This window comes from Pseudomonas ceruminis (genome assembly GCF_021602025.1).
In the GTDB taxonomy this organism is placed as follows: Bacteria; Pseudomonadota; Gammaproteobacteria; order Pseudomonadales; family Pseudomonadaceae; genus Aquipseudomonas; species Aquipseudomonas ceruminis.
The window spans coordinates 48833-100796 of record NZ_BQHW01000018.1 but is presented as its reverse complement, the minus strand read 5'-3'; the positions used below and the strand labels follow the sequence as shown (position 1 = coordinate 100796).

Here is a 51964-nt window from a genome sequence, read left to right as displayed (position 1 = left end):
CAATCTGGTAACGGCTGCCGTCGTGTTGTGGAACACGGTCTATCTGGAACGGGCTGCGCACGCGCTGCGTGGCAACGGCCATGCCGTTGATGACGCGCTGTTGCAGTACCTGTCGCCGCTCGGTTGGGAGCACATCAACCTCACCGGCGATTACCTCTGGCGCAGCAGCGCCAAGATCGGCGCGGGCAAGTTCAGGCCGCTACGACCGCTGCAACCGGCTTAGCGTGCTTTATTTTCCGTTTTCTGAGGCGACCCCTGTACGGCGGTGATACGGCCGTTCCAGGCCTGGATCATGTCCACTTCGCCGTCGCTGATCAGCTGCGCCGACTGCCCGCCGGACGTCCACCAGGTGGCGATGTCGGGCTTGATCTGCTCAAGCTTGCGGAAGGCGCGATCGACGTCCAGCGGATAGAGCTTGTCCATCGGCACGCCATCGGCCAGCAGCGCGATTTCCAGGGTTGGACGTGGCAGGTTACGTAGGGAGCGCTGGCCCGGGTATTTTTTGGTGTCCCAGAAGTCGGCCCAGGTCTTGGGTACGTCCGCGCCTTTGAACGCGTCCGTGCGATACGCCAGCACCGTGGAGTAGCTGATGTAGCCGACGCTGTATTCGTCCTTGAGGCTGTCGGGTATTTGCGCGGCATTGGGAATCAGCGCAAGGTCGAGCTTCTCGAACAGCCCTTCGGCTTCGCCACGGATGCAGTCGCCAGTGGGCAGGTCCACCACGTCCCAGGTGACCTTGCCGCTCTCGACCTGGGTCTTGATGATCGGGTAGGCCTTGGGCGAGCTGTCCTGTTTGAGCGTCAGACCGAGCTTTTTCGCCGCAGGCTCCAGGATCGCCTTGCTCTGGGCTTCCTGATAAGCACCGCCCTGGGATACGAACGTGATGTCCTCGGCCATGGCCTGGGTGGCGCTACCGATGAACAGGGCCAGACTCGCGAGTTGGAAAGCTGTAGTGCGCAATGTGCTCATGGAAAGACTCCGAATGGTTGGCAGATTTTCTTGGGCGAGCTGTAGGTTTTGTTGTCGGTCGCTCTGCGGGACCATGGAGGTCTAATGTACCGGCTTGTCCGTGAACGAAGCGGCTACAAATGCGCGGATGAAAAGTGGTTTATTGCGAAAATGCGAACGGGCACAGTATTTCGTGCGTCGGGTGCGGGCTTGCGCGCCTGTCGCGAGCAGCCCCGAAGCCCCCGGTAGGAGCGAGCATGCTCGCGATGGCGGTGTGTTGGGTGAGTCATAGCCAAGTCATTCAGCCCACCGTCATCCGCCTCACCACGCGCCGAATCATCGGCGCCGCCAGCACCACCACCGGCAACATCGATACCCACGACAGCGCCCACGCGTTCAACCAGCGGCCGGCAAAGGCCAGGTCGAGCGCATGGGGTGTGGTGGCGATGGCGGCCGCGACCGCGCAGGTCAGGCCGGATTGAACGACGCCGAAAACGAAATGCTCATAACGGGCGGGGATTTTCATCGGGGGTTCTCGAGAAAGAGCGGGGGGGCGCGATGCCCGGCCGCTCGGGCACGATCAAGCCGGTTGCAGTTGCGCGATAGTCTCTTCGGTGGTCCACAGCCCGTGGGCGAGGAAGCGGTAATTGATGATGGCCGCCAGGTAGCCGTCGCCATCCGGCAGGCGCGGGCCGGCGGTGGCGTCGCGTACCACGACTATTTCAAAGCCCTGTTCGAGCAGTTCGCGCAGGTGTGATTCCACGCAAAGGTTGGCCGCCATGCCGGCGAGGATGATCTGCGACACGCCTTTCTTGCGCAATTGCAGCGCCAGGTCGTTGGTTTCCGGGCCGTAGACCTTGTGCGGCGAGGCGATGATGGTCTCGCCGTCGAGAATGTACGGCTTGTAGATCTCGAGGAAATCGGCGCCGGAGCCTTCGAAGTTTTCCAGGGTGTTCGGTCCCTTGCGATCGAACATGCAGATGCTGTGCATGACCTTTTCCAGCGGACCGCCAAAATGCCAGTCGTGGTCGTGCGGGTAGTAATAGTGTGGCGACACGGCCACGGGCAGGTCGTGAGCCTTGAAGGCCTTGAACAGTTTTTCCAGGTTTTCGACGGTGTTGTTCTCGACGATGCTCTCACCGAACACCGCCCAACTGGCGCCGGCAGGGCTGAGGAAGTCGTTCTGTGGGTCGATGACCACCAGGGCGGCTTTGCTCAGGTCGAGCTTGAAACCAGTGGCAGGCAGTGCGGGTTCGGCGGGGTCGGCGTACAGATGGCTCATGACGATTTACCTCTTGGATGCTTGCGTGGATGAGACGTGAATGTTGCTTTATATAAATGACCAGTCGTCTTATTAATGAGGAAAAAAAACTCACTCCAATAGCCGAGGCAAGACCATCGATACGAAACGCTGCAGAGGTGCACCGTCGCGCAGGACCTTGCCGCGCATGACCGCACCTTCCCAGCCTTCGACGATGACACTGGCCAGCGCTTCGGCGTCGTGAGTTTCAGAGAGTTCGCGGCGCTGCTGCGCTTCACGCAGGCAGCTCGCGAGCAAACCTTCCCAGCGCGCCAGCACATCGGCCAGACGCTTGCGGGTTTGTTCGCTGCCATTGGACATTTCCAGGGACAGGTTGCCAATCAGGCAACCCAGGCTGTATTCATGCTCGCCGTGCTCGAGCACCAGGGCCTGGAAGAACTGGCCGATGCGCTCCAGCGGCTTGACCCGGGCGTCGTAGAAGATCGGCCCGTGGCGGGTTTCGATCGAGGTCCAGTATTCCTCGAGGATCTCTGCCGCGAAGTCTTCCTTGCTGGCGAAGTAGTTGTAGAAAGAGCCCTTGGGAATCTCGGCAGCGGCGGTGATGTCCTGGACGCCGCAGCCGTTGAAGCCACGGTTGTGAACCACCTGGCGGCCAATCGACAGCAAACGGGATCTGACTTCGAGGTTGACCGGGCGAGCCATGACAGAGACATCCAGTGATGAGAAAGTTTTAATAAACTAACTGGTCATCTATGTTTCGTCAACAGTCGAATTGACTGCCAATCAGTCCGCCTGCGCCATCTCGATGTACTCGAGCATCTTCTCGTTGCCATCGAGAATGTCACGGCAGATGGCCGCCCGTGCCGCCGCGCCATCGCGGCGCTTGAGTGCGTCGAGCACTTCCCAGTGATGGTCGATGGCCATGCGCTCGTTGAAGTTGCCATAGGCACGGGCGATCAGTGGGCCGGTGCGCATCCACAGGCTATCGAGCAAACCCGCCAGCACCGGCATGCGCGCGATGGTGGTCAGCGCGTAGTGAAATTGCTGATTGCACTTGAGAGCGGCTTGCAAGTCCTGGGCGTTGATCGCGGCGATGTTGTTTTCGATGCAGGCTTGCAGGTCTGCGAGTTCGCTGTCGGTCACCAGCGCGGCGGCCGTCTCCGCAGCCAGGCCTTCAAGCGCCAGGCGGATGCTGCGGATCTCGCCGTATTGCGCGGCGGTGAGGATGGGTACGCGGATGTCACGCGGGGTCTTGAGGATCAGCGCCTGTTCCTTGGCCAGTTGCAGGATCGCGTCGCGCACCGGTGTGACGCTGGTGCCCAGTTGTTCGGCCAGGTCGCGGATGCGCAGGCGGTCATCGGGCTGGAAACGCCCGGTGATCAGTGCCTCGCGCAGCAACTCGTAGATGCCACTGCCCAGGTAAGAGTGATTGAGGGTTTGAATAGGGTAGGGGTTGCTCATTGATCGCTCATCTGCGGCGGATGCCCGGCCCGAATGATGGGGTTGTACGCCGGAATCCCAGAAATTTCCGTCAGCCCAGCTCCAGTCCCGCCACGAGCGCATCCAGGTCGATGAACTTGCCGTCAGTCTGGAAGGTGTAATGCCCGTTCAGCAGGATGTGCCGCCAGGCCGCTGGCGACATCTGCGTGATCAACGCCAGCGCCTTGGCATTGCCAGCTGCCTCGTACTTCGTCAGCAGCAGGGACAGGATCGCCGAGTTGTAGAAGATGATCGCGTTGCCGATCAGCCTGGCGCACTGGTTGCTGATCTCGATTTCGATGTCGGTGCGGCCGGTCAATTCCTTCTTCCCACCGACTTGGGCGATGGTCGAGCGTAGCTGGTGATAGGACTCAATGCGGTTCTGCGAGCGGTGAACATTACGCTCCAGTTGCGGGTCGCGCAGGTAGCGCAGTGTGTAGATACTGCGGATGAGCTTGTCGAACTCGAAGATTGCGCGCCGCGTCGGGTTCGGCGCCGTATAGGTGCACAGCTTGCGGATCAGCGTGCCCTGCGTCATTTCCTTCAGGCCCAGTGTGGCGACGATTCGGTCGATGTTCGCCTTCTCACCGACGATGAGTTGCCGGTCGATCTGGCCAGCCGGCCGGATCAGGCATTTCTCGTACAATGCCAGATCATCGGCGCAATACAGCTCCTGCAACTGGTCGTCGAGGTCGGTGAAGCGCGGCTCGAAACGAAGTCCGAACCAGTGCAGGATGGCGAAGTTGGCCTTGTTGATGCTGTGCATGTCGCCGGTGATCGCGCTCGGCACGATGTCCGACGTGTTGCGGTACCAGATGTCGAACACGTGGTGAGCCTCGTACTCGTGTGCGCCTATCAGGTAGCCGTTCAACGGCACGTGATTGCACAGCAGCGTGTAGGCGACGACGCCCTTGCCGCGGCCGAAATATTTGCGCGAGTAGCGCGCCTTCACAGTTGGTCGCTCGACGCCGAATTTCTGCCCATCAACGGCACCGTACAACGAATCGAGGTCGAACGAGTAATGCGGGAAGATCGGCAGTGCGGCGATGGCGTTGCTGATGCAATCGTTGGCCACATGTAGCGTCGCCTGGCGCAGGTACTGCTGGTAGGTACTCTCCAGGACGTGGTACGGGATGTCGCTGGTACGTGCCATAACCTGGTTGCCGTGGTTCATGGCTTGGGCAATGATCACCGCCATCAGACTGTCGGCGTCGGCTACCTTCTTCGCATAGCGTGGCTGCAATGGTGTCAGCGCCGACAGGAACTGGCACTGGCCGTTGACGAAGCGAAACACGTCGGCGACATCGCAGTATGGCAGTTGCTCGTAGAGAGCTTGCTCGCGCGCCTTCTGGTTCTCCCCCTTGGGCTTGCGCCAGGTCAGTCTCTGCGTGTCCTTGTCGTATTCCAGGTGCGTCAGCTTGCCCTGTTTCAGCTCGCGATTGAACGCCACCCATTGCGCACGCAACTCGGCCGCCAGTGCATCGAGCTGGGCACTGACCGGCTGCCGCAGGAAGGGGATGTCCATCTGCGCGAGCACGGCGGCTTTCTCGTCCATCGAAACCAACTCGTCGGACAAATGCCGGTGCTGCAAGCTGTCGTCAATGTAGAGCTCGCCCGCCTGGAAGCGTTTCCTGACCTGACGGTAAAGCCAGAATTCGTAACGATCGGCATGCAGGCCTGTCGGCGTGCCTTCGGCATCGAACATCAGCAGGTACGGACGCAAGCGTTTCGGCAGCGTTGCCGCCGGACATTCGTCGAGTGGCCGTTGTGATAGGCGCTGCTGCTTGGCGAACACGCTCTTGGCCCAAGTCAGCGCCGCGAGCCATGGGTTATCGGGGGCCGTGCCGGCGAAGTCGAGCGCGACGTACAGCGGCCGTAGATGGCGTCGAATGCGTTCGGCCAGGCCGTCCACCGCCTGCCAGTGCAGCGCCAGTTTGTTCAGTGGCTTGACGCTCATGCGCTGCGCCGTGTTTTGCAGCAATTCCCTGGACATGATTTTGTAGGCGCGTTGGCGCACCTCGCCGAACGGCGTCGGATCGGCCACGCTGTCGTCCACGTACAGCGACAGCAGGCGGCCAACCTGCGGCGTTTCCTGATGGCGTCGCAGCTGTTCGGCGACAAAGGACTGTTTCGCACCCGTGCGGCTCTCGTCCTCAAGTTTTTTCATGTGGAAGGCCATCGCGTCGACCAGGTTGTCGGTGAGCTGCCGGTAACGTACCCAGGCATAGCACAGCAGGTAGAGCCGGGTCTGCTCCGCCTTCAGGTGGCGCAGGTCATGGACGGTATAGAAGTTCGCCAGGCTCGCGTAGTACAGCAGGTTCTGCTGCGAGATGCCGAGCTTGGGCAGCAGCGCCTTGGCGATCCCGTGCAAGGACTTCAGCGTGGCGCGCTTCTCGCGCTCCCCTGCCATCTGACGCCAGCCGAAATCTTTAGCGTCCTGCTTGAGCGCTGCCAGTTGAGACAGGGTGTCGTCACGCACCAGGAGCTGGCCCAGCGCAGCTTTGGCCGATTCGTCCAACACTTCTGCCAGCAAGCCGCCCAAGCGCCTGCGTTCGGTGGACAGGGCTTCACTGACCAGCTCTTGTAAGGTGGTGTGGCCGGGCCGGATGATTTTGTGCTCGCTGAGCCAAACGATCAGTTCGGCGGCCACGAATCCTGGCATTACGTCGCGCCGCACGATCTGTTCAGCCTGCTGTGCCAGTTGCGGCAGGAAGCTAGCCGCCCACGACCGGTAGCCGAACAGTTCGGCGATCTGACCCCTCTGGCTGTAGTGCTCATGCTTGGTGATCGCCTTGCGTTCGAACGCTTCGCCGTGGAAATAGCGACTCAGCACGAAGGCGCAATCGTCCTCGACCTCATGCCAATCGAAGCGGAAGAAAGCATGCTTGGCCTTGAAGTAGCCGATCTGCAAGACGCAATAGACTTGGGCCTGCAGGCTAGGCCGGCTGCTGGCGAACGCCAGTTCAGATTCGGTCAACGCCAGGTATTCCAGCCGCTGAGCATCGTCGAAGTCCGGTAGGCCGTACAAGGCTTCCTGCTCTGCGTCAGAAAAGACGGTGAGTAGCTTATTCTTGTTGCTCATCGACCGTCCTTCCCGCACCACGCCAACCTGCTCGCGTCAATGTTTCGATCAACGTAGTGCGCTTGACATTGAAGTTGCGGCACACCGCCGCCTTAGACATGCCGCCATCGAGCGCGGCGACGATGGCGTCCAGCTTCTCACCAGTGATCGCCTGCGGCCGGCCGCCGATCCGGCCGCGTTTGCGTGCGGCGGCCAAGCCCGCGACGACGCGCTCCTGAATCAAGGCGCGCTCGTACTGCGCGAGCGCACCGAACACCTGGAACAGGAATTCGCCCGAGGGCGTCGTAGTGTCCAGGTTCTCTGTCAGCGAGCGGAACGCCACCCGCTTGTCCTTGAGCGAAGTCACAATGGCGAGCAGGTGCGACAGCGAGCGACCGAGCCGGTCGAGTTTCCACACCACCAGCACATCGCCGGCTCGAACGAACTCAAGCGCCCGCGCCAAGCCGGCACGGTCATCCTTCGCGCCAGAGGCACGATCCTCAAACAGGTGACGCGGATCGACGCCGGCGGCGAGCAGCGCGTCGCGCTGCAAGTCCGTGCTCTGGCGGTCGGAGTCCGACGACACGCGCATGTAGCCAACCAACATAGGCGGATAACCATCAAAAACAGGTTTCCGCATAATAGTGAATAGCGATAGAGTTTTCCGTACATTTTTGAGGGGGTGTTGCACAGGTAGCACAGCGGCGGCTGACAGCCTGTCGCAAAACAAATGTTTTACGACACCTCCTTGAGGTTGCCGCGTTTACATCATTACCTGAACAGGTATAAAATTCCGTCATGACAAACAAAGAAAAACCGCTCGAATGGATCGCGAGCAGCCACAAGGATTTGATGGCGTTGCCGTCCGACGTGCGTCGCCGTTTCGGTTACGCGCTCTCGTTGGCGCAGATAGGCGATCAGGATGACGCAGCAAAGGTGCTCAAGGGGTTCGGTGGTGCCGGCGTGCTGGAGGTCGTCGAAGACGATGCCGGCGGCACCTATCGAGCGGTATACACGGTCAAGTTTGCGGAAGCGGTGTTCGTCCTGCACTGCTTCCAGAAGAAGAGCAAGAGCGGAATCGCCACGCCAAAGGCCGACATGGACATCATCCGCGCTCGGCTGAAGGTGGCCGAGGTATTGGCACAGGAGCTACGAAATGCAAAAACGAATCATTGAAGGCGTCGAGGTTCAGCGCAGCTCGGGCAACGTCTTTGCCGACCTTGGACTGCCTGACGCTGAAAAGCTCAAGATCAAGACCGGCCTGGTGGTCGAGATCAGGAGGGCCATGCGCGCCCTTGGGCTGACTCAACAAGCGGCGGCCAAACGCATGGGCATCCCGCAACCGAAGGTGTCGGGCATGATGCGCGGCGACTTCACCAATCTATCCGAACGCAAGCTGATGGATTGTCTGAATCGCCTCGGCTACGACATCGAAATCAAGGTACGGCCAGCAGCCGAGCCGATCGGGCATCTAACGCTCGCAACCGCTTAATCGGAGCTCTCCTGATGGCAGCCCGCATCACCGACGACGAATGGGACGAACTGACTCCCGAGAATTTCGATACCACGGCACTGCTGCGTGCAGTCGATGCCGTGGACGTGCTGCGCGGCGATTTGAATGACAGCGCAGACGGCGCACCTCCGCAACTGCGCACCGACCTGTTGAAGCTGCATCAACTGGCAATGGCCGCGTTCAACGAGGGATCACGCAGCCGAGTGGCTGAGCTATTTGATCTCGCCGTGGATCTTCAGGATCAGGTTGATCATCTGATGACCTCGCTGGAACAAGTGCAAGAAACCCTGTCCCGGTTGACGGCGCTCTACCCAGAAAGCCTGTCCTGAATGTTCTTGGAGACAACCACATCATGAGCCGCAGCCGCCGCAAAACGCCCATCGTTGGGCACACGACCTGCCGTAGCGAGCGCGAGGACAAGAAACTCTGGCATCAGCGCTGGCGAACCCACGAGCGCACCGCGCTGGCCAGCGCGTCGCCGGAAGCTCTATGCGCCCATCTGCCTCTACTGGAAAACCAGGTCAGCAACGTCTGGTCGATGGGTAAGGATGGCCGCTCCTACTGGCCCATCAAGCGCCAGGCCGCCACGGCGGATCGCATTGCCAACCACAAGGGACGCAATCCGCAAGAGCGCGCCTCCCTGAAAAAGCGTCTGCTGCGCAAGTGGATGAGCAAATGAACCTGTCCACCATCGAGGCGCTGGCTATCGCTTGGGCGCGAATCGCTGAAGAAGCAGAACTCCCAGCCGGCTACGAGGGCACGGCGACGCCAGAGGCGCATCGGGCCTGCGAGGTGATCCAGGAGCGGATTCGAGAGCACGTCGTCGCCACCAATGACATGCGGCTGTTCGGCCTGCTGCACCTGCTTGGGCAGGCGTCGCTGCGCATGGAGCAAGCGCTGTGGCCGGAAGAATATGCGCGGATGACCCGCGAGGTCGAGGAAGCTCTCCGAGAGGCCGACGACCCCAACGCCAAGTCGTACACCCACGAAGAAGTCATGCAGGCGATGCAGGAACGCATCGACCGAGCGCGAGACAAAGCCATGTTGATCGGCTGACGGAAATTTCGGCGGTTCCGGCTGATCCAAGAATCTTGGCGTGACCTTACCTCCGCTCTACCGCTGGGTGCCAGCCTCGGCGCACGCCTAACCACCCAACTCAGAAAGGAAAATAAGTTGGTAAAACGCATTCCCGTATCCGAGCTTCGTCTCGGCATGTACATCCACAAGCTCGCCGGCTCTTGGGTTCGACACCCATTCTGGCGCGGCAGCTTCCTGCTGACCGAGCCTCAGGATCTCTCTGCCATTCGAGAATGTGGCGTCGGGGAGGTCTGGGTCGACTTGGCCAAAAGCCAAGTCGACCCAGAGAGCCCAGAGAGCCCAGAGAGCCCAGAGAGCCCAGAGAGCCCAGAGCCCAGAGCCCAGAGCCCAGAGCCCAGAGCCCAGAGAATTGTCGGAGGAGCAATCTCTGCCGTCTAGTCCACTAAGCAAGAAAAGTGACGGCGCAACCTCAATGGAGAGCGAAATGTGTTATGCACGGAAACTCTGTCTTGCGGCCAAGTCCCAAGTCATGGACATGTTCCAGGAAGCCCGGCTTGGCAAGGCCGTCGACCCAAGCACGACGTTGCCGCTGGTCGGAGAAATCGCTGCCTCGGTGCTGCGCCAACCTCATGCCCTCATCAGCGTCGCACGCATCAAAACGCACGACGATTACACCTACCTGCACTCGGTTGCCGTCTGCGCCCTGATGCTATCGCTGGCCCGGCATCTCGATCTAGACGAGGAGCAAACGCGCCTGGCTGGCATCGGCGGACTGATGCACGACCTAGGCAAGGCCGCGATGCCGCTGGAAGTGCTTAACAAACCAGGCAAGCTCACCGATGCCGAGTTCGCCATCATGAAGCGCCACCCTGTGGAGGGCGCAAAGATGCTGCGCGCAGGCGGGGCCGAGCCCGGGGTGGTGGACATTGCCCTGCACCATCACGAGAAGATCGACGGAACCGGCTACCCGGATCGCTTGGCCGGTGACGCCATTTCACTCCTGGCCCGCATGGGCGCAATCTGCGACGTCTATGATGCCGTGACGTCGGAGCGAGCCTACAAAAAGCCGTGGGACCCGTCCGCGGCGATGCGGCAGATGGCCAAGTGGGAGGGCCATTTCGACAAACGCATCTTCCACGCCTTCGTCAAGGCCGTGGGCATCTACCCCGTCGGCTCCTTGGTTCGCCTGTCCTCTCAGCGTCTGGCCGTTGTCGTTGAGCCGGGAATGGAATCACTGCTGACTCCCAAGGTTCGCGTGTTCTTCTCGCTACGCTCGAGAGAGCCGATCCCGATGCAGACCATCGACCTGGCGGCCACGAGTTGCAAGGACAGTATCACTGGCCCCGAAGACCCGACGCTCTGGAACTTCAAGAACCTCGACGACTTGTGGATGGAATAGCCCCCACAAAACGACGGCCCCGTGAGGGAGCCGTTGAACATCGTCGAGCGATGCCCGTCCAGGGAGGGATGGCCGAGCTCGATTCTCCAGAAGGTAGCTGGTGACACGAGTGTTGAGCCCACCCAACTAGGGTGACGGAAATTTCTGGGGTTCCGGCTTACATCCCCTGCATGACTCTCCTGAAAGGTAAGCCAGGTGTTGCGAAGACCTGGTACCGCAGGAATGCGTCACACGGGTGTGGAAGGCGGCAGGCGGGGCGGCTTTATCATTTTCACGATAGTTTGAATTTTTTTCAGGCTTTCTGAACCGGGCACAGGTATGGTGCGCCGGCTTGCATGTGGACCTGCAATTCAAGAGGCCCTTGGGTGGTTATGTCCTCTGCTCGGTAACCCGAGAATCTCGATGTTCCGAGGATGAGATACCCCCTTCGACACGGTGTTTAGACCGTGCCGGTTTGCTGCATTCGTTGGGCCACCTGGGCCTCTTCTGGAATGCACCACGTGCGTTCTGAAAGCGCTGAAGTGCCGGTTAGGCGTTGGAAGATTGGCCTTCCTGAAACGGAGGTCAACGATTATGAAGCGTATGCTGAATATTCTGAGCCACGTACTGACCATCTACCGGCTTTTATCGGCCGTGTGGGGGTTGATGCGTGACCACTGTGATGCGGTCTAAACGCCCGTCCAGTGTTGAGATGTAAAAAGGCCACCCGAGCGTAAGCAGAGGTGGCCTTTCTGTTTCCGGAGTGCAACTCAGGAAGGCAGGCCGGGTACGACTTACGAAGGTGCGTACCAGCGACGTTCGATGTTCAGCTGATGCTCACGCTCGTAGACACTCACGGTTCCAGCATGCTCATGTCGACCGCCCTCGTACTGGTCCGGATCGCTATCCAAAAGCTCATCGAGTATTCCCTTGACCCTGAGAGCGTGAGCTGCGCGCTTTGCTTTGATCGCCTTGCACACGTCTACAAAATCGGGATCAGCTTCCCCATGGCGGCGGTAGGAAGCCGCCATCTTTTGAAAGATCTGCATGTGCTGGTCATCCAGGTTACGCAGGCCATTGGCATCCATGGGGTAGGCAGCGCCGGCGTACATGGCCATCGCGAACGACTGAAGAAAGCCCGCGGCCGCATAGTCGCTGTCGACCAACACTGCCCGGTGGGTGGCGAATGGAGATTCTGTCATCTGTAGAGATCCTGGAAGGTGGCGTGAGGTCGATGATTACCAGCCGGCATAGTGGGACACGAGGTGGCCCCAGTCAGCGAGAGCCGAGTTATCGCGCAGGATGGTCAGCGCCTCGGCAGCGAGAATTTTCGTTGGGCAACCGCCGGTGAGGAACACGTTGTCCTTACCTTGGTTGTACAGATGCATAAGGCTCAGAGTCATCACCCTCTGAAGCGGGGTCATGGCCCTATACGCCTTACGCATCGCAGTTAGCTTTTCCGGGATCTCAGCGTAGTCCCTTGCCCAATCACACCCCTTGGGCCGGAGACTGTAATGATCGCCTATAGCCTGGAACGGCTTGTTGTGGCGCTCAAAGCACCCATGCAGCTGATACTTCTCAACGATAGCCCAGGCGGCCTCGCCGAAAATGCGTGCCCGCTCATCTGAACCCTTGAAAGAAGGCAGCTCAGCCCCGCACACGATCGCCAGGGCAGCATATTCCGCATAGTCCAGGCTCGGGATCTTGTCGACCAGGTCCACCAACGTATATCCAGGAAAGCGCCCGGCTGCGAAGGTAGGGTTAACCGCAGCATATGCTGCGAGGGCTGCGGGCTTCTGCGAGTGGTGGATATAGCCGTGACTGGCCGTTCCCACATCACTCAGCGACCACGTGCTCAGTGCACCTTGGTGGACGCCGAAGGCGGTCAACAGCTCTGTGGCTTTCACGTGATAGTGGGCTGCATCAAACATCGTTCGTCCTCTGAAACAGTTGATTGCAAAGCTTGTGGTGGATGGGGTTCTGCACCGCCAGATCTGCGGCTATGCATTCCTCTGCCAGGTTCGGCCTCGCTTCATCACTGCAACCCTAGAACGTCGGTGTGGGCTTCGCAACCCCTAGAAATATGGCCGAACAAGGCTAAATCGCAGGCACAAAAAAAGCCGCCTGAGAATGGGCGGCTTTCTTAGGCCAAATGAGCTGAGAGGATCATCTGGCATGCGCGTACTGAAACGGTCGAACCTCAAAATAATATCCGAATTGCAATCTAGTGGGCAACCTGACCTGCCCCACCTTTTCACTAATGAAAAACCCGACCACTAGGGCCGGGTCTGTGCTGCGTTTGGAGATGATCCAGCCTAAGCCGGCAGATACTTGACCTCGGTCTCCGACCTCACCAGCTCTTGGATCACTGGGCACGTGGAAAGGCCGGTATTGACCATGTATTTCGCTGCACTCAACAGGTAACGTCGCTCTGCCAGGTACTCGCAAGGCTCAAGACCGTTGGCTCCATGACATTCGGAGAGGAAGCATTGGTAGAACACGACCTCACGCATGTCAGGGTCAGATTTGAACTTCGGTTTCACACCTACGACACGTGCTAGGTGGAATCCTGTTGGGATCACCGAAGCCCCGTGGGCAGCAGTAAGGGTTTGCAGCATGGTGGCCCCCTGGGCATTGCCTGTGATTGCGATCAAGCTTCTGAACAGGTATCTAAGCGGCTACATAGGGCACGCCAGTAACGGGCATCCTGCATCGACTCCCTCCTCATACGGCGGTATTCGGGCCTATAGCGGTGCGGTTCTGTACGAGCGGAGAGCGAGTTTTCCTTTGCCATTCGTAGACAGAAATTCAACTTGAACAGGGCATGTGCTTTCGGTCGGGTTGACTGCTGTGTTGTTGCGGTGGTCATTGGAATTGCTCCTTTGATTTTTGGCCTAGTGCGTGGAGATGGCGCACATCGATCACCACGCAAGCAGCTCGGCCGCGGGATCGAGTAGGAGGCGGCTTCACAGCCGCCGTCCTCTCACACCACCGTGCGTACGGTTCCGTACACGGCGGTTCAGGTTATACGGCTAAGCCGGTTTATCGTATCCAGTATCGAGACCAGTCCGAACCTATCCCATAGCCTCTTCGGTAGCGCCTGATTCACATGAGATGCTCCCGAGTTCCACCACGGGCCTCGGCCATTAAAGGCCGATTTACAGGCACGTTCTTCGCTCAGGCCCAGGCGCATCAGGTTGCGCGCCCTCGTTGAGGGCCGTTTCCATTGACGCCAGATGACGCAGCGAAGTTTATGCCTGACCCAACCATCCAATTTCTCAAGTGGGCGTTTGCTCTGGCTGAGCTTGAAGTAGCCAGCCCAGCCTCGCAGGACAGGGTTGATTCGCTCAATGACAGTCGCCACTTTGCGGGCCCTTACACTGCGTAGCAATATTCTGAGTCGGTCGCGTAAGCGCCCCAGGCTCATCGTTGCCACACGCAGCCTTGGTTGCTGGTGCCTGCTCATCCCGTAACCCAAGTAGTCACACTTCCAAGCCCCTGCTACTTGGCTCTTCTTCCGGTTCACCGTCAGTTTCAAACGATGGCACAGGAAGCGCTCGATACTGGCCAACACCCGCTCGCCCGCCCGAGGACTGCGCACATAAATGTTCGCATCATCGGCGTAGCGCACGAAGCGATGACCCCGCCGTTCCAATTCGCGGTCGAGCTCATCCAGAAGGATATTCGACAGCAACGGCGAGAGTGGGCCGCCTTGCGGTGTCCCCTCTTGCCGTTGGCTGACGATACCGCCCGACATGGCCCCAGCTTCAAGGTAGCGGCGGATGAGCCTAAGCACTCGCTTGTCTTCGACGCGACGCTGCAAGCAGGCCATCAGGATGTCGTGGTTGACCCGATCAAAGAACTTTTCCAGATCAAGCTCCACGCACCAGCGATGCCCCGCCGCCACATGGGAGCGGGCCAGTTCAACGGCTTGGTGAGCGCTTTTGCCCGGACGAAAACCGTAGCTGTAGTCCGAAAACAGCGGATCGAAGAGTAGCGTGAGTTGTTGCTGTAATGCTTGCTGGATCAGGCGATCCACGACGGTGGGGATTCCCAGTTGCCGTGTGCCGCCCTGCGGCTTGGGAATTTCAACCGCTCGCACTGCTTGGGGATGGTATTCACCGGCCAGCAACCTGGCCTTGAGGGTTGGCCAATACTGTTTCACGTAGCCCGCCAAGTCAGCGACCGTCATGCCATCGGCACCCGGAGCCCCCTTGTTGCTAACCACGCGTTGATACGCACGCCTGAGGTTGGCCGGTGCAAGCACCCGCTCCATCAGCGTGTCCGGCTCCGCGTTCGTCCACGTCGCTGACGCCGCCGGCACCTTTGCACTGTCAGGCATCACCCTCGGCTTCTGGCCGGGATTCGGAGTGACAGATTCCGTTGTAGGAAATTTCTGCATTACGGCTACCAACGAGACAGTGACGCCTACTGGCGGCATAACCTGTTCGGCCCTTGGTGGCGCGGTTAACCGCCACTTACTACGGCCTCGGCTGACTTCTGCACGCTCGTCCCGTCGCCTCTCGACGCTCGGTAGCACAGTGGCAAACGTGCAGATCTCCCAGGGTAATTCGCGTGACCTTCCTGCTTATGCCTGTCGGATTTACGTCACAGCGTCCCGTGCAAGTACTGGGCTTTGACGATTTGGGCCGCCTCACCCCGCTGTGCCGCCTCTATCCGCTTCCTGTTCGTCAGGCCAGCAGTTTGCCTCGGGCTTCCTTCAGATTCGCGGTCGCCCACGACACCCTTGCCTCTGGCTAACACTTCCCCTTGCCGGGTGTGTAGAGGACTTTCACCTCCAAGTCACCCGCTTTGGCCACCACAACCAAGCGGGTTGCGCTACGCGCAACGCGCCATGCCTGGCGCACCCAAAAAAAAAGCCCGACTAGGTCGGGCGTGGGTGTAGCGTTAAGCGGTCTGGTAGATCAGTTCCGCCGGGTAGACGAAGACCTGAAGTTTTCCCTGCAGACATGACAGCTCATACACCTGCTTCGCTGGTGTCCGGCCGGGGCCTGGCAGATGACGTTTTCCGACTTCAGACCAGCCCAAGCGTTTCAGTTCAGCAACCTTCTGCTCCTGGTAATGCGACATTGATGGATCCCCCTTCGTGATCACAGTCGACCAGCTGGTTCCATCTCACCAAAAATCCCGAACTCAACAAGCGTGCTGAATGCGATTTCGAGGGCCGGCTTTTGGTGGGCGAGATCCAATGCTCTCTCCCCTGCAGCTTTCCCTTTCTCCGCCTGCCAATCACACAGGAAGTCGGAGAACCGACGGTATCTGTGGAAGTCGATAAACCGGTCGAAGCAGACCTCTTCTGAGGCTGCCAGGGCGGTCATCGCCGTGAGCAGATCTTCAAATGCAGGGAGTTCACTACGTTTCAATGTGCCATCAGCTAAGAGCTGGTCGACCGTGGCTTCAAAGCGTTGCTGGTGTTCTTCCAGGCTACCGCTCACGATCCGAAGCGCGTGATCCTTCGCGACAAACTGATTTCGCCCATCGCGGTGATAGCGCGGATCGAACTCAGCGAAGCTGGTCTGCTTGAGTGAAAGCCCAGAGGTGACTCCCTCACGATCTGTTTCGATGTTCAGGCGATCAACGAATGGGGTCGACCACCGGATGCCGGTCAGCCCCTGGCGACCAGTCTGGACCATCACCATCATTCCATCAGTCAGTTCAAGTGTTGCGAGCATGAGTGTGTCCCCTTAGAACGTTGATCAAGTCCAGGGGGATGAGTCACATGAACCACGAAACTCACCAATTTTGTCTGATCGGGCACACTCCCGGGGCACCGAAAAAAACCCGGCACGTGGCCGGGTTGGGTGTAGCTTTAGGATACAGAGGGCCTGGGAGCGATAGCAGGCTCACAAGCGCGGACCACCACTTCGTAAACCAGCTTCGGCCGAGGGCAGTTCCACTGGTTTTTGAAGAAGACCCCGTTGGCGTTGTGACACCCATAGCTGGCCGTCAGTCCATCGAGCTTGCCGAGCTCCTCCAAACGCTTAGTCAGGTCGAAGGCTCTCTTACCGGTGACATGCCAGAAGCCACGCCTGGCCACCGTTTCCCGCATTTCCTGCTCAGTCTTGGATACAGCCATTTCAGCACCCCTTCCCGGCCGCAATCTGGCGCTTAACAGGCACCTTGTAGGCGTAGTGGGTGACCACGTCGCAGCGCCGCATTCCACGTCGAAGCATGTTGAGTGCAGGCTGATGCTCACGAGTATGGAGGCAGTAGCGTGTGCCACCCTCTAGTCGACGGAGCTCGCCCATTTCATGATTGATCAGCGCAATGTTCAGCTCATCCTGCAGCTGTTCCCGCTCCGGGCCTGTGGCGTTATTGACGCGATTCTGCAGAGTTTCGATGATAAGGCTCATGGTGCTCCCCATAGGTGTTGGTCTAGTTCTGGGATATGCATCACAGGCAACTGGAACAGCACCAATCGAGGAGATCCCATGGCTTGGGATGTTGAGGTAGACGCTAGCGAACGAGCGCCAGGCTCATTGAAACCGGTAGATGATCTTCTCTGTTTTGCAGAGGGGGCATCGCTTGGCGATCCTCACCACCTCGCCAGAATACTCCCGTGTCACGATACGCCCAGGATGGCCGCGCAATCTGCAGATTGCTCTCCTGAATTTCTGATACAACCCACTCATCAAACGACAACCGTGCCCGCACTTTATGGATGGCACAATCGTATCATGTACAGCCCGACTGCCGGCGGTGCACCTCATTGACGACGTATCATCAAGGTCCAAAAATGGGGCCTCGAACACTGCCCTCCTTCGAGACTCAACCCATGCAAGCAAAAGCGAAGATCGACCGCGCAGCTCTTGAGGCAATAGCCGAATCAACCCGCCGCGGGCTGTTGCTTCTTGTCGACAAACCCGGTTCTACCTTCAATGGTTTTCCGCGAGGAACCTGCGGTCCTGCCTCGGACATCCTAGGTCGACTCATCAAAGAACAACTCGGTGCTGATGGTGTGTATGTGTGGGCTGAAGACCATCCGAACCTAAAAAGGGAGCAGTCTCACGCCTGGTTCGAGGTCGACGGGTTCATTATCGACCTCACCTATGATCAATTCCCAGATACCGGGCTTACAGGTTGGGTCTTCGATCAGGGCAACGAGTGGCACGCCAAGTTCGCCGAGCAGGAACGTCGGCAGGGCTTCTGTCCTCCCAGCGGCTGGCCTGAATATCCACTCGATGGTTATGCCGCCGCTAAATCACAGATCTGAACAGGCAGGTCCCGGTACGGTCCACATGCACTGGTCCCAGGCGAAAAAAAACCCGGTCTAGTGACCGGGTCATGTGCAGCGTTTGGAGCGCGAGCATCAAGCTGGCGCTAAAGCCTGAAGTGCAGCAGTCATGCCGACTCCAAGATTTGTTCACCGGAGTGACAAGTCGAGAGATCGATCTCTACTGGCTTTTGGTCAGATTTTGCGGTCACCACGAAGGTGCACGCGCTGTCCTGTTCACCGGCGGCAATGTGGCTGCGGAAGTACCGGTCTGCGACGGCCTGGGCTGCCGCATGGTGATCCCCCTCAACCTCAACATCAGCACTCCAAGTAACGAGATACTGCCGTTCACCGCCAGCTTCAAGTTCAGTTGTGCCTCCGGCCAAGTGGAAGTGACTCTGCAGTTCAGCGATCGGCTGACGTGCGCTGACAACCTCGACGTCAGAATGTCTGATGAATCCCGAGAACCAGAAGCTGGACGCATCCACATTTAGACAGCCGGCCTTCAGTAACACATCGTTGTCGCAGCCGATCTCCTCCGCCTCTTCAGTGCCAGGAGCGTACTGATGGAATGAAGCAGTGCTGTCAAACGTCTCCACTTTGTGAAGCCCATTCTCTTTAACCAGTCGAGCTAGATTGATGATGCGTTGAGTTGCAGCCAGATCGATGCTGAAGGATGCAAATTCTGGCGTATCTTCTGCGCCGTTGGTGGCGCGGGTTTCAACGATATAGGCCTTTGCGGTGCTGGACGAATTCATAGCGATACCCTCAGGTGTGTTGGTCTAGTGAAGGGAGATGCATCACAGCCAACATGAACCGAGGACCCCAAGGACTGAGACGCCCCGCAATGCGGCGTTGCCCCACTGAATGACGCCAAAAAGAAAACCCCGTCGCTAGGACGGGGTTTGATGGGGGTTAACGGCGATGAGAGCAGATGCTCTTCAAGGCCCTGTCGACCAGGTCACCTTCGTAACTCAAGATGACCTCCACGTTGCTGCACGAGCGCTGGGAAGGTCCCAGAGCACGTGCTGCGATCAGGTAACCGTTGGGGTCCACTTGCGATGCAGCGCCGAACAGAACCGCATTATCGACCACTGCGCGGAGAACATCCCCGGCGCCATCGTCTTCGGTCCAACTGGGTGACACGGTGTTGCGAGCACTGACCTGGTTACCGCATACACGGAAGTGCTCAAAGCGCCCGGGGGCATTTTGAATCGAGACCGAGTCGCAGCCTTCAAATTTACCCACGTAGATGACCGGCCGTGTGGCGCCGTTGATGCGAGCTACGGTGGACATTTTTGAGGCAGCAACCGACAGAACAGCATCTGAAGCCTCCGAAGCACTTGCCGCATGCGGTAGCACCTGGAAGGCTAAAGCCGCGGCGATCGTGTACCAGCGTTTCATGAGGCGACCTCAAGTTTCGGAATTGAATTTTGACGTGAACGCATCAGCGTCGGAGAGGTTGCGTGCAAGATCTGCTGCTTGGGGTCCGAGCTGAGCGTATCACCAAGGAGCACTATGATCTCCCCGATTTCGACTCTATGAATGGCACAATTCGCGGCCAGCTGAATCGCAACCATGCGAGCGCAAATGCCATCGATATCGCATGCGTGAAAAAGCCATTGCTGGAGCTCCCCAGGACCTTTCGTTTCGAGCAGGTAGTTTGCTTTTGCCAACAGCATAACTCCACTGCCACAAGCCGGATCTGAGTAAGCTTTGAGATCACCGGCGCGAGGCAGGTCGATGTCACCATCGCTCATCCTGACCATCAGGCTTGCCAATGACCAGGGCGTGAAGAACTGCCCCAGCATTTGCTTGCCGCCATGGCTGGCCAGCTCTTCGTAGAGTGGGCCTAAAATGTCCTTGAACGGTTCTTCATTGGCCACCGCCTGATCGTACAGCGTGATAACTCGTCCTATTTTACCGCGGACATCATCAGGTATGGGATACCAGGGCTGAAACCCCCAAAGCTCCATCACTGCCCCTAGGAAAAATCGAAACATCTCCGCCGGCGGATACCGGTGGCCATCACACAGTGCTTCTGCCAGTGGCTTGATGGTGGGTGGTACCGCGCGTGCTAGTTTGCTTGCCATGGGCAATCTCCAGAGAGGTTGGTCGTATGCATTGGGATGCATCACAGCGACCTACAACGCCGGCCGGCGCCTGGGCATAAAAAAACCGCTCCGGTTAGGGAGCGGTTGCGTAGCGTTAATCAGCGGACTCTTCCGGATCAGCAACGTCCGGAATGGAATCACGCGGCACCCATGTCCAGGTTGCGACAAATGCGCCATCTTCACACAGCGTTACCTGGGCATCTTCATTGACCTGCAGATCATCATTGGCGATGTTGTCCAGCGCCCATGAACGGTACCGGTCCTTGAGAGCGTTCGAGTCCACTGCCTGCTGATCCGGCTCTTCTTGCGCCAGCAGTTTCTTTTGAGCGAGCTCATCGAGCAACTGAGCAGAGGGAGCGCACTGCGACAGACCGAAGTGAACTCCCTGGAGCCCGTAGCGTTTGGAAAACTCTTCTGCCGTCATCTTGGCCAGCACCTTCTCGATGCAATCACTGCACAGACCGTGACCAGCATCTTGATTGCCCCATTGCCGACCTGTGGTACGAGCACCACAGCACGGGCACAACAAGCGCACTGGGGCATCAAGATGCCCGGTCAGGTCGACTTGTGCATATGGAACATCACGGAGCTCACAGTAGGCTTTCTCATCGCCATCGGCGTCATACAGGCCCAATGTGCACTCATCCCACTCCTCAGGTTCAGCGATGGACACCTCGATCGAAAGAAGCAGGTATTGACCGTTGCAGAACTCCTTCCGCAAAGCCATGCAACCGCCTCCGGTGTGATAAACCTCGAAGCCATACGCCTGTACGGGGTCAACAACAGTTGTTCCGCACGGTGAAAAGTAGGGGTTGCGAATCTCCACGTCGTTGAACATGAAAGCCATCTCCGACGGTGAATACGGCCGCTTGAGTTCCTCGCCATTCGGCAGGACCTCGGTCATGACCATTTCTTTGGTATCAGCTGCGTTGTTTGCAATTACGTCCATGGTGCTGCGCCTCTTTGGGTAGTCATCTTGGTCTGAGATGAAGCACAGCCAGCTGTAACGACAGGCAAAAAAAAGCCGCCCCATAGGGAGCGGCGGTACAGCGGTTTAGATTCGAGCAGAGACCTGGTAACCCTTGCCTCCTTCAGCCTGCGTCACGCCGGCTTCAAGAGTGATGGTCACATCTTGCAGTCCTGCATTCTTGAACATACTCGCCACAGTTTCGGCTACCGGCTGCATTTCAAACGGCAAGACGGTGAACCAAGCTTTCGAAAACTTGCACCATCGGCACCCGTATCCAGCGAACCAGCCATTCTCGCGATTTCCAGGAACCGGATCAGGCATTTCCAGAATCTTGTTGATGCGGGTGGCAAAGGCTTCCGGGAATTCCTTCAGAACTGAAGACATAGGAACCTCTCGATCAAGCGGCTTGGTTGTGCTGTTGCTGTTGCTGGCGCTTGCCCAGCTCATTAAGGGTGTCCAGTTTTGCGATGAATCGCTCAGCCGCAGTGGTGCTGGCCAACTCAGAGACCGACTCATAACGGTTCATTCCGCCTGAATAGTCCTTTCGGCCCTCACAGGATCGGTAGAGCACTTTGAGCACTCGATCTGAACCTAGATGAACCATCAGATAGAGATGATCGCTGTGCAGGATCACCTCCCCCATGACTGCGTTCCCGCCTTTACACGACCGAATTTCGTAGCTCGTTTCTGGAAGCTTCAAACGGCCGGCGATCTCTTTGAGCAATCGCTTGCCAGAGCGGTGAAGGGTTTCTTTGGTGATGCGTTTTTCGAGCAGCGCTTTAGGGATTTGCAGCATGACGTTTCTCCACAGGGAATGACGGTCTCTTGCGAAGACCTGGTGACGGGAGATGCGCAACACAGGCATGCAAAACAATCGCGGCCCTTTCCAAGAGCACTCAACAATCCATAACACGTATGTATATTTCTATTGATTTGCTTTCAATCCTGACAGTATTATCCGGCCATCCAATTGATATCACCTAACAAGGTCAGGACGAATCAGCCCATGCACAACAATGCAACCCCCTTCAAGCCACGTCTCTCCCTGCTTGTCGCCTCCATCGCACTGGCCATGAACGCTGGCACTGCGCATGCCGCTTACGCCGGCATTGATGTCTACGCACCAACGCTGGGCTCCTCCAGTACCACCTATGATTCGCACATCGGCGGCTCTGGTGATGGCTCCACCCTGGTTGGCGCCCAGTTCAACCCGAGCACCGAAACTACCGAGGCCTTCAAGTGGACATTGCTGGGTGGCAAGCAACTGCTGGCCAGCCTTGGGACCAATGCCGCCGCCTACGCTGTGTCGAACGAAGCTGACGTCATCGTCGGTAGCTCTGTCGACAGCGTCACGGACAACGAAACCGCCGTGTACTGGAACAACGCCGGCATTCACAAGCTGGACTTCCTGAACGGCGGTGCCGAAGCTGAAGCACGCGCCGTTTCGGCTGATGGCAGCGTCATCGCCGGTTCTGCCGACGACGGTCTGACCGGCAACCGATCGGCAGTAACCTGGGACCTGGCTGGCGCTGTGACTCAGCTGGGCTACCTGAACGACGGCACCTACAGCTACGCCATGGGCATCAGCGCTGACGGCAAGGTGGTGGTGGGGTACGCACAGAACGGCGCCGGCAATGGTGATATCGCCACTCGATGGGTGGGCGGCGGTAGCGCCGAGAGCCTCGGCACCTTGGAGGGTGGTACGCAATCCATCGCCACGGCGACCAGTGCCGATGGCACTTACATCGTCGGTGCGAGTGACTCTTCGCTCGCCCTGAGCGAAGCTATGATCTGGTCCGAGCTGTCCGGCATGAAGGGCTTGGGCTTGCTGGCCGACGGTACCCTGTCCAAGGCTGAAGGCGTCTCCGCCAACGGCGCCGTGGTCGTCGGTATCGCGGACACCACTGGCACTGTCTTCTCCGGCTTCCGCTGGACCGCTGAGACCGGCATGCAGTCGCTGGTCGAATGGCTGCAGGATAACGACCCTTCCTACACTCTCCTGGCCAACAACACCCTGAACTCCGCCACTGCGGTATCTGCAGATGGCAACACCGTCTTCGGCCTGGGCTTCCTGAATGGTCGCTCGCAGCCGTTCGTAGCGCGTTCCTACGGCCCAATCTCCGAGCCTGTGGTCACTACCCCACCGGTGGTAACCACTCCGCCTGAAGAGACCATTCCAGAGGTGACCCCTCCCGTCGTCACCCCGCCTGTTACTGACCCAACGCCGCCAAGCACCGGTGGCTCCTCCAATGCAGGGGACACTTCTACTGGCGGCAGCGATGCAGGCACGGGCACCGGCGCCGGTGGTACCGAAACCGGTGCGGGTACCGGTGGCACTGGGGGCACTGACACGGGTACTGGTGGTACCGGTGGAACTGGCACTGGCGCGGGTGGCGCTGAGGCTACCACTCCACCGACTGGCGTGATCGGTTTGCTGGACCTCGGCGACTCGTTGCAGAATGCGACCCTGTACGCGCAAGCCATGCAGAATCAGCTGCAAGGCTTCGTCCAGGACCAACTGTCCTGCTCGACATTCGACACCAGCGGCATCTGTGTCAGCGTCAGCAGCCAGATGACTCATCACTCGGGTACTGTCCACGGTGACAACGTGTACGGCGGTGTTACCGCTGCATATCGACTGACTCCTGACCTGGTTGCCGGCATCGGCTACCAAGGCCCGAGCACCTCGCTCAAGATCAACGATGACCGCGTCGAGGGTGATACCAACACGATCGGTGCTTTCGTCGAGTACGGTAACCGTCTGCGCAAAGGCGTATTCGCCCGGGGCGCCGTGGCTGTTTCCGAAGGCGATGCCACCATCAAGCGCTCTTACAAAACCGGTGCCGGCGACGTCGAGTCGAAAGGCAAGGCCGATGTCAGCCAGCGTGCCGTATCCGGCCAGGTCGGCTACGTCTTCATCCTGCAGGACAACATCGCTGTCATGCCTTTCCTGGGCTTGGACTACCTCAACACCAAGCTGGATAGCTACACCGAGACCAGCGGCTCCTTCCCGGCGCACTTCGATAAGCGGACCGAAGAAAACATCTACGGTACCGCGGGCCTGGATGCCAGCATGAACCTGGCAAATAAGGCCATCGTCTCGGCGAACATCAAGCACGTCAGCCGCCTGAACAACTCGCAAGACGATCTGACCGGTGATGTGATGGGTGTGTCGCGCTTCGACATGAAGCAAGACACCACTGAGCGCTGGAACGAAGTGGGCGTTGGCCTGCAGGTTGCCGGCCCGTTCAAGGCCTCCCGCGTGGGCATCACCTACGGCCACCGCTTCGGCAGCGACAAAGCCGTTGCCTCGGACGTCGCTACGCTGTCCCTGTCGGTCGGTTTCTAATCGGAAACTGGTACACCAAGCGCCCCACTCAGTAGTGGGGCGTTTTTGTTTGTGGGCGGTTATCGGCAGGCAAAAAAAAGCCACTCCGAAGAGTGGCCGGGGATCATTGGTGTTAGGCAGCAGGCTGCTTGTTCTGTTGCTCCCACCAAGCGCGGAAGCTGGTTACCAGAGAGCAGCCATTGTCCTCAGGCAAGGCGATTACCGCCTTGTTCTGGAGACTGATTGCATGCTCTGGCTCACCATCACGTGAACAGTGGTAGAGCTTGAAGGTGTTACGTGTATCGAGCTGGAAGCAGCACAGAGTGCCCTTCGGCCGTTTGTAATAGACCCGGCAGAAACCCGAGTCAACGGAGTGGAAGGCCAGCTGTTCAACTGCTGGAACTTCAGCGGGAGGGAGCAGGCTGTTGCGATGCTCAACGAGCAGCACACGCAAGGCTTCCAAGTTGAGGGAGCGCTTAACTCCATCAGGGAACAGTTCGTCGCCAAACAAAGCGACCAAATCTGCCTCCAAACTCTCTTTTACCAAGTGGCAGTCTACCTGGTCCCAGGCACGACAATTGATCCATTCTCGCTTTTGCACAGGCGTTTCATTTTCATCAACGTAACCACGCTGATCAGCCATAGCCTCAGCTACTTTGACGCAGGCTTCAGCGTGGCTGGTAGCATGCACATAATCACTGTAGGTACCTTCATCCTCCTGAACCCAGTTCAGAGTAACAGCGTAAAGGTCAACGGCAGGTTGATTAACTCTTACTTTGGTGTCGCTCATGTTTAGTTTCCTTGATTAATTAGAGTTAGCCAGCGAGCTTCATATCTTGCTGAAGCGCAGTTTTGCCTTCATTGAAAGCGTTTAAGAGTTCCGGGATATCAGACAGGAGTGCATGAGGGGTTTCAGACGCCCCCCAGCCATATCCCCAGGCAGCATCCTTTGCATCTTGAAATGCATTGGCTGCTAGTTGAGTGGTTTCCGGCGATTTCATGAGTAGTACGGCTAACGCCCATTGAGATCGAGCGTAAGCCGCAAGCTGAAAACAGGTATTCATACGTTCACCACAGTAGTTTCATAACTATCTGTAATGACGCACACGGACCTGTATTGTAGTTGTACTGCGCAGTACACAGGCCAGGACAAATATCCGGATATTGACTTGAAGGTTTTGAAGCTTTGCTAAAGAATTACTGCATCATGTTCTAGGAATGAAAACCATGCTGCCTGACGCACTGGTAACCATCGGGATGTTCGCCATCGCCTTTTTCGTCATTTGGCTGATGCTGGTGTTCTTGCTCTTGATCCACGAAGCCGGGCATCTAATACCGATGCAGCGGTTTGGTATCAAGCCAGACAAACTCATTATTGGTGGATACAAGCTTTTCTCGTTCCGAAAATCCGGGATCATTCATGAAATTGGTCTGATTCCGCTGTGGGCATATGTGGTCAGCTCCGACTATGAAAAGGCGCCCTCAGACCGCCGGGCGATCATCGCTGCGGGCGGCCCTCTCATCTCACTGGCGACCGGCCTGCTGTTCTTCGGGATTAACTACGTCACGCCGAACTGGCCGACGCTTGTCGCGGCCCAGGGCTCGATCCTCCTGGCGGCGACTAACATCATCCCCCTGCCTCCAATGGACGGGTGGACGATCGTCGAGTATTTCTTGAACCGCCGCGGTATCTACTTTGATGACAGGAACAGGCGGCTCCTCATGGGCGTAGGGTTGGCGACCATAATTGCTATCACCCTCGCCCTCTAGAATTACAGAACTCTGCTCTTCATCTCCTGGTGCAAGTTCAACCCACCAGGAGATGACTCATGACCACTACTTCCCTCGACTGCACCTCACGGCTCCCAGCTGTGCGCCCAGGCTTCTTCGAGGAGGCCTTCCAGAGCTACAACGTACCGCCGAGAATCCGCGCATTTGCAGAAGCTTTCTGCATCCGCTTTGACGTTCGCGGCATCTGCGACCCGGCCTATTGTGCAAACTCTGCAGCCCTTAAGCTGAAGATCGGTGATGGTTGCGGGACCTTCGATCACGAGAAAGAACCCGTCGAGAACGGCATCCCCCTGATCGGTGAGCAACTGCTGTTCTCATACAGCACCTGCATCCAACGAGCAGAGCCAGGCACTACCGCCGACGTCATCAACAGCATGGTGAAAGCTGCTCTGGCGGGGGCAACCGTTGAGGAGCTCTTGCCACCGCCAGCAGCACCCGCTGCTACAAGCTGAACACACCCAAACCGCCTTTCGAGGCGGTTTTTTTTCGTCGATCAAATGCAGTTATTGCTTTTAGATACAGACGGCGTATGTGTTCATGTATTATTCACGCGCTAAAACCATGAAGGATCAACCATGCTCACGAGCCAGCCCCAGCAAGGCATTTCTTCTCCCGCCCACCTGCCGGCCGGCAGCACCTCAGCGGTTAAGTGGTTCTCCCAGGTCACTGTCGAGCTTTCGTATTGGCACGGGAATCAGAGACTGAAAAACCTCGATCAGTTCGAATGGCATGGTGATGCCGTGATGGCGCCAGCGCTGACCCACGCTCAAAGCAAATGTGATTTCTACCAGATCGACGAATCGTCCTCCCTTGAGCTGTGGGCGTTCCGCTCCCAGTGGCAAGTTGCGAAGGTTCGTGAGGGCGCCGACCAGCACTGGTCGTTTGCGGACAGCCTCGACCATGACGTGACAAGGGTCTTGGTCAGCCATCATCCAGTCTGGTCATCAAAACACGGGAAGATGTCCCCTCCTGACACCTGGCCAGGGTTCACCGCTACATTCCGGAAAATCATTTCGGTCGACGCTAGCCGGTCAACCGCTGAACTGGGAGGCTTGGTCACTGCGGCTCTGTGCGTCATCGAGCAAGGTCCTGAAGCTCTGGGGCTCGCGATTACCGATGGTGGAATTCGAGACCTGACTATTACACGCGTCGGAGCAAACACCCGTAGTGCTGGTTGCGAGTTGTTGATGGTGACGGGGGCAATCGCGGTGGCCATGTCACCCTACCAGGCTGAGCCCGGCTTTGACCAACTGGAAGCAGCCGTCCGCAGCTCAGTCGGCATCAAGCTATCCCTCGTCGACGGAGTCACTGCCTCGGGGCACCTCGATGCTGGGCAGCGCTCGACAATCTGGGTAGTCGAAGGACAAAATACACTAAATAATACCTAGCGCGTATGCGTACGCGTTATGTAATATTGCCGCGCCGGACAGATAGATACCCTGTCCGAATGGCTGGTGTCGGCAAATCTGGGTTATGCGCAGGTGTCAGTCATCTCTCTTAGCAAGTTCAACGATTTCTGACCCTTCAGGAGGGCACCGCCATGACCACAACCGTCGAAAACAGCAGCAGCGAACACCAGTTGGATCTGGATTTCCGCATGATCATCACCACTGGCAACATCAAAAAAGCGATGGAAAAGGGTGATGGCAAGAAGCGGTTCACCGCAGGCGACCTCTGGAACATAGCGCCAGGTACTATCCAGGTCATCCCGGGGTACAACGTAAGAGAGCGAAATGCTGACTACTTGGCCAACGTTCAGAAACTGAAGCAATCCATCAAGGACAACGGATTCAAGAAAGACTCGGCTCTCTCGGTCATCATCCGTCGCGATGAGAATGGAGAGCAGTCAATTTGTCTGAAGCGTGGCCATCAGCGTCTTGAAGCCACGATGGAATTGGTCGCCGAAGGTGAAAGCATCCCGACCGTCCCTTGCATCATTGCTGCAGATGATTGTTCCGAAGAGGACATGACTGCAGACCTTGTGCTCAGCAACAATGGTTCACCGCTTAGCCCATATGCAACAGCAGTTGTTTGCAAACGCATGACCCGCTTCCATCCCGATGACCATTCCGCGATCGCCAAAAAACTGAATCTCTGGCCCGCCCAGGTTTCGGACTACCTCTTGATGATCAACGGACCTATCGAGATCAGGAACTACGTCCGCGACGGAGTGGTTTCCTTCACGCTGGCTGTTCAGATCCTTCAAGAGCATGGCCCCAAAGCTCTGCAAGTGATCGAGCAAGGCCTTGCCCGCTCAGCTGCTGCAGGCGGCAAAACCGAAAAGCTCAGGCCAAGGTTTGTTCCAGGCAAGGTCATCAAGAAGGCAATTACCCAAGCAGCTCCAACGATGAAAACAGCCATCGAAAACATTAGACAGGATAAGGGCTATTCGCAGTTGAGCCCGGAGAATCAACAGAAGCTTGAGGAGATCCTGCAGCAATTCCGCCTGGCGGAAGAGGAAGAGGAAAAACTGAACGTGAACCCGTCTACTGAGCAACAGCTCGACCTCAAAGACACTGAGGAATAACCATGCCTTCCAGGCTGCCCCTACACTCGATGTAGGGGCTTTTTTTTGCCTACCGGAAAATGGCCTTCAACCTCGTCCTCCAAGTTGTATGCACCTCGTGCCGCTTCATTTCCCCGAAAGCTGACCACTCAAGCTGCACCGAACCGGATGAGCCCGTGCACATGATCGTGAATCGAGTGAACGATGCGCATGCCTCACAGGCAGCAAGCCCAGCCAGCTCGAAGCGATCGCCCGGCTGAGGTGTGACCTCCCCCCTCACCAACTCTCCGTTCAAACTACGCCGGCATTGGCCGCAGTCGACTGCGAAGCGGGCCAATTGAGTACCATCTGAAAAGACGATCGGGAGGCGAAGGTGCAAAGGCCTCACCTGCCGCCACCGGCTGATCGCTCCGTCAATTGTTGAAGTGCTACCAACCTCAATACTGCTTGCCACTGACACGGCCCTCATCGATCGCCTGCATGTACACCTGGACCCAACCTGGAATCCGCCGCTGCCCTCTTTCCCAATAGCCTACTGCGGCGTACGCCCATCCCAGTGCATCGGCCAGTTGTGTTTGTGTCCACCCTAGAACCTCGGCCCTGATGCGCCTGATGTCTGCACCGGCCAGGCTCGGTGCGTCGCCGACCAGCTCACCTTGCACTGCAGCTTGGAAGAGCGATCGAGCTGCAGCCGGTATATGGCCCCCTTTCTCCCATTTCGATACCAGCCCGGGTGACACGGACAGCATCGAGGCTATAGCTGCCTGAGTCAGGCCTGCTGCATGGCGCTGGAGGGCAAGATCAGTGTGCACGGTTTGGGTGAACTGGATCTGGTGCTCAGTGGCCATGTCGTCGCGATAGCATTGCGCTGCTCGCTTTGCGCGGGAACGGCCGTGGTAGGCCAAGTCGCGAAAATGGCGATCGGCGACAAACTTCCCATCCTTCATCAGTCGAACGCGCCAGCCGGCATCAGAAGGCTTCGATGGGCGGTTGTCCCGGGTAATGCCCTGCATGCTGGAGTCAGCGATGCGCCTGACAGCCGATACTTCGATGCCAGGTGCGGACGTGGAGGTATCCATAAGCCTCAATCATCCAGGGAGTCGTTCTGATCTGACTCTTGGGCATCATCATCACCCAGGAACAGCCCATTGCTGGAGAGCAGACCACCACCCAGAACGAGAGCTGACGTAACCGCCAGTGCCGGCACCCCATCCGACTCCCCTGCGTCAGCATTGGCGCCCTTCGGCCGCGGCTTCACCGGAATCGGGATACTCGCTGCCGCAGTTGCCGTAGGAGCTTGAAGTGTCAGGGGGGCATCAGGACGCTTTTGAGGTACCGGCTTTGGTAGAGGATTGCCCCGATCTGGCATGAGTAGTGGCACATCATCGTCCAGATTTATCGTGACCTCACTGGCCTGCGCTTTCTCCAGGCTTTTGAAAAACTCATCAGACCGCGCCATCAATTTGCGGAACTGCTTGTCGGTCATGAGTTCCCGCCGGCGCAGCCCACCCATGTTCCGGATGGTGTCTGTAGTGATGGCGTACAGGGCATCTTGAAGCTCAGTGCGCACCTGGTGCGTCATGTATTCACACTTCAAGGACAGTACTTGTTCCGCTCGGCCAACCTGGGTCTCCAGTTTCTCAAGCGCCTGAAGCTGGCGCTGGATCCGCAGTTCTGCCACTTGTGCCGTGGTTCTGGACCGGTTGAACCAGTACCAAGCACCGAGGAGGAAAAGGGCCCCCGCGGATGCAGCCAGGTACGTAGGCAGTTCGCTCGAAGGAGGGTCTGGCACAAGATTTAAACTGAACGAGTCGGCTGAGACCAGGGACAGTGAGAGCACCCCTGACAGAGACAAAAGCAATGGTCGTTTCGCAGTCATATCGGGCTCCAACGCTGACAGCATCAATAGGCATATTTGATACATAACGCGTACGCGTACACGCATAGTATCGCCTTGGATTTAATTGTCACGCTGAAAGAATGAGCTGCCAGGGTTTCCCCTACGGATGACCTATTTTCGGGGTGCAGCTGGAGTACTGCTGATACGGCCGGCAGTGGAAGCGCATGGGCACCCAGGCTCTTGCAAGGATGGTCAACAGCTGTGGCCGATGGGTAGGAGTGAACTTTTCTGTGAAACGCCGCCCCGCTTCACAAAAAAAATGACCAGGCGCCGATCAAAACGGGGCCTGGTATGTCATCTATTTTGTGAACCTACACCTGGCATTACATCTGATCGAGCTTGAATGAACTGGCGCCAGCCACGAGGTCACTTCCTAGGTTGCCGAGGATCGTATCCTGAGAAACGGCTACACCGTGGCCCCTGACGCCGCCTGTGCTAACCCAGTAGACCTTGCCTGTGCCAGCCTCCACCACGCGCTTGTGGAGCTGCACCGAATAGCTGAAAAGCCGCTCACCTGGTTGATAGTCGGCCGTTTCCAGGTAGGCGTAAAGCTTGTAGCCGCCATCCAACTTCACAATCTGCTCTGGCAAGTGGGATGAAATCGTCTCCTTGACCAGGTCCTGAGGGATTTCATTGGCATTGGAAGAAAGCACAAGCTCGACAGCAGAGGCACTGCAAGCGCCGAATGCCGCGATGGCGAAGATGGCCAGTTTTGTCAGTCTGATCATGGGGGCTTACTCAAACAGGGTCGTTTTGGGTTGATGCGTGAGTGGCGCAATCTGCTGGAGAGATGACCTCCCCGCGTAGGTGCAACATCATCGCGTAGATAGCGACATCGAGCGGGTCTCCTTTCTCGACGTGCTCGCGCAGTTCTCTCGATAGGAAATCAGCAGGGCATGTATCGCCTTCATTCCAGCCAGCACGGCCTTTCGCCCGGCTCCTGGCCATCTTCACCTTCATGCTGAGCGCGATGGCGTCGACGGCCGCATCATCGAGCTCTGTCTCACTGAGCTGGTAGGGGGCGTTGTAAATACGAACAACAACGGCCGATCGATCAGGCACCAGTACCCGGACTTGCACCTCACCGACCTCTTCCAAGGCCGCGTGCACGCCACCGGGGTTCTCCCGATGAGCTACCCGGAGCGCATCCAGCCAGATCTGTTCTGTTGCCATGTCGCTGCCGGCTGCGCCTGCAGGCGCAGAGGCCTGGTTCTTCGCGTTGGCCAGAAACAACACGGTATTGCATGCAGGGCAAGGGGTCATCTCGTTATGGCCAATAATGGCCCCCTGGCTCGCCAGGAAGCCATATCCAGCGCATTGAACCGCCCCCCTTACTACCGCGCAGCAAGGGGTGTCGGATGGAGCTGGCCCTGGAAACGCTCCTGAGTCTTGGTGCGCTATTGAGTTCTCTACTTGCACGAATTCACCTGAGGCACCGATCAGAGGAACACCGAAGTGCTGTCCGCTGGGGGTTGTGCTTGGAATGGTTGGACTGCCGGCGATTCACCCGTCGACACTGGAGTCGATGACAGAAGCGCAGACGCTTCCTGCCGGGCTTGGTGGATGACTGCGGGATTGATTGCCTTCCAGTAGCAATAGGCTGATCGGGAGTTCTCGTGCATGGAAAGGTCACGCTTGCGCATCAAATGCTCGATCTCCGAAACCACCCAGTGGCCAGCGCCAAATGCGTGCTCCTTGCCACCGATCCAGTACTGAGCATCAGTGATCTTGAAGAGCATCTCGAAGACGGCCAGCGCCGCAACCGCCACTGGATCAGTCCTGCCCTTCAGGTGAGCCATGATCGGACCGAGAGAGCGTATATGGCCCAGGCGGAGCGAATTGGCCCAGGAAACTGCACGAGTGTGGCCCACCAGCTGGGGCAAGCTGATCTGATAGAAGCCCTTTGCTTGGGGCTTCACCAGGTCGCGGATATGGGCGCTACAATCCCCGCAGAGAGTGCTATTGGCGTAGAGGCGATCCTGCCGGCGCCCGCCCATCCCCGGAGAGGAAAAGCTGAACAGATCAACATGCCCACAAAGGCACTTGGTTGGAGCAGTAATGTGAGCCGCCATAGACACCTCCAGAAAATGCACCGGCGACAACCGCCAGAATCTTTCCGAAGCATAACACGTATGTATAATATTGGCGTTAGCGAATGCTGTGAAAATTCCCCTTTCCTAGGCCGCCGGCAGCAGCGATAGGATCAGGGGACCAAGCTCCTTGGACGTGTAGGCACCAGAGATAGCCATCTTGACACGAAACGGGATGGGTCTACGCCCTGTGCGGATCTGAATGAAATCCTCCAGGGACAGGCCGATACGGGACGCTTGCTCACTGTCACTCAGCCCCGAGATCGCTGCCAAACCATCGAAGAAGGCACTGACCAGGTCTGGTGATCCGCCGGCGTCCAGGCGATCGAAGAAACCATACACCAATGTCTCGCGGACCACCTGTGACTGTTGATTGGCCGCCTCCACTGCCTCTCGAATTGGCTCTGGCAATGCTGCGAGCAGAGTCGACAAGGTCACCTCCACACCCATCGCGCCCAGCGTGCGTATGCGCGCTGGAGGCGGCAAGGGGCGCATGTGCACTCGGCATTGGCGGATCATGGAGATGCTGATGCCAATTTCTTTGCTAAGCCGGGTATCCGCCCAGCCCTGCTCGTCGCGGAACTGGTCCATCAGCTGGGCCCAGGCAACATTGCTCAAACCGCTATCCGCCGATTCGAAAAAGAGATTGCGAGAGCTCATATTGGCTGACGCTTCGGGACTGCTGCCCCCTTCATGAAGGTCGAACATCTATTTGCTTCCGTTAGCATCTGCAGCAGCCTGGTCATCCAGCTCCACAGGAGCGGCCACGTAGGCGCGAATGATGAGGAGCAGCGCTCCACCGACAAGGCAAAGGAATACTCCCTTGAAAATCAGCTTGGGGGAGATCTCCACCAGGCCGGCGCCAACAGCCATGGTAGCCAGCAGGCCCATGACTACGACGACAAGAGCAACCACGACGCGAATGATCAGAGAGTGTGAGGAACGGCTATCCATGACTAGAGCCCTATCGATACGTAACGTGTACTGATAATACTGGATGAGCATAGATCAGCACAACGCCACGTGCGACCCCATGGAACCCATACTTCCGAGCGCAAAAAAAACCCGGGCACTTGGCCCGGGCATACAGCTGGTTTACAAACTGGCCATCCCATGCGGGATGATTGGCGAGGTAACGGTATGCAGTCCGAAACCGTTGCCCTCGATGCTTACCGAAGCAGTCTTGATGCGTATAGCACCCAGAATACCGACATCGGAATTGGAGACGATACGCTCCTGGCCAGTCTGCGTGACCGAAACAGGTTCGAAATCGGCGCCCATGTCATTGGCCAGCAACTGATTGATGCGTTTAGCCATTTCGGATGCAGCCTCGTCGGCAAGACCTTCTGCCGAAGCGGAGTCAAAGCAGATACCGATCACCTCTGCATCCGCACCAGACTCCTCGTCGTCCTGGGACAACACGACGTGGGCCGTGGCCTTCAGTTCACTGGAGCTCACCACCTCGGCGATGACTGTCGATCGATACGCTTGCTCAAGCTCAGCGAGCTCAGCGTCACGTACCGTTCCTGCAGGGTACGATCCCACCTGGTGCAGCAGGTGACCGCGGGAATCGACTGCAGCTGCTGCGAGTTGGGCGTATTTGATTGCTGTGTTATGGAAGTTCATGCGTTTCTCTCCTGAAAGGTGGGTGCAAGGCCTTGCGTTGCCTTACAAGCAGGTAATGAGAAACACGGCGTTGTATTCTTGCGTCGGTCCATGACAGGCGCTCCTTGGTTGCGAATCAGCGAGTTACTCGGCTTATATCCAATTTGCCGCTAGTGAAATCAAGATCAAAAATGGCACGACCTATGATTTCCTTATCCGTGACAAACCCCCAGTAACGGCTGTCCAGGCTATTGGGTCGATTGTCACCCAGTACGAAATAAGAATCGGCAGGAACAGTACATGCCAAGCCTGACAGATTTCTCTCACAACCGGGAATAGCAGGAAAATCAGTACTTACACCAAAGTCACTGATACCAGGGTCTTTGATCGTGCCGATTTGTAAGTCGTGAATATTCTCCAGCGCATAATCGACCTGCTTGAGCTTCCCGCTAGCTTCATCTTCGTAAGCATATGGCTTCTCGCCCACATGTACCGCCGGTACATTATTAATGGCCAATACACCGCCTTGATAAGTGATGTGGTCACCTGGCACTCCCACCACACGCTTGATGTAAGGCTTAGACGGATCGAGTGGGAATCGGAAAACCAGAACATCGCCAAATTTCGGGGGTCGACCTTGCGTGATTGGCTTCGGAACGAATGGCAATCTCATCCCGTAGGTGAACTTATCGACTACAACGACACTCCCCACCCCAAGCGTGGGGCGCATCGATGACGACGGAACAAGGTATGGTTCGGCGACAAAGGATCGGAATAGGAGCAGGAAAACGGCAACAGGCGTCAACTCCACCAGAAAGGCCACCACGCCTTGCGTGTAGTGATGCCGGCCCCTAGCTCCCCGATACCGTTCATAGACCCAGAACGGCAGGCCAAGGACTGCTGCAGTCGCGAGCAATGTCGCCATGTCCAAAAATGTGCAAAGCAAAATGTAGGGGCCGAGCACCGCGGCGGCGCACCCTAGGGAGTAAATCCAGGCTGGCCCGTGGGCCTGATACTTTTTGCGACAGAGCGCCGGAGCAGCTACGGTCAAGCCAACTCCGATCAAAAACAGGCTCATAAGTATTTGCCCATCTTTTTATGGTAACGATAGATAGCCAAGCGGCTTATGAACAGAGCAAAAAAGATACCGCCCACTGCCCAGCCAACCACCTTGACCCAGAAGCCGTAGCTGTAGGCAGGGGTGACTTTGAACTTCTCCAGGAGGAATTCAATTAAGGATCCAACCGTCCACAAGAGCGCTGCAACCACCCATCCGTTCATGAGGAGTTGGATATTGTACTTCACGCCTTTAGGCTGCTTCTGTGTAGCGAGCATGTTTACTCCGCGGCTATGAACGACCACCCTGCCCGGCTTAGCGCGCATTTGTATCCGCTCAGCGGCTTGATCAACAGAGTTGACTCAAGTGACGCAGCGATACAATCAAAGTGATAGCTGTAATATGAAGAGAGCTTTTCCACGTCCGCACTAAGGGCTCGCCAGTATGGCTCGTAATGCCGGCTGCCTAGAACGGGTGCAGTATTTTCGTATTGGAGAGGAAACGGCTGCAGGGTAAGAAGCGCCAACCGGCATTTCGAACGAAGCCAGGTACATGAAACTTCGACGATAGACTGACTCAGCTCTGACGACCTGAATTTATCGCGAACTTCCAGCCGGGTTATAACAAAGACGCTGCCAGCTTCCAGCACAGCGCCGAAGTCCTGATGGCAGGTCCTGACCAGCTCGTGAACCAGCGCCTGGACGGCCTCGCTGACCAGATCGCAAGCATCAGCCAAGGAGTATCGCTTCCCCTCTCCACTGGACAACAAAACCCCGTCCAGGATAGCGACCGGAACAGCCTCTGACTTCAATAGGAGCCAGGCTGTAACCAGTCGCACTTCACACACCGCAGAGCCATCAAATACATCCCCTGAAAGGCTCAGCTCCACGGTATAGCCACCTGCGAGCTCCACGCGCTCAACCACCCCGCGATGCATCGGAATCTCGCTGTAGAAGCCGGTATCGATCAGGCTTCGCACATACGGACGGCACCGAGTGATTTGCGTCAGGCTGGCAGACATGGTGCAGCTCAGCGCAGACCGGCGCCAGCACGAGCCTGCTCAGCTTTGGCTTTTTTACGATCGGCCATTTTCATCAGCTGTACGAAGAGCACTGCCATCACCAGGACCGCGATCAGCACGAAAGCGAGTGTGGGGGTGATGTGGCCAATCTTTGCCCACACAAACACGAAAGCCGCGAGTGCTAAGGCTGCCGGCACTTGGCCAACAATGTTCAACGTCCGCATGGCCCAGAATTGGATTTGCTGCATCTCAAGCTCCTAGATTTGATTTATAACACGTACGCATAATACTGGATGAATCAAAATACTTCTAGCCATTCGATGTCATGATGCCGCCACAAAAAAGGCCTCAGTTCACAGATATGAACCGAGGCCTTGGCCATCGACCAGGACAGGCTTACAGCGGGATGAAGATCGAGTAGAAACACACGGCCAGTGCGGCTGCGCAGAGGGCCGAGCACAGCCAGATCAGGATATTGACATCGCGCAGCGAACGGTCAGCAAAGCCCTGAATGGCCTGGACCTGCTCAGGGCCAGAGGCGTTTTTCACAGTGAAAAGAGCTTTGCGGCGGTTGATAGCGATCGAAATGATTACGGCCAGCACCACAACGGCGATACGAGCGAGCATGTCGGTAGTGATTGTCATAGCGGTTCCTCAGGTTGGGTTGGATACAGAACAGGTAGTACGATTTGACTGGCGAGAGGTGGCATCACGGCCGCCCCCCTTGTTGAGACATGGTTTTGATGGCTGCTAATACTGGGTCCCTGGGGCCGGTATCCTCGCCCTCGCAATGGGTCCGGTGCTCACCTGGCTTGATCAGGCAGTACCGCCCCACCGGCTTAGCTGCTGCTACCTCGAAGCCACGCTGGGCCCAAGGTTTGAACAGGATCAGGCCGACAGCAGCAACAGCGCAGACAGTGGCAACGGCAGCTATAGCGATGCGCAGAGAGAAGAATCGCCCTCGACTATTCACCGACAGTAAGCTCCACCCCGGTCGACAGGCTGATCATCTGAACTGCAAGGTCTGGGTTTATCAGCCCTTTGGAGGCGAGCCCCCTGATCTGGCCGGAGAAGAACTGCACGAAGAATCGTTGCGAGGCGTGCACGCTTTGCTCAGCAGCACCGTGCTCCTTCACCTGGTCACGGCGCTCGATGGCAGCGGCGGCTGAGGTAGCGATAGCGTTGGCCAAGTCCGCAGCTCCGGCCTCACCTCGGGACGGCAGCCTCGTCACGTCAAGCTGCGCAAGGACATCATGCGGGAGATGCAAGCTCGAAAAACCCTCACCGTACCACCCGTCATACACCGACACCCCGTGCTCGTCGGTGGCCAGCACAGTGAAAAAACGAGAGAGCTGGTGGTGCTGATCGTCACCAACAGCAAGCTTGGGTGGGTTGGCCACCTCGTAGCCGGCGCCGACCTCGAATTCGAGTGTGTTGGCCAAATTGAACGCTCCTATCGGTTCCAAGAAATTACCAGGTACAAGAATACATAACGCGTACGCATACGGCTATAGAGTCGGTGCAAATCTTCCAGCCTCTTGCCGCTCATTGCCCGCAAGCAGCGCCTGGGAGGACACGGCGGCACCGAAAATCAGAACCAAAAAAAAGACCCACCATCTAGGATGGTGGGTCGGATTTAGCGTTACTTTATAGGTAGCTCTGCTGAGCGTTTATTTGGATTGCAGCGGCTTGCTGTTTTGGTCTGCACCGTACTTCACGCGCCTGAACTCATCTTTGATGGCAGCTACAGCCCCCATCAATGGCGCGAAGAAGATTCGTGGTGCCTGCCTTGCAGCGTTAGCGAACTCAGACCCAAATGATTGATTCATTCAGCAAACTCCTTGATTGCCCGGGCTGCCCCAATGCAAATAAAGACGAAGAAAAGACCAGCATCTACAAGCACAATGGCATGTTCGAGAAGCCCGAGAATTAGCAAGGTGAAATCGCTTATCCCAAACTTAGCCAAGTATTGGACCAAATGGTTGAGCAAGACTGCTGGCACCATGATGATCAAGAAGATGATAGTACCGACGAAGCCATGGGCTCCGAAGTGAGCGATCGGGCTCCACCAAGGTTTTTTGTGCGTTTTGGACATCTGTTACTCCTGAAAGGACCTGGGGCGGTCGTTGAGAAATCCCATAGGCCTTCTTGCGGTAGACCTAGCCCCTGGAGATGCGTAACGCGGGTCTGTAATCGGCAGGCACAAAAAAGCCAGGCATAGCCTGGCTGGGTTGATGGGTGGACACATCTCGATCAGCTCTGCCGGGCCTGCCGCAGCCGACCTGGTGTGAATTTGCCTGAGAACGAGAAGCCGAGATCCCTAACTCTCTCACGGACCTTCAGCTTGTTGGATTTGTCACCCCGCTCCTTGTGGAGCTCGACATGCTCTGCCTCCACCTGGAGTAAGAATTCGACGTCCTTCTGACACAGCTCCAAGGACTGCTCCAGTTTTTTTCGGTCCGAAAATTTCTTTCCGATCAGAGCGGCCGAGGCAGCAGCCAGGACAGTACTGGTGACAGCTGCAAATGCATTTATCAAAGCGGATTGAACTGCAGGATCGTTGATTGCGAGAAGCATGATGGCCCCCTGAAAGTTAACTTGCTCCAAGGGGATGCTTCACAGAAACCAGTAAACCACAGGCACAAAAAACCCGCTCGATCGGCGGGTTCTTTGTGAAGGTCAGTGCTTGGGGGTGGTCTTGGTTGAGCGGTCGCCTCCGCCGGCCTTGGCCATTTCAGCCTTGATGGCTTTATAAGCACCCACCAGAGGCGCAAAATAGATGCGCGGAGCCTGTTTTGCAGCACTCAGAAATTCAGAAGTAAAAGTCATCGATTTCATGTTCGCCCCCTCTCTGGGAAAACTAGTGACTAATGTATAGCAAATTAGGTTGACGGCATCAAGCGCCTGAAACAATTTCATCGAGCAAAGAAAAACCCGATTCGCCTAAGCGAACCGGGTTTGAGTAGCGTTTAAGGCGGCACCTCACCAATCAGATCAGTAAAGCCAGTGATCCAGTTTGGAATTTCTCGGGTTCCGCGCAAACCGCCTCGTCCATGCTGGCTTGAGCTGATCGCGACGGAAAGTTAACCACGTTATTGCGGGATGACATGAGTGCCCGCCCTATTTCCTCACCCACTGAAACAAACTTAGGAAAGCAGACGCTCTGACCACATATTTCATGACCAATCGTTTCAGAAACCCCATCGGTTAACCCTGCAGGAATGCCTTTGAGCCTTTCATGTTCCGCTTTAGTAAAGAGCCTGCTGAGTCCTGGATTTTCGGGATGCAATATGAAGGGTTCGGTACTTCTGCCCTTCTTGTAGCCCGTCCCAAGCGTGCCACAACCAGATTCATTTCCTGTTAGTAATTGCCTCGCGAAACCCTTGCCTTCAGCCTTGTCTCTTTTCTCCTTAGTTGCCAAGTATTCATAGGATTTCCAAGATTCGTCGTCGAGAGGAATGTCATCAAGTATTGCATTGATGCATGTCTCTCTCACCTTGTTCACCTTCAGATTTTCAAACGAGAAAGAGTCCCCAATACCGGGAGTTATTGCCACAACGACCAAGCGTTTCCGGTGCTCCAGCGTCCCGTAGTCCCATCCATCAAGGACTGCTTCATGAACTCTGTATCCGAGGTAGATAAACACACTTCGGATAGCCGCCATGGAAGCTGTATTTGCGTACTCCCCAACATTTTCAATCAGCGCAATACAAGGGTTGACATGACGGAGCCAGTTGAGATAGTCCACGAAAAGCGCGCCTGCGTCAGCATGCTCCTCTGCAAAAGTCAGTTTATTTTTAACCTTACCGCTCTTTGACGCTGCTATACACGGAATCCCTCCAAGCAAAACCTCACATTGCGGCGTATTTTCACTTAGATACACATCCCGAACATCAGAGTTGATCGCAATTGAATCCTCTGTCCAAATTTCAGTGTTATTCCGCATTGAGCAGTCGAGATACTCGCTTTCTAGCTCAACACCGACTTGTAAGAACGAGCCTACACCCGACCGCATTAAGCCAGAGTGCACTGCGGCATCTAAGATCCCACCGCCATGAAAAAGACTACATACAGCGAGCTTCTGGCCACGGTCCAACTTTTCTTTCATGCGCTTGAGGCGCTCGCGGATCTTGGTTTGAATCTGCAAAGCAGTGATCACAATCCGGCCACGACGAATCGCAACGCGGACCTTATGATCATCTTCAAAGACTTCACGAATTTGCTCTGAACGCAGGTCGATTACTGGATGAACAACCCCATTGCGCTCACGTTTTGATACGCTGATGCACTTTCCGGCGAAGCCGGATTGAACCTCAATTAGCTCTAGACGTCGGGCAACCTTGTCAGACTTAATCGAGTATTTATTGCCAATCTGAACACCCGCTGTCAGCAGGTGACGGCCTTCCATGAAAACACGTGAAACGCCTTTCGATTCGCCAATTTTTGCGTTGATGATGGTGGTCATTATGCTGCTCCAAGTAGTCGACACAGCTCCCCTGACGGGGACTGAGCCCGAACGGGGAAATGACAAACTGGTTGTCCGTACACACCTGGAATGCGGAACAAGGCTCCATACTTTTTTCGGGCAAAAAAATGCCCCCGCTATAGCGGAGGCTTGGGGTCCTGCTTGGTTCAGATGGACGCCGGCACTTCCTCACCACCCAGCGCCTCGTACAGAGCCGGGAGGAATTCGGCGAAGGTCATCATCATCAACACGAACGTGGCGTCAGCCTGCGCCAGGGCATCTTCTCCCCCATCCTGGGAAGCCTGCTCCTGAAGCAACTCTTCGAACTTCAAGCGTCTGATCACCAGCTTGTCGTCCAGAATGAATGACAATTTGTCCTGCCAAGCAAGCGAAAGCTTGGTCGCGACCTTGCCAGTTGCCAGGTGATTTTTTATTTCGTCGCTGGTGAGATCCTGCCGCTTGCAGCGAACTGACCCCCCCTCTTCATGGGTATCGTGCAGTTCACATTCGTCCAGGACGTAGAAGCCTTCGCTCGCCTGGCCGGTTTTGAGCCAGTCAGTGAGGGTCGCGCTCGGGGCGATCTTCACAGTCACCGGGCGCACCGGCAGGGATCCCATTACTTCACGGAGCGTGGAGAGCAGATCCTCAGCACGTTTGGCGCTCGCATTGTTGACGATAATCAGCCCGAGCTTGGGCGCGATGGTCGCTGTGATCACACTCCGACGGATAAACGCCTTCGGCAGCATGGCCTGGATCGTTTCGTCCTTGATCTGGTCACGCTCTTTCTTGTAGACCTTGCGCTGCTGAGCGTTCTCTATCTCCTCGACCTTCTCCTTCACGGCATCATTGACCACGCTTGCCGGCAGGATGCGCTCTTCCTTCCGAGCACTGATCAGAAAGAAATTCCCGCTCTGGTGAACGAGTGGAGCATCCTCCCCCTTGCCCAGCGGCGCGATGAAGCCATAGGTGACCAGCTCTTGCGAGCCGCACGGCCGTGCCGGCTTCGACGCCAGGGCGGCTTGGAGCGTATCCGCGGCAAATTCAATATCTTGGGTCAGGCGGTAAACGGTCAGATTCTTAAACCACATGGTCATGCCTTGTTAGGTAATGTCGGTGATGACAGCGCCCTCATGAGCACTGTCTTGAATGATTGAGGTTGAGGCACCTGAGTGCTTTCTGATGGGGCAAGGTGAGCTGACGATCAGCCGGCAGACGCGTAGCGAAGGCAACCGATCTCTTCGGCAGGGTTAGGCCGGTCGAGCTCAGCCCACCATCCTCCCCACTCCTCACAACTGATCGGTCGCGTTGTACCAGGTGCCCCTTCTACGCAGAACTTGCCTAAGTCCGACGACCAGGTCACCACCAACAACGAGGCATCGATGCCCTCCTTCCCACTCCAGTTCCAAAACTGACCGGCACTTTCCGGAGCCTCCAGCGACCAGGTCCGACGCGTGCTCCCCTCAGTAGCCCGCTGGCTCCCAGTAGGCGCATTTTCCAAACGGGCGGATGGCGAGCTGCTGAAAGTTGCGAGGGTGCCTTCATTGGCCGTCTGCTGCAGCCAGGGCATCGGAGAGTTCATGTACGCGATGTAGTTGGCAAAGAGATTCGCTGTGTCACGCACCCCTACCGCGGTCGCATACTTCAAGAGTTGGGCCGCCTGCGCTGGTTGAGGCGCTGCGAGCAGCTTTCGCAAAAACACCGCTTCAGCGGCTGAGAACTGATGGCTGCCGGCATGGCCGCTGGCTCCTGGTGGAACACTGAGCCCCGCGGCATGCGCTTCGATCATCGCCCGGTCGACCTCCGCATCGAGCGAGCCCCCGCTCAGCAGTGTGTCGATACCCATACGTACCATTGGGGTGTTCGCTTTACCGGTCCTGAGGGCGGGGCCACGCAAGTAGAAATACCGCTGGGCAGCCTTCAAGAGCAACGCAGCAAAGTCGGCAGTGCCGGCGCCAGTTGCGCCCGGAGCTACATCAAGCAAGTTCCCCATGGCGGTCGTCCTTCACTGCGCGCTGGCGATCGCCAGTCGTGGCGGCTGCTGCAGACCTGGCTTGTGAGTTTCGTTGCCCAGAGTAGCCTTGAGCTCCGCTAGCTCACGCTCCAGCTCCTCACAACGCCGGGTAACCTGCGCCAGCGTACGCACTGTTAGGTCGCCGTGCTCATCCTGCTCGATGCTCAACTCAAGGCGGGCGATGATTTCGGAGTTCATGCTGCGGTGATGGTCTTTCGCAATGTCGGCGATCTTCGCTCGCATGCCGTCAGGCAAGCGGATCACGAATTTATCCGCTGTGCGGGATGTATTGCGGGGCTGGGACTTGGGCATGGGTTTAACCTCAGTATGACGGGGGCTGGCGACGACTCAGGTGAAGAGTGATTACGCTGCGCGAAGGTGCCGGGATTTGTTTTCGCGGCTCTCCTTGGCCTCGACAGTCAAGAGCGAGCGAGGATTTGAGAGTAAGCGACGGAGGCCAATTGGCTCACCGGTGTCCTCGCACCAGCCGTAGCTACCGTCTGCGATGGCAGACATAGCCTGCTTGATATCGCGCAGACTTTGGTTCTCGCGTTCGATGCTGCCCAGGATGGACTGGCGCTCTTGCTCGATCAGTGCTGCGTCGACTTCATCAGGAGCTTTTTCCAAGCCCGTCAGGTCGATGCGCAGCTGCTCGATCCGCTCCGTGGCAGTAGCGCTTTCGCTCACCAGCAGGTTTTTGAAGAACGCTACTTGCTCAGGGTTCATGTACTGGTCGTCGGGCTGTTGCAACAGTTCCTGAGGGGTCATCGATTGGGCCTCGTGATTGGTTGGGTCAATGTGCCTGGCGCCAGCGTCTCGACGATCGATACGGCAGGTTGATGGCACCATGCTGTCATTTTCACACGCACCGATATTACGGACAGTATCCGAAACGCACAACAGTAAAATTACACATACGTGTTATGCATGCAGAAATAAATTTTCGCCCGAACGTCCGGGTTTTCTGCAGCCGTAAAAAAACCCCAGCGCTAGGCGGTGGGGTTTGGGTGAATCGTTATGCCGCTTCCGGCTGAAGGCTTCGTTTGTCCACGTAGATCTCCTGCACGAGCTGAACTCGGTCTGGATTCTGCTGCGCGAATTGAGCAAGAGCGGCGCCCGGGCTACCACCACCGCAGCGGAACGTCTGGAGCCCATCTTCGTTTGGCATCGAGTAGACCAGCAAGAACGCGGTGTCCTCGTGATAGCGGTTGGCTGCGTAGTCGGCAGCTTTTCCTGTCAGACCGGCCATTTCAACAACCCACTGCAGGGTTTGAGTTCGAACCTCAAGCTCGATCATCGCCTCCTCGCCAGTGCGGGGGAACTGAGCCTGCGACATATCGCGACCCATGTATGCTGTCTTCGCTTTTTCGAACTGACTGAGCACAAGATGTGCGAAATCGCCGAACTGGAAAGCCAGCTTGGCGCGCATTAGGTCCAATGGCTGATAGAAGTCAGGAGCCTTCCAATCAGCTGGTACACGGCCTTCAGTGGAGACTGCTACTGCTTGGTTTGGGTTAGTCATGGTGCGGCACCTCATGTGCGTTAAGTTTGTAGGTGGAGATGGCCCACACGGACATGTATGACGTGCGGCCTCTCCCCTAGCGCTGGGTGCATGGCGCCGGCATACCAAAGGCTCACGCCGCTTGCACGTCCAGGATGTGTAGATCTGCAGGGACGCTCACGACATCCCCAAGCCACCGCCGAACGGCGTCCCTCTGAGTGGCGACTGGGCAGCCAGGCTCAGCGTTCATCATGAAACCAAATGCCTTGAAGCTCGCTTCACGCATGGCCCATTCCAAGCTTCGTCCGATCAGATCTTCGACGAACACGGTTTGGTAGGAATGGTCTGTTCTGCAACGACCAAGCAAGCCCGGAGCGGTAGCCCGGGCGAGTAGCGCCGAAGCGCCGGCGGCGAGCTCAGCGCCATTCTCATCCGCTACCACCCAATCCCAGTGGTTCGCCGCGACGACGTCGCGCAGGCTGAGCTGGGGCTGTGAGAGGTGCGATTTGGCCATGTCGAGCGCATGCTGCGCATTGGCTGCAGCGAACAGTTCGCCGGTGACGACTCGGAATGCTTTCAGGCGGAAAGTATCCGCGGCATCGGGGTGTTGCTGGGTAGGTTCGGTATGACGCATGGGGGGCTCTACGCAAATTGTTTCGGGGTAATGGGCGCTTTCATAACCGCCACTTCAGCCAACACCTGCTCGGACCATCCGCACCTTCACCCCTCGCTGCTCGAAAGCCTTGGCTACGCGCACTTGACGCTCGTCTTGGCCATCGCCGAAGATGATCGCGTGAGTCACCCCGCCTGGCAGTGTGTCGGGGGTCGGATGCCTGGTCACCGAGGCCAACGGGACATTCAATTTCTTGCTTATCAACTGGCGGTGGCGCTCACCCGTGATTAAGCAGTCAATGACGACCTGGTTCACCTGGTGATCAATGATGAGCTTGGCGATCCGGTCAGCTTGAGCGCTGTCGATCGCGGGGCCCGAGGTGCTAATGAACAGCTTTGATATGACCTGGGCCGCAGCCTTATCAGCCTCTCGGATGAAAGCCAGGAGCTGACCGCAAGCATTGCAGCTGTATAGCGCCGTCTGCCTGACCATGCGATTGTGCCTTTTGGTCGATAACCGGAATGTTCTACCTTCACACCCGCACTGGTACAGGAACTCCCTCTTGACTGCTCTCGATGTGTCAAGCTGGTGACATCTGTCGGCCTGGACCTTGAACACCTCAACCATAATCTTGGTCCATTCGGCCCCGTGCGGATCGACCTCTGCCCCCCATACCAGGTGAGTGACATAGTGGGCGACCTCATGCGGACAGATTTGATCGAGGTACTCTGAGAGATTCTCTCGCGCCAAAATGCGGTTGAACCGGAACTGCAGGTCGTAGCACCGGCCAGTCACCTTGTTTTTGCGGTACCTGAACATGCCACCGGATTTACCAGTGAGGTTAAACAGGACCGGTATCTCTGGAATGTCACGGGAAAGATGAGATGCCGCCAGCCCCAGGCACTCTGTGACACGGGCCCTGACCGCCTTCAGTTCGTCGACGGGGAGCATCAGGCTTCAGCCTCTGGCGGCACCTGGACACTCAGCTGGGCTTCACTAGCAGAGGAAGGTGGAAGCATGGCTGGGAGAGCTCCTGAATAGAAGCTGCAAATATTACACGTACGCGTTATGTATCGTAAATGCATGCGTAGGTTTGATAAGCCAGATCGACGGCGCCAGCCAGATTCCAATCGCCTATCTGCGGGCAAGAAAAAACCCCAGCACGCATGCTGAGGCTTCTTGATGGGATTAAGACTTCATTGCTACCTAGGCGCGAGCTTTACGGCGGCGTAAAGGATCCGGTCATAGCGCATGACCAATTGTTTGAGACGACGGCTAGATACGTTGCCGTTGATCGCCTTGGCCACCATTCTTTCGTGACGCGCCTGGGCGCGACGCAGCCGCTGGCCTTGTTCTCCTCCCCACAATTTGAGAGGCATCTCCGGACCAGTAGGGGTCGAGTTGAGTGTTCCCATTTGCAATCTCCTGAGGCTTGCGTTGCATGACTCAGGGAGATGCGGAACGCAATTACATACGCCTCATTCGACGTTCATTTTGCCAGGAGTGTAACGAGCCAGCCGGCCAAAACCTTCGCGGATCCTCGGTGCCGATTGCGCCTACTTCGCCTTCGACTTCTTGGTGATCACTATTTTTGGCAAGCCGCGGACCGCGTCATCCCAGTGCGGATCACGGTCAAGGTCGTTGACTATTTTGCTGATCCACACAGCCGTCTTATCCCAGCGGATGGCAAGCAGGCGGCCATTCCAGCCGCGGGCCTTGTACTCAGCCTTGAACTCTGCCGGGGTCAACAGCGGCTGTTTCAGTTGAACTTCGTTTTCCAAATTCATGCACCCGAAAATTGTGTGGGCAGACGGTATGCCGGCTGACTCAATCGATAATGGAGGGTTTCGCGTCGTTCCAGTCACCAGGGTTTGCGGCTCCGGTCGCAAACGCAATCCGCATGGCGACAGAGGGGCTCCCGTTCTTCATCAGGTAGGCCGCAGCACCAGCGCACATCGCCTCATGGCCAGAGGCGGTGTAATTGCCGTCCTCATCCCACTCACCACCCTTCCGTGAGTGCACCGTCTTGTGGCACTGGAATGTACTGTGATCATCCTCCAGCAGCCCTTCAATAATCCCGTCTAAACGCCCAGGCGTGAGCTCGATCGCTCCCTCCTTGAGGAATGGACAGTTCGCACATGGGCGCTTAAGCCGCAGGTGATGCGCGAATGGATCAGGCATGCAGAAGTCCTCGAAAATTTTGTATGGCATCGGTTGGTCAACAGACCCCCGCCACCTCGTCCCTTCCACGCAAGCGCGGTGGGAAAGTGCATTTTTAAACTATAGGACAACAATAATCAACTAGGACAACCTGCCCGCGGTCTGTCAGGCGCACAAAAAACCCGGCCTCGTGGGCCGGGTGGATGAAACGTTATTGGTTCAGCAACCGAGTGCCTGGCAGTCGTCGCAAAGGCCAACCTGGAATACTTCAAGATCGGTGAAGCACCGGGGGCATTGCTCGACATCATAATCTGCCGCAGGCTTGCTGATTGCGTCGCCGAACTCGGCAACCAGTGCAGCGTAGTGATCGCTGGTTGAGGCGTCACCGCGCAGCTCAAAATAGCGGTCCACGGTCTTCGAGTAGGCTTTGAACACTGGCTTTCCGTTGAACTGGCTGGCGCCCACTGAAACGGGTGCAATGTTGCGCAGCATGGCGATGGTCACGGGCATGGTTTGCATTGGGTTCTTCCTCAAGGAGTGGGTTGGCCGTATAGCTAGGAATGGCCAACAACACCTGATAAGCCACCCCAGACGGCAGCTCCCGCGGGCTAAGCTGTGGGTGTCAGCAGTCGATCGCAGCAGGCTCTTTGAGTTGCGCCTTACTGAAATTACCCTACTGAGCAGGAAGCGCAGGTGTAAAAAACCCCGAACTGCGTGAACAGAACGGGGTGGTGCAGCGTTAGGGGATCAGGCCTGGCGGACGGTACTACCAGTGCGAAGGCCACTGGATAGAATCGTCATCGTCGTAGGGGATAGGCTTCACCTTGAACCCAACAAGCAGAAGCTCCAGCAGTTGCTCATCGTCCTGGGGCAAATCAAACCAACCTGCCTTGTAAAAGCGTCTCGCGAAGCTGTAGTCATCCCACAGCCGCTCGATATCGTTCTCGCTGGCCATGTAGCCTGCATTCGCCAATGCCGCACGCATGCGGCGAACATCAGCACTGCGTGCCGACGGCGCCGGCGTGTATTGTAGGTATTCCATACTGCTCATCCGCCAATAATCACTTTTTGCTCGCGTTGAAAAAAGTCACGCAGCGCGTTTATAGGCCTCGATTCGCTCTTCGGCTGCGGCCAGGTAGCCCTCGACCCTCGCACGCGCTTTGGCCATGTTTTCGACATCATCGGGTTTCGCACGCGAGCACGAAATGTTCGAGACCTCAGTCAAAACCCGTTGGGTCATCTCTTTCCAATGGGAAACTTCATCGGCACTGCAGCAGGCATGGTAGTCATTGACCTTGCGGTGGAGACGGTCGTAGGCACGGCGGTACTCGGCGACAGGGACGGTTTTGTTGCTGCTCATGGGTGGCACTCCTCAGAAGGGAAATCTGGTTGAACTTGCCCATGGATATGGCTCACGCACGCGTGTAACGGACGTGCCGGCGAGCGCCAGCATCCTTGTTCCGCCATGTAACTCATCCCTGAGCACGATGTTCAATTCCCCAGGAGAGAAACCATGACAACACTCGTGAAAGTAGCGACCTGCCTGACCCCGGAGCTTGCACGGACCATCGTCAAGATGGCGTGCATCGTGCGCATCTCCAAGACCGGTGAGGGAGTGGAGATTCGCGACACCAGACCCCTCCTCGATCGCTTGGAGTCCCCAATCGAAGGGCGTGGAGTCGTCCGAACCTTTGGCTCCACGCATTTCATTGTGACCGAGGATCTGGCTCACCGGATCGACGCAAAACACCTACCAGGTGAGCCGACTACAACTTCACCTGTTACCACTGCAGATGACGCCGATGCGCTGAAAACGCTCATAGCTGATCGGTTGGGGTCTCAGGGTTGGCTGATCGTCGACGACCTGAGTTTCAACTGCACCTCTGGTGTGGCCAGAAAGCAGTACCAAACAGCGGTCGGCATCAAAGAGGCAATCGCATACCTGCAAGCCGGGGATGACGGTGCCAGGCGACTGATCGCTGAATACTACAGCGAGGGTAACAATGTGCTGAGCACAACGACTGCGCGCTTCACCCCAGACTGCTCGACTGAGGCAATTGAAGCGGGCACCAGCCGTTTTTCAGCCCAAGTTGACCACGTAGTAAGCGGCACCTATGCAGTGCGGCTGCTTCGCCCTCGCGACCAGGCCGCGGATGATAAATAGCGTCTCCAGGCTCACTTAGGCGAACGCTCCACCACACCCCGGGCTTGCCTGGGGTTTTTTGTTCCCACTGAACGTTATGCCCCGATGTAAGACATCCCACCGTGTAACGAGAACCCTCCAGTTCGAAATCACACAAGGACACCCCATGACTCACCCTATGCAACCAATCATCAAAGACGACAACGGCTCGCTTCGATTCAAGGCGAATGCAATTGTGGTGCACTTGCTGGAACAAGGCGGCATCGACATGAACGCTATTGCCCAGCTAAATGTCAGCGATGAGGACCGTGCTCATTTTGCTCAGCTCATCGGCTACAGCGTCAGCGGCTTCGGAGGCTTGTCGTACGTGAGTAGCGACATGTCTGCGGTGGCTGATCGTATGGCTGATACAGGTGAAACGGAACAGATGGCCAAGATCACGCACTTGCAAGGTGAATTGGCTGCGCTGCGCAGTGCACTACGGGACCCCATAGCCAGGCTCTACGGCTTGCACCCGAACGACCTCCAAGCGGAGTCTGGCTCTGATGAGTAACGCCATCGAAGTGCAATCCCAGAAGGTCCGAGCCGCCTACGCAGTCACGGGCAGCGTCAATCCTGAATACGAGCGCGAGTTCGACATCCTCTCCGATATGCGTCGTGCAAAGATGGCCCAAGAATTCCGCGCAGAGCGTGGCTTGCCTCCCACGGCCGCAACCCCGTATGACTGAGCCACAGCAAACTGCGGCTTGAGCATGCACACCATCGCCCCCGGCTTGCTGGGGGCGTTTTTCGTTGCGCTTCCGGTCAAGTAGAGTGAAGCCGCGAGGCATCTGATTCACCGACCAGGTCATAGTGGCTCCTTCGAAGGGTTGCCACGATAGCCACGTAGGTGTACATCACCGTGTACACGCAAACTTCAAGGTACAGGTATGACTCAACAAACCGACCAGGAGCTGTTTTACGAGCTTCAGATCGCCGCCAATCGCCAGACAATCTGGATACACAGCAGTGACGGCTCAACGGTCGGCCGATTCAGTCCTCGGGGAATTGATCTTCACAATACCGTTACCGAACAGATGTCTGGCTTACCTGAGTGCCGAATGTGTACGCATGGAAGCCCAACACAGGCTGACTGGCTGACCTTCCGCGACCGCTCGCTTGAATGGTGGGGCGTGGATATTCCTCACAATGCAATCGACACGAGTTTTCTGCTGCCTGACTAACGTGCTATGCGCAGCCGGCTGAACCTAAAAGTTCATTTGTGCGGGCTGGCGCTGGCTCAGTAAAGACGGGCCACACACGCCGCTACTTCCCCTTCGATAGTAGAGACGTCCTCTTCGCTCAAAATCCCAAGCGCTCTCAGTTCTTTGAGCCGACCATCAATGAGTCCTTCGTTGTACGCGATGGAATACTCATCTCTCATAGTCTTCATATGCTCGATGAGGGAGCGCAGTTCAGTCATTTTCTCGTCCCGTGCTAGGTCCTGGTCTTCACAAACCTCCAACGGGACTAGACCCTGGCCACTCCGGTACAAGGTGACCTGCAGGCTCCCTGTATCCGAGCTGGCGAGCCGCTCCAGGTCAGCGGGGTCAATCAGGCATGCAGGCATATCGACAACCTCATTTCAGGTGCACGAAATCACATGGTTTTATACGGTATCAGCCCGGCAGCAGGCCCGGCTTAATTGGTTTGTTCGAGCTGTTGCATAACGAAGATAGGCACATGTGCCTACCTAGGGGTGTCTCCAGCTGTCAGCTTCGCGGCTTGCTGCTGCTCTCGACGCTCCATCAATTGCTGCATGTACACAATCCCATCTTGCAAGGCTTTTACCGCCCAGGATGGACAAGGCCGGGATGATTTTTTTGTCGGATCGTTGAGCCAAGAGCGAACAGTTCGAATTGAGCATGGCCGCCGGGTGACGGCATTGATGAGCACCGCACTCTCACCTTGCTTCACGTTAAATTGTTTCAGCAGCGCCAGAAACGCTTGCCGGTTGGCTTCCCGCTGTTCGTCGTTCATCAATCCTCCAAACATCTGAAAATAGGCACATGTGCCTACTTTTGCATTGTAGGCACATGTGCCTACTTGGGACACCAAAATTCGTGTACTGAGCTCATGACTGGACCGACAATGCTGGCGATGGGACCTCACAGGCCGCTCCCATCACCTTAACTTCCAGGGAGGTGAATTCTGCAGCTAGGGCCCTGGTAACCACCTCAAGCTCAATTTCAGTGATCCCCAATGGCCCCGGCCAGATCTTGACCGTTGCCCGTTCGCGCCAGGCCCTGAAGCAGCCATTGTTTCGAGAATCACGCCACGCAACAGCGTGGAGGACATTCTGGAACTCCTCCAAATCAGCCAAGAACCGGGTATCCGATGAGAACGCTCCGGTGAAGGACTCTCCTCCGCCAGTGACAACACTGTTCAGCTTCATCTCAAGCGTGAGTCGCTCCTGGGAGGATGACTTCTTGAGCACCCAAGCAACTAGGAGAGCCATCACCAGGCTCAAGGCGATAATCCATACGATCGACTTCAGGCTTTGTTGGGGAATCCACCCTAGGTATTGCAGGTGCAACTGCAGGCCGCCCCAAACCATCGGGATGACCGGGAAGAAAAGGAGCAGTTTCAGCGGATCCCGCATGGACGTTGATCCCCGCTCTTTCAATGGGCCATGGTTTTGACAACCAGGTAAGCGATCAGCATCAGCCACAGCGCATTCGCCAGAACTCGAACTACCAATGCGGAAATGGTGTTTGTCTTGACCGCATAGAAGCCGG

General features: G+C 57.1%; 75 protein-coding genes and 1 pseudogene (2 of these 76 cut by a window edge). 18 read left to right on the top strand and 58 right to left on the bottom strand.

What is annotated here, in order from left to right; translation table 11 throughout:
- A pseudogene (locus tag L6D80_RS20090) lies at positions 1–223 on the top strand (Tn3 family transposase); its annotated part reaches 26 nt to the left of the window's first position; the annotation flags it as partial.
- On the opposite strand, the gene L6D80_RS20085 reads toward L6D80_RS20090, so the two are convergent.
- From L6D80_RS20085 to L6D80_RS20055, 7 genes are all read right to left on the bottom strand, one after another.
- Positions 220–969: an ABC transporter substrate-binding protein gene (locus L6D80_RS20085; RefSeq protein WP_134612791.1), complete on the bottom strand. Its 750-nt coding sequence runs from the start codon at positions 967–969 to the stop codon at positions 220–222. The pseudogene L6D80_RS20090 and the gene L6D80_RS20085 overlap by 4 nt on opposite strands.
- A gap of 280 nt (positions 970–1249) precedes the next feature.
- Positions 1250–1474, bottom strand: coding sequence for a DUF2798 domain-containing protein (locus L6D80_RS20080; RefSeq protein ID WP_003465037.1), 225 nt, complete (start codon positions 1472–1474; stop codon positions 1250–1252).
- A gap of 54 nt (positions 1475–1528) precedes the next feature.
- On the bottom strand, positions 1529–2230 hold the full coding sequence (locus L6D80_RS20075; protein WP_003465039.1) for a cysteine hydrolase family protein: 702 nt from the start codon (positions 2228–2230) through the stop codon (positions 1529–1531).
- 90 nt (positions 2231–2320) lie between these two features.
- Positions 2321–2911, bottom strand: coding sequence for a TetR/AcrR family transcriptional regulator (locus L6D80_RS20070; protein WP_003465041.1), 591 nt, complete (start codon positions 2909–2911; stop codon positions 2321–2323).
- Between the two features lie 81 nt (positions 2912–2992).
- Complete coding sequence (locus L6D80_RS20065; protein ID WP_016487046.1) at positions 2993–3670, bottom strand: GntR family transcriptional regulator; 678 nt, start codon at positions 3668–3670, stop codon at positions 2993–2995.
- 70 nt (positions 3671–3740) lie between these two features.
- Positions 3741–6770 (bottom strand): Tn3 family transposase, encoded by a 3030-nt coding sequence (locus L6D80_RS20060; protein ID WP_010799689.1) that lies wholly within the window; start codon positions 6768–6770, stop codon positions 3741–3743.
- Positions 6754–7356 (bottom strand): recombinase family protein, encoded by a 603-nt coding sequence (locus tag L6D80_RS20055; RefSeq protein WP_010465829.1) that lies wholly within the window; start codon positions 7354–7356, stop codon positions 6754–6756. Before L6D80_RS20055 ends, L6D80_RS20060 begins: the two co-directional genes overlap by 17 nt.
- A 191-nt stretch (positions 7357–7547) precedes the next feature.
- Between L6D80_RS20055 and L6D80_RS20050 the strand changes: the two genes are divergently transcribed.
- From L6D80_RS20050 to L6D80_RS20025, 7 genes are all read left to right on the top strand, one after another.
- Positions 7548–7925: a type II toxin-antitoxin system RelE/ParE family toxin gene (locus L6D80_RS20050; protein WP_003151133.1), complete on the top strand. Its 378-nt coding sequence runs from the start codon at positions 7548–7550 to the stop codon at positions 7923–7925.
- On the top strand, positions 7906–8241 hold the full coding sequence (locus L6D80_RS20045) for a helix-turn-helix domain-containing protein (protein WP_001172026.1): 336 nt from the start codon (positions 7906–7908) through the stop codon (positions 8239–8241). Before L6D80_RS20050 ends, L6D80_RS20045 begins: the two co-directional genes overlap by 20 nt.
- A 14-nt stretch (positions 8242–8255) precedes the next feature.
- Entirely contained in the window at positions 8256–8591 is a 336-nt protein-coding gene (locus tag L6D80_RS20040) for a hypothetical protein (RefSeq protein ID WP_000741275.1), read from the top strand.
- A gap of 23 nt (positions 8592–8614) precedes the next feature.
- A complete protein-coding gene (locus L6D80_RS20035; protein WP_000091614.1) occupies positions 8615–8941 on the top strand; it encodes a hypothetical protein in 327 nt (108 codons plus the stop codon).
- Positions 8938–9318, top strand: a complete 381-nt coding sequence (locus L6D80_RS20030; protein WP_001054412.1) for a hypothetical protein — start codon at positions 8938–8940, stop codon at positions 9316–9318. The genes L6D80_RS20035 and L6D80_RS20030 overlap by 4 nt, the downstream gene beginning before the upstream one ends.
- Before the next feature lie 156 nt (positions 9319–9474).
- Positions 9475–9738: a DUF3391 domain-containing protein gene (locus tag L6D80_RS30115; RefSeq protein ID WP_272949743.1), complete on the top strand. Its 264-nt coding sequence runs from the start codon at positions 9475–9477 to the stop codon at positions 9736–9738.
- A gap of 91 nt (positions 9739–9829) precedes the next feature.
- Positions 9830–10699, top strand: a complete 870-nt coding sequence (locus L6D80_RS20025; RefSeq protein WP_223198360.1) for an HD-GYP domain-containing protein — start codon at positions 9830–9832, stop codon at positions 10697–10699.
- A gap of 773 nt (positions 10700–11472) precedes the next feature.
- On the opposite strand, the gene L6D80_RS20020 is transcribed toward L6D80_RS20025, so the two are convergent.
- The 7 genes from L6D80_RS20020 to L6D80_RS19990 all read right to left on the bottom strand — a co-directional run bounded on the left by L6D80_RS20020 (position 11473) and on the right by L6D80_RS19990 (position 17052).
- Positions 11473–11880: a hypothetical protein gene (locus L6D80_RS20020; RefSeq protein ID WP_023383747.1), complete on the bottom strand. Its 408-nt coding sequence runs from the start codon at positions 11878–11880 to the stop codon at positions 11473–11475.
- A gap of 36 nt (positions 11881–11916) precedes the next feature.
- Complete coding sequence (locus L6D80_RS20015; RefSeq protein WP_023383746.1) at positions 11917–12609, bottom strand: hypothetical protein; 693 nt, start codon at positions 12607–12609, stop codon at positions 11917–11919.
- A 1088-nt stretch (positions 12610–13697) separates the two neighbouring features.
- A complete protein-coding gene (gene ltrA / locus L6D80_RS20010; RefSeq protein WP_024718247.1) occupies positions 13698–15119 on the bottom strand; it encodes a group II intron reverse transcriptase/maturase in 1422 nt (473 codons plus the stop codon).
- 467 nt (positions 15120–15586) lie between these two features.
- Positions 15587–15769, bottom strand: coding sequence for a hypothetical protein (locus tag L6D80_RS20005; protein ID WP_023383744.1), 183 nt, complete (start codon positions 15767–15769; stop codon positions 15587–15589).
- A 20-nt stretch (positions 15770–15789) separates the two neighbouring features.
- Positions 15790–16371: a hypothetical protein gene (locus tag L6D80_RS20000; RefSeq protein WP_054895136.1), complete on the bottom strand. Its 582-nt coding sequence runs from the start codon at positions 16369–16371 to the stop codon at positions 15790–15792.
- A gap of 137 nt (positions 16372–16508) precedes the next feature.
- Positions 16509–16775, bottom strand: coding sequence for a hypothetical protein (locus tag L6D80_RS19995; protein ID WP_023383743.1), 267 nt, complete (start codon positions 16773–16775; stop codon positions 16509–16511).
- Between the two features lies 1 nt (position 16776).
- On the bottom strand, positions 16777–17052 hold the full coding sequence (locus L6D80_RS19990) for a hypothetical protein (protein ID WP_135002417.1): 276 nt from the start codon (positions 17050–17052) through the stop codon (positions 16777–16779).
- Between the two features lie 422 nt (positions 17053–17474).
- Between L6D80_RS19990 and L6D80_RS19985 the strand changes: the two genes are divergently transcribed.
- Positions 17475–17912: a hypothetical protein gene (locus L6D80_RS19985; protein ID WP_023383741.1), complete on the top strand. Its 438-nt coding sequence runs from the start codon at positions 17475–17477 to the stop codon at positions 17910–17912.
- Between the two features lie 128 nt (positions 17913–18040).
- Here the strand turns inward: L6D80_RS19985 and L6D80_RS19980 are convergent, their stop codons facing one another.
- From L6D80_RS19980 to L6D80_RS19955, 6 genes are all read right to left on the bottom strand, one after another.
- Positions 18041–18670 carry a hypothetical protein gene (locus tag L6D80_RS19980; protein ID WP_224459415.1) on the bottom strand — a complete coding sequence of 210 codons (630 nt, stop codon included), beginning with the start codon at positions 18668–18670 and terminating at the stop codon, positions 18041–18043.
- 157 nt (positions 18671–18827) lie between these two features.
- On the bottom strand, positions 18828–19316 hold the full coding sequence (locus L6D80_RS19975) for a hypothetical protein (protein ID WP_023383739.1): 489 nt from the start codon (positions 19314–19316) through the stop codon (positions 18828–18830).
- Positions 19313–20005, bottom strand: coding sequence for an N-6 DNA methylase (locus L6D80_RS19970; protein ID WP_023383738.1), 693 nt, complete (start codon positions 20003–20005; stop codon positions 19313–19315). The genes L6D80_RS19975 and L6D80_RS19970 overlap by 4 nt, the downstream gene beginning before the upstream one ends.
- Before the next feature lie 115 nt (positions 20006–20120).
- Entirely contained in the window at positions 20121–20975 is an 855-nt protein-coding gene (locus tag L6D80_RS19965; protein ID WP_023383737.1) for a hypothetical protein, read from the bottom strand.
- A gap of 105 nt (positions 20976–21080) precedes the next feature.
- Positions 21081–21380 carry a hypothetical protein gene (locus L6D80_RS19960; protein WP_023383736.1) on the bottom strand — a complete coding sequence of 100 codons (300 nt, stop codon included), beginning with the start codon at positions 21378–21380 and terminating at the stop codon, positions 21081–21083.
- A gap of 13 nt (positions 21381–21393) precedes the next feature.
- Positions 21394–21792: a hypothetical protein gene (locus L6D80_RS19955; RefSeq protein ID WP_023383735.1), complete on the bottom strand. Its 399-nt coding sequence runs from the start codon at positions 21790–21792 to the stop codon at positions 21394–21396.
- Positions 21793–22002: 210 nt separating this feature from the next.
- On the opposite strand from L6D80_RS19955, the gene L6D80_RS19950 reads away from it, so the two are divergent.
- Positions 22003–24345 (top strand): autotransporter domain-containing protein, encoded by a 2343-nt coding sequence (locus L6D80_RS19950; RefSeq protein ID WP_054895137.1) that lies wholly within the window; start codon positions 22003–22005, stop codon positions 24343–24345.
- Positions 24346–24457: 112 nt separating this feature from the next.
- Here L6D80_RS19950 and L6D80_RS19945 read toward each other — a convergent pair whose 3' ends face one another.
- Both L6D80_RS19945 and L6D80_RS19940 read right to left on the bottom strand, forming a co-directional pair.
- Positions 24458–25114: a hypothetical protein gene (locus L6D80_RS19945; RefSeq protein ID WP_060495349.1), complete on the bottom strand. Its 657-nt coding sequence runs from the start codon at positions 25112–25114 to the stop codon at positions 24458–24460.
- A gap of 25 nt (positions 25115–25139) precedes the next feature.
- Complete coding sequence (locus L6D80_RS19940; RefSeq protein WP_122227892.1) at positions 25140–25388, bottom strand: hypothetical protein; 249 nt, start codon at positions 25386–25388, stop codon at positions 25140–25142.
- A 154-nt stretch (positions 25389–25542) separates the two neighbouring features.
- Between L6D80_RS19940 and L6D80_RS19935 the strand changes: the two genes are divergently transcribed.
- From L6D80_RS19935 to L6D80_RS19920, 4 genes are all read left to right on the top strand, one after another.
- Positions 25543–26094, top strand: coding sequence for a site-2 protease family protein (locus tag L6D80_RS19935; RefSeq protein ID WP_224459413.1), 552 nt, complete (start codon positions 25543–25545; stop codon positions 26092–26094).
- A 59-nt stretch (positions 26095–26153) separates the two neighbouring features.
- Positions 26154–26567 (top strand): hypothetical protein, encoded by a 414-nt coding sequence (locus tag L6D80_RS19930; protein ID WP_023383730.1) that lies wholly within the window; start codon positions 26154–26156, stop codon positions 26565–26567.
- A gap of 123 nt (positions 26568–26690) precedes the next feature.
- On the top strand, positions 26691–27503 hold the full coding sequence (locus L6D80_RS19925) for a hypothetical protein (protein WP_023383729.1): 813 nt from the start codon (positions 26691–26693) through the stop codon (positions 27501–27503).
- 152 nt (positions 27504–27655) lie between these two features.
- Entirely contained in the window at positions 27656–28642 is a 987-nt protein-coding gene (locus L6D80_RS19920) for a ParB/RepB/Spo0J family partition protein (RefSeq protein ID WP_023383728.1), read from the top strand.
- A 416-nt stretch (positions 28643–29058) separates the two neighbouring features.
- Here L6D80_RS19920 and L6D80_RS19915 read toward each other — a convergent pair whose 3' ends face one another.
- The 32 genes from L6D80_RS19915 to L6D80_RS19760 form a co-directional block, all read right to left on the bottom strand.
- A complete protein-coding gene (locus L6D80_RS19915) occupies positions 29059–29700 on the bottom strand; it encodes a helix-turn-helix domain-containing protein (protein ID WP_023383727.1) in 642 nt (213 codons plus the stop codon).
- 5 nt (positions 29701–29705) lie between these two features.
- Positions 29706–30500: a hypothetical protein gene (locus L6D80_RS19910; protein WP_023383726.1), complete on the bottom strand. Its 795-nt coding sequence runs from the start codon at positions 30498–30500 to the stop codon at positions 29706–29708.
- A gap of 344 nt (positions 30501–30844) precedes the next feature.
- Positions 30845–31249 (bottom strand): hypothetical protein, encoded by a 405-nt coding sequence (locus tag L6D80_RS19905; protein ID WP_023383725.1) that lies wholly within the window; start codon positions 31247–31249, stop codon positions 30845–30847.
- A gap of 10 nt (positions 31250–31259) precedes the next feature.
- A complete protein-coding gene (locus L6D80_RS19900) occupies positions 31260–31757 on the bottom strand; it encodes a hypothetical protein (protein WP_054926275.1) in 498 nt (165 codons plus the stop codon).
- Between the two features lie 203 nt (positions 31758–31960).
- Entirely contained in the window at positions 31961–32593 is a 633-nt protein-coding gene (locus L6D80_RS19895; protein ID WP_023383723.1) for a hypothetical protein, read from the bottom strand.
- Between the two features lie 105 nt (positions 32594–32698).
- Positions 32699–33319, bottom strand: coding sequence for a hypothetical protein (locus tag L6D80_RS19890; protein WP_054895178.1), 621 nt, complete (start codon positions 33317–33319; stop codon positions 32699–32701).
- Positions 33320–33565 (bottom strand): hypothetical protein, encoded by a 246-nt coding sequence (locus L6D80_RS19885; protein WP_135002420.1) that lies wholly within the window; start codon positions 33563–33565, stop codon positions 33320–33322.
- A 141-nt stretch (positions 33566–33706) separates the two neighbouring features.
- The gene (locus L6D80_RS19880; protein ID WP_023383720.1) at positions 33707–34237 is read right to left on the bottom strand and encodes a hypothetical protein; all 531 of its coding nucleotides are present in this window, start codon (positions 34235–34237) and stop codon (positions 33707–33709) included.
- 115 nt (positions 34238–34352) lie between these two features.
- On the bottom strand, positions 34353–35294 hold the full coding sequence (lepB, locus tag L6D80_RS19875) for a signal peptidase I (protein WP_023383719.1): 942 nt from the start codon (positions 35292–35294) through the stop codon (positions 34353–34355).
- On the bottom strand, positions 35291–35551 hold the full coding sequence (locus tag L6D80_RS19870; protein WP_023383718.1) for a hypothetical protein: 261 nt from the start codon (positions 35549–35551) through the stop codon (positions 35291–35293). The genes lepB and L6D80_RS19870 overlap by 4 nt, the downstream gene beginning before the upstream one ends.
- Positions 35552–35553: 2 nt before the next feature.
- Positions 35554–36294 carry a hypothetical protein gene (locus tag L6D80_RS19865; RefSeq protein WP_023383717.1) on the bottom strand — a complete coding sequence of 247 codons (741 nt, stop codon included), beginning with the start codon at positions 36292–36294 and terminating at the stop codon, positions 35554–35556.
- Between the two features lie 8 nt (positions 36295–36302).
- Positions 36303–36542, bottom strand: coding sequence for a hypothetical protein (locus L6D80_RS19860; RefSeq protein ID WP_023383716.1), 240 nt, complete (start codon positions 36540–36542; stop codon positions 36303–36305).
- Between the two features lie 148 nt (positions 36543–36690).
- Positions 36691–36939 (bottom strand): hypothetical protein, encoded by a 249-nt coding sequence (locus L6D80_RS19855; RefSeq protein ID WP_023383715.1) that lies wholly within the window; start codon positions 36937–36939, stop codon positions 36691–36693.
- A gap of 320 nt (positions 36940–37259) precedes the next feature.
- Positions 37260–37736, bottom strand: coding sequence for a hypothetical protein (locus L6D80_RS19850; protein ID WP_023383714.1), 477 nt, complete (start codon positions 37734–37736; stop codon positions 37260–37262).
- 228 nt (positions 37737–37964) lie between these two features.
- A complete protein-coding gene (locus L6D80_RS19845; protein ID WP_023383713.1) occupies positions 37965–38123 on the bottom strand; it encodes a hypothetical protein in 159 nt (52 codons plus the stop codon).
- On the bottom strand, positions 38120–38389 hold the full coding sequence (locus L6D80_RS19840; protein WP_023383712.1) for a hypothetical protein: 270 nt from the start codon (positions 38387–38389) through the stop codon (positions 38120–38122). Before L6D80_RS19840 ends, L6D80_RS19845 begins: the two co-directional genes overlap by 4 nt.
- Positions 38390–38547: 158 nt before the next feature.
- Positions 38548–38871, bottom strand: a complete 324-nt coding sequence (locus L6D80_RS19835; RefSeq protein WP_041925835.1) for a hypothetical protein — start codon at positions 38869–38871, stop codon at positions 38548–38550.
- A gap of 102 nt (positions 38872–38973) precedes the next feature.
- Complete coding sequence (locus L6D80_RS19830; protein WP_156342200.1) at positions 38974–39132, bottom strand: hypothetical protein; 159 nt, start codon at positions 39130–39132, stop codon at positions 38974–38976.
- Positions 39133–39283: 151 nt separating this feature from the next.
- Entirely contained in the window at positions 39284–40759 is a 1476-nt protein-coding gene (locus L6D80_RS19825) for a DNA cytosine methyltransferase (RefSeq protein ID WP_054925959.1), read from the bottom strand.
- A 167-nt stretch (positions 40760–40926) separates the two neighbouring features.
- A complete protein-coding gene (gene rdgC, locus L6D80_RS19820) occupies positions 40927–41847 on the bottom strand; it encodes a recombination-associated protein RdgC (protein WP_060501065.1) in 921 nt (306 codons plus the stop codon).
- Positions 41848–41960: 113 nt separating this feature from the next.
- Positions 41961–42749, bottom strand: a complete 789-nt coding sequence (locus L6D80_RS19815; protein WP_054925956.1) for a hypothetical protein — start codon at positions 42747–42749, stop codon at positions 41961–41963.
- Positions 42750–42761: 12 nt separating this feature from the next.
- Positions 42762–43082, bottom strand: a complete 321-nt coding sequence (locus tag L6D80_RS19810; protein WP_082420986.1) for an Arc family DNA-binding protein — start codon at positions 43080–43082, stop codon at positions 42762–42764.
- 51 nt (positions 43083–43133) lie between these two features.
- Positions 43134–43538, bottom strand: coding sequence for a TraR/DksA family transcriptional regulator (locus L6D80_RS19805; protein ID WP_054925954.1), 405 nt, complete (start codon positions 43536–43538; stop codon positions 43134–43136).
- A gap of 247 nt (positions 43539–43785) precedes the next feature.
- Complete coding sequence (locus L6D80_RS19800; protein WP_054925951.1) at positions 43786–44292, bottom strand: hypothetical protein; 507 nt, start codon at positions 44290–44292, stop codon at positions 43786–43788.
- 112 nt (positions 44293–44404) lie between these two features.
- Positions 44405–44905: a hypothetical protein gene (locus tag L6D80_RS19795; RefSeq protein WP_054925949.1), complete on the bottom strand. Its 501-nt coding sequence runs from the start codon at positions 44903–44905 to the stop codon at positions 44405–44407.
- Positions 44906–44959: 54 nt separating this feature from the next.
- Entirely contained in the window at positions 44960–45835 is an 876-nt protein-coding gene (locus L6D80_RS19790) for a SprT family zinc-dependent metalloprotease (protein ID WP_082420985.1), read from the bottom strand.
- Between the two features lie 251 nt (positions 45836–46086).
- Positions 46087–46299, bottom strand: a complete 213-nt coding sequence (locus tag L6D80_RS19785) for a hypothetical protein (protein ID WP_054925947.1) — start codon at positions 46297–46299, stop codon at positions 46087–46089.
- Between the two features lie 141 nt (positions 46300–46440).
- Positions 46441–46665: a hypothetical protein gene (locus L6D80_RS19780; protein WP_226342923.1), complete on the bottom strand. Its 225-nt coding sequence runs from the start codon at positions 46663–46665 to the stop codon at positions 46441–46443.
- A gap of 46 nt (positions 46666–46711) precedes the next feature.
- Positions 46712–47065, bottom strand: coding sequence for a hypothetical protein (locus L6D80_RS19775; protein ID WP_054925963.1), 354 nt, complete (start codon positions 47063–47065; stop codon positions 46712–46714).
- A gap of 198 nt (positions 47066–47263) precedes the next feature.
- The gene (locus L6D80_RS19770) at positions 47264–47563 is read right to left on the bottom strand and encodes a hypothetical protein (RefSeq protein ID WP_060501059.1); all 300 of its coding nucleotides are present in this window, start codon (positions 47561–47563) and stop codon (positions 47264–47266) included.
- A gap of 247 nt (positions 47564–47810) precedes the next feature.
- Positions 47811–48086: a hypothetical protein gene (locus L6D80_RS19765; RefSeq protein WP_060501057.1), complete on the bottom strand. Its 276-nt coding sequence runs from the start codon at positions 48084–48086 to the stop codon at positions 47811–47813.
- 45 nt (positions 48087–48131) lie between these two features.
- Entirely contained in the window at positions 48132–48404 is a 273-nt protein-coding gene (locus tag L6D80_RS19760) for a hypothetical protein (protein ID WP_060501055.1), read from the bottom strand.
- Between the two features lie 153 nt (positions 48405–48557).
- On the opposite strand from L6D80_RS19760, the gene L6D80_RS19755 reads away from it, so the two are divergent.
- The 4 genes from L6D80_RS19755 to L6D80_RS19740 all read left to right on the top strand — a co-directional run bounded on the left by L6D80_RS19755 (position 48558) and on the right by L6D80_RS19740 (position 50410).
- Positions 48558–49208: a hypothetical protein gene (locus tag L6D80_RS19755; protein ID WP_023383695.1), complete on the top strand. Its 651-nt coding sequence runs from the start codon at positions 48558–48560 to the stop codon at positions 49206–49208.
- Between the two features lie 157 nt (positions 49209–49365).
- Positions 49366–49740 carry a hypothetical protein gene (locus tag L6D80_RS19750; protein ID WP_023383694.1) on the top strand — a complete coding sequence of 125 codons (375 nt, stop codon included), beginning with the start codon at positions 49366–49368 and terminating at the stop codon, positions 49738–49740.
- Entirely contained in the window at positions 49733–49915 is a 183-nt protein-coding gene (locus L6D80_RS19745; protein WP_023383693.1) for a hypothetical protein, read from the top strand. Before L6D80_RS19750 ends, L6D80_RS19745 begins: the two co-directional genes overlap by 8 nt.
- Before the next feature lie 201 nt (positions 49916–50116).
- Positions 50117–50410, top strand: coding sequence for a hypothetical protein (locus L6D80_RS19740; protein ID WP_023383692.1), 294 nt, complete (start codon positions 50117–50119; stop codon positions 50408–50410).
- A gap of 56 nt (positions 50411–50466) precedes the next feature.
- On the opposite strand, the gene L6D80_RS19735 is transcribed toward L6D80_RS19740, so the two are convergent.
- From L6D80_RS19735 to L6D80_RS19720, 4 genes are all read right to left on the bottom strand, one after another.
- A complete protein-coding gene (locus tag L6D80_RS19735) occupies positions 50467–50649 on the bottom strand; it encodes a hypothetical protein (RefSeq protein ID WP_135002422.1) in 183 nt (60 codons plus the stop codon).
- Positions 50650–50915: 266 nt separating this feature from the next.
- Complete coding sequence (locus tag L6D80_RS19730; RefSeq protein ID WP_041925792.1) at positions 50916–51206, bottom strand: hypothetical protein; 291 nt, start codon at positions 51204–51206, stop codon at positions 50916–50918.
- 94 nt (positions 51207–51300) lie between these two features.
- The gene (locus tag L6D80_RS19725; RefSeq protein ID WP_023383690.1) at positions 51301–51828 is read right to left on the bottom strand and encodes a hypothetical protein; all 528 of its coding nucleotides are present in this window, start codon (positions 51826–51828) and stop codon (positions 51301–51303) included.
- Between the two features lie 20 nt (positions 51829–51848).
- Positions 51849–51964, bottom strand: the final stretch of a protein-coding gene (locus tag L6D80_RS19720; RefSeq protein ID WP_135002423.1) for a hypothetical protein. It continues 148 nt past the right edge of the window; only the last 116 of its 264 coding nucleotides appear in the window; its start codon lies beyond the right edge, outside the window — the gene reads right to left on this strand; it ends in the stop codon at positions 51849–51851.

Bases quoted from the DNA above. Each gene is read 5' to 3' on its own strand.
- L6D80_RS20085 (WP_134612791.1), bottom strand. From the start codon at position 969: ATGAGCACATTGCGCACTACAGCTTTCCAACTCGCGAGTCTGGCCCTG.
- L6D80_RS20080 (WP_003465037.1), bottom strand. From the start codon at position 1,474: ATGAAAATCCCCGCCCGTTATGAGCATTTCGTTTTCGGCGTCGTTCAA.
- L6D80_RS20075 (WP_003465039.1), bottom strand. From the start codon at position 2,230: ATGAGCCATCTGTACGCCGACCCCGCCGAACCCGCACTGCCTGCCACT.
- L6D80_RS20070 (WP_003465041.1), bottom strand. From the start codon at position 2,911: ATGGCTCGCCCGGTCAACCTCGAAGTCAGATCCCGTTTGCTGTCGATT.
- L6D80_RS20065 (WP_016487046.1), bottom strand. From the start codon at position 3,670: ATGAGCAACCCCTACCCTATTCAAACCCTCAATCACTCTTACCTGGGC.
- L6D80_RS20060 (WP_010799689.1), bottom strand. From the start codon at position 6,770: ATGAGCAACAAGAATAAGCTACTCACCGTCTTTTCTGACGCAGAGCAG.
- L6D80_RS20055 (WP_010465829.1), bottom strand. From the start codon at position 7,356: ATGTTGGTTGGCTACATGCGCGTGTCGTCGGACTCCGACCGCCAGAGC.
- L6D80_RS20050 (WP_003151133.1), top strand. From the start codon at position 7,548: ATGACAAACAAAGAAAAACCGCTCGAATGGATCGCGAGCAGCCACAAG.
- L6D80_RS20045 (WP_001172026.1), top strand. From the start codon at position 7,906: ATGCAAAAACGAATCATTGAAGGCGTCGAGGTTCAGCGCAGCTCGGGC.
- L6D80_RS20040 (WP_000741275.1), top strand. From the start codon at position 8,256: ATGGCAGCCCGCATCACCGACGACGAATGGGACGAACTGACTCCCGAG.
- L6D80_RS20035 (WP_000091614.1), top strand. From the start codon at position 8,615: ATGAGCCGCAGCCGCCGCAAAACGCCCATCGTTGGGCACACGACCTGC.
- L6D80_RS20030 (WP_001054412.1), top strand. From the start codon at position 8,938: ATGAACCTGTCCACCATCGAGGCGCTGGCTATCGCTTGGGCGCGAATC.
- L6D80_RS30115 (WP_272949743.1), top strand. From the start codon at position 9,475: ATGTACATCCACAAGCTCGCCGGCTCTTGGGTTCGACACCCATTCTGG.
- L6D80_RS20025 (WP_223198360.1), top strand. From the start codon at position 9,830: ATGGACATGTTCCAGGAAGCCCGGCTTGGCAAGGCCGTCGACCCAAGC.
- L6D80_RS20020 (WP_023383747.1), bottom strand. From the start codon at position 11,880: ATGACAGAATCTCCATTCGCCACCCACCGGGCAGTGTTGGTCGACAGC.
- L6D80_RS20015 (WP_023383746.1), bottom strand. From the start codon at position 12,609: ATGTTTGATGCAGCCCACTATCACGTGAAAGCCACAGAGCTGTTGACC.
- ltrA (WP_024718247.1), bottom strand. From the start codon at position 15,119: ATGCCGCCAGTAGGCGTCACTGTCTCGTTGGTAGCCGTAATGCAGAAA.
- L6D80_RS20005 (WP_023383744.1), bottom strand. From the start codon at position 15,769: ATGTCGCATTACCAGGAGCAGAAGGTTGCTGAACTGAAACGCTTGGGC.
- L6D80_RS20000 (WP_054895136.1), bottom strand. From the start codon at position 16,371: ATGCTCGCAACACTTGAACTGACTGATGGAATGATGGTGATGGTCCAG.
- L6D80_RS19995 (WP_023383743.1), bottom strand. From the start codon at position 16,775: ATGGCTGTATCCAAGACTGAGCAGGAAATGCGGGAAACGGTGGCCAGG.
- L6D80_RS19990 (WP_135002417.1), bottom strand. From the start codon at position 17,052: ATGAGCCTTATCATCGAAACTCTGCAGAATCGCGTCAATAACGCCACA.
- L6D80_RS19985 (WP_023383741.1), top strand. From the start codon at position 17,475: ATGCAAGCAAAAGCGAAGATCGACCGCGCAGCTCTTGAGGCAATAGCC.
- L6D80_RS19980 (WP_224459415.1), bottom strand. From the start codon at position 18,670: ATGAATTCGTCCAGCACCGCAAAGGCCTATATCGTTGAAACCCGCGCC.
- L6D80_RS19975 (WP_023383739.1), bottom strand. From the start codon at position 19,316: ATGAAACGCTGGTACACGATCGCCGCGGCTTTAGCCTTCCAGGTGCTA.
- L6D80_RS19970 (WP_023383738.1), bottom strand. From the start codon at position 20,005: ATGGCAAGCAAACTAGCACGCGCGGTACCACCCACCATCAAGCCACTG.
- L6D80_RS19965 (WP_023383737.1), bottom strand. From the start codon at position 20,975: ATGGACGTAATTGCAAACAACGCAGCTGATACCAAAGAAATGGTCATG.
- L6D80_RS19960 (WP_023383736.1), bottom strand. From the start codon at position 21,380: ATGTCTTCAGTTCTGAAGGAATTCCCGGAAGCCTTTGCCACCCGCATC.
- L6D80_RS19955 (WP_023383735.1), bottom strand. From the start codon at position 21,792: ATGCTGCAAATCCCTAAAGCGCTGCTCGAAAAACGCATCACCAAAGAA.
- L6D80_RS19950 (WP_054895137.1), top strand. From the start codon at position 22,003: ATGCACAACAATGCAACCCCCTTCAAGCCACGTCTCTCCCTGCTTGTC.
- L6D80_RS19945 (WP_060495349.1), bottom strand. From the start codon at position 25,114: ATGAGCGACACCAAAGTAAGAGTTAATCAACCTGCCGTTGACCTTTAC.
- L6D80_RS19940 (WP_122227892.1), bottom strand. From the start codon at position 25,388: ATGAATACCTGTTTTCAGCTTGCGGCTTACGCTCGATCTCAATGGGCG.
- L6D80_RS19935 (WP_224459413.1), top strand. From the start codon at position 25,543: ATGAAAACCATGCTGCCTGACGCACTGGTAACCATCGGGATGTTCGCC.
- L6D80_RS19930 (WP_023383730.1), top strand. From the start codon at position 26,154: ATGACCACTACTTCCCTCGACTGCACCTCACGGCTCCCAGCTGTGCGC.
- L6D80_RS19925 (WP_023383729.1), top strand. From the start codon at position 26,691: ATGCTCACGAGCCAGCCCCAGCAAGGCATTTCTTCTCCCGCCCACCTG.
- L6D80_RS19920 (WP_023383728.1), top strand. From the start codon at position 27,656: ATGACCACAACCGTCGAAAACAGCAGCAGCGAACACCAGTTGGATCTG.
- L6D80_RS19915 (WP_023383727.1), bottom strand. From the start codon at position 29,700: ATGGATACCTCCACGTCCGCACCTGGCATCGAAGTATCGGCTGTCAGG.
- L6D80_RS19910 (WP_023383726.1), bottom strand. From the start codon at position 30,500: ATGACTGCGAAACGACCATTGCTTTTGTCTCTGTCAGGGGTGCTCTCA.
- L6D80_RS19905 (WP_023383725.1), bottom strand. From the start codon at position 31,249: ATGATCAGACTGACAAAACTGGCCATCTTCGCCATCGCGGCATTCGGC.
- L6D80_RS19895 (WP_023383723.1), bottom strand. From the start codon at position 32,593: ATGGCGGCTCACATTACTGCTCCAACCAAGTGCCTTTGTGGGCATGTT.
- L6D80_RS19890 (WP_054895178.1), bottom strand. From the start codon at position 33,319: ATGTTCGACCTTCATGAAGGGGGCAGCAGTCCCGAAGCGTCAGCCAAT.
- L6D80_RS19885 (WP_135002420.1), bottom strand. From the start codon at position 33,565: ATGGATAGCCGTTCCTCACACTCTCTGATCATTCGCGTCGTGGTTGCT.
- L6D80_RS19880 (WP_023383720.1), bottom strand. From the start codon at position 34,237: ATGAACTTCCATAACACAGCAATCAAATACGCCCAACTCGCAGCAGCT.
- lepB (WP_023383719.1), bottom strand. From the start codon at position 35,294: ATGAGCCTGTTTTTGATCGGAGTTGGCTTGACCGTAGCTGCTCCGGCG.
- L6D80_RS19870 (WP_023383718.1), bottom strand. From the start codon at position 35,551: ATGCTCGCTACACAGAAGCAGCCTAAAGGCGTGAAGTACAATATCCAA.
- L6D80_RS19865 (WP_023383717.1), bottom strand. From the start codon at position 36,294: ATGTCTGCCAGCCTGACGCAAATCACTCGGTGCCGTCCGTATGTGCGA.
- L6D80_RS19860 (WP_023383716.1), bottom strand. From the start codon at position 36,542: ATGCAGCAAATCCAATTCTGGGCCATGCGGACGTTGAACATTGTTGGC.
- L6D80_RS19855 (WP_023383715.1), bottom strand. From the start codon at position 36,939: ATGACAATCACTACCGACATGCTCGCTCGTATCGCCGTTGTGGTGCTG.
- L6D80_RS19845 (WP_023383713.1), bottom strand. From the start codon at position 38,123: ATGAATCAATCATTTGGGTCTGAGTTCGCTAACGCTGCAAGGCAGGCA.
- L6D80_RS19840 (WP_023383712.1), bottom strand. From the start codon at position 38,389: ATGTCCAAAACGCACAAAAAACCTTGGTGGAGCCCGATCGCTCACTTC.
- L6D80_RS19835 (WP_041925835.1), bottom strand. From the start codon at position 38,871: ATGCTTCTCGCAATCAACGATCCTGCAGTTCAATCCGCTTTGATAAAT.
- L6D80_RS19830 (WP_156342200.1), bottom strand. From the start codon at position 39,132: ATGAAATCGATGACTTTTACTTCTGAATTTCTGAGTGCTGCAAAACAG.
- L6D80_RS19825 (WP_054925959.1), bottom strand. From the start codon at position 40,759: ATGACCACCATCATCAACGCAAAAATTGGCGAATCGAAAGGCGTTTCA.
- rdgC (WP_060501065.1), bottom strand. From the start codon at position 41,847: ATGTGGTTTAAGAATCTGACCGTTTACCGCCTGACCCAAGATATTGAA.
- L6D80_RS19815 (WP_054925956.1), bottom strand. From the start codon at position 42,749: ATGGGGAACTTGCTTGATGTAGCTCCGGGCGCAACTGGCGCCGGCACT.
- L6D80_RS19810 (WP_082420986.1), bottom strand. From the start codon at position 43,082: ATGCCCAAGTCCCAGCCCCGCAATACATCCCGCACAGCGGATAAATTC.
- L6D80_RS19805 (WP_054925954.1), bottom strand. From the start codon at position 43,538: ATGACCCCTCAGGAACTGTTGCAACAGCCCGACGACCAGTACATGAAC.
- L6D80_RS19800 (WP_054925951.1), bottom strand. From the start codon at position 44,292: ATGACTAACCCAAACCAAGCAGTAGCAGTCTCCACTGAAGGCCGTGTA.
- L6D80_RS19795 (WP_054925949.1), bottom strand. From the start codon at position 44,905: ATGCGTCATACCGAACCTACCCAGCAACACCCCGATGCCGCGGATACT.
- L6D80_RS19790 (WP_082420985.1), bottom strand. From the start codon at position 45,835: ATGCTCCCCGTCGACGAACTGAAGGCGGTCAGGGCCCGTGTCACAGAG.
- L6D80_RS19785 (WP_054925947.1), bottom strand. From the start codon at position 46,299: ATGGGAACACTCAACTCGACCCCTACTGGTCCGGAGATGCCTCTCAAA.
- L6D80_RS19775 (WP_054925963.1), bottom strand. From the start codon at position 47,065: ATGCCTGATCCATTCGCGCATCACCTGCGGCTTAAGCGCCCATGTGCG.
- L6D80_RS19770 (WP_060501059.1), bottom strand. From the start codon at position 47,563: ATGCAAACCATGCCCGTGACCATCGCCATGCTGCGCAACATTGCACCC.
- L6D80_RS19765 (WP_060501057.1), bottom strand. From the start codon at position 48,086: ATGGAATACCTACAATACACGCCGGCGCCGTCGGCACGCAGTGCTGAT.
- L6D80_RS19760 (WP_060501055.1), bottom strand. From the start codon at position 48,404: ATGAGCAGCAACAAAACCGTCCCTGTCGCCGAGTACCGCCGTGCCTAC.
- L6D80_RS19755 (WP_023383695.1), top strand. From the start codon at position 48,558: ATGACAACACTCGTGAAAGTAGCGACCTGCCTGACCCCGGAGCTTGCA.
- L6D80_RS19750 (WP_023383694.1), top strand. From the start codon at position 49,366: ATGCAACCAATCATCAAAGACGACAACGGCTCGCTTCGATTCAAGGCG.
- L6D80_RS19745 (WP_023383693.1), top strand. From the start codon at position 49,733: ATGAGTAACGCCATCGAAGTGCAATCCCAGAAGGTCCGAGCCGCCTAC.
- L6D80_RS19740 (WP_023383692.1), top strand. From the start codon at position 50,117: ATGACTCAACAAACCGACCAGGAGCTGTTTTACGAGCTTCAGATCGCC.
- L6D80_RS19735 (WP_135002422.1), bottom strand. From the start codon at position 50,649: ATGACTGAACTGCGCTCCCTCATCGAGCATATGAAGACTATGAGAGAT.
- L6D80_RS19730 (WP_041925792.1), bottom strand. From the start codon at position 51,206: ATGAACGACGAACAGCGGGAAGCCAACCGGCAAGCGTTTCTGGCGCTG.
- L6D80_RS19725 (WP_023383690.1), bottom strand. From the start codon at position 51,828: ATGCGGGATCCGCTGAAACTGCTCCTTTTCTTCCCGGTCATCCCGATG.